Annotated in this window: 54 protein-coding genes (2 of these 54 running past the window's edge); 31 read left to right on the forward strand and 23 right to left on the reverse strand. The window is 49.2% G+C overall.

Annotated features, from left to right (window positions below; all coding sequences use genetic code 11):
- Positions 1-1357 carry the 3' end of a TonB-dependent receptor gene (locus tag OIK42_RS15930; RefSeq protein WP_273642046.1) on the forward strand. 1814 nt of this gene lie to the left of the window's left edge, so 1357 of the gene's 3171 nt are visible here — the last part of the coding sequence; its start codon lies off the left edge, out of view; the stop codon is at positions 1355-1357.
- 117 nt (positions 1358-1474) lie between these two features.
- Here the strand turns inward: OIK42_RS15930 and argR are convergent, their stop codons facing one another.
- Complete coding sequence (argR, locus tag OIK42_RS15935) at positions 1475-1939, reverse strand: transcriptional regulator ArgR (protein WP_273642047.1); 465 nt, start codon at positions 1937-1939, stop codon at positions 1475-1477.
- A gap of 337 nt (positions 1940-2276) precedes the next feature.
- Here argR and mdh point away from each other — a divergent pair, with 337 nt between their 5' ends.
- Positions 2277-3215, forward strand: coding sequence for a malate dehydrogenase (gene mdh, locus OIK42_RS15940; RefSeq protein WP_273642049.1), 939 nt, complete (start codon positions 2277-2279; stop codon positions 3213-3215).
- Between the two features lie 169 nt (positions 3216-3384).
- Here the strand turns inward: mdh and ppc are convergent, their stop codons facing one another.
- Positions 3385-6006, reverse strand: a complete 2622-nt coding sequence (ppc, locus tag OIK42_RS15945) for a phosphoenolpyruvate carboxylase (RefSeq protein ID WP_273642051.1) — start codon at positions 6004-6006, stop codon at positions 3385-3387.
- A gap of 217 nt (positions 6007-6223) precedes the next feature.
- Between ppc and bamJ the strand changes: the two genes are divergently transcribed.
- The 5 genes from bamJ (at position 6224) to fabV (ending at position 11266) form a co-directional block, all read left to right on the forward strand.
- Positions 6224-6871 (forward strand): BamJ family beta-barrel-assembly machinery protein, encoded by a 648-nt coding sequence (gene bamJ, locus OIK42_RS15950; protein WP_374211874.1) that lies wholly within the window; start codon positions 6224-6226, stop codon positions 6869-6871.
- Between the two features lie 134 nt (positions 6872-7005).
- Entirely contained in the window at positions 7006-7545 is a 540-nt protein-coding gene (locus OIK42_RS15955) for a TRAP transporter small permease subunit (protein ID WP_273642053.1), read from the forward strand.
- Between the two features lie 2 nt (positions 7546-7547).
- Positions 7548-8915 (forward strand): TRAP transporter large permease, encoded by a 1368-nt coding sequence (locus OIK42_RS15960; RefSeq protein WP_273642054.1) that lies wholly within the window; start codon positions 7548-7550, stop codon positions 8913-8915.
- Between the two features lie 11 nt (positions 8916-8926).
- On the forward strand, positions 8927-10018 hold the full coding sequence (locus OIK42_RS15965; RefSeq protein WP_273642145.1) for a TRAP transporter substrate-binding protein: 1092 nt from the start codon (positions 8927-8929) through the stop codon (positions 10016-10018).
- Between the two features lie 69 nt (positions 10019-10087).
- Complete coding sequence (gene fabV, locus OIK42_RS15970) at positions 10088-11266, forward strand: enoyl-ACP reductase FabV (protein WP_273642056.1); 1179 nt, start codon at positions 10088-10090, stop codon at positions 11264-11266.
- 246 nt (positions 11267-11512) lie between these two features.
- Here fabV and OIK42_RS15975 read toward each other — a convergent pair whose 3' ends face one another.
- Positions 11513-11710, reverse strand: a complete 198-nt coding sequence (locus OIK42_RS15975) for a hypothetical protein (protein ID WP_273642057.1) — start codon at positions 11708-11710, stop codon at positions 11513-11515.
- A gap of 119 nt (positions 11711-11829) precedes the next feature.
- Between OIK42_RS15975 and OIK42_RS15980 the strand changes: the two genes are divergently transcribed.
- The 8 genes from OIK42_RS15980 (at position 11830) to nqrM (ending at position 19022) form a co-directional block, all read left to right on the forward strand.
- Entirely contained in the window at positions 11830-13173 is a 1344-nt protein-coding gene (locus OIK42_RS15980) for a Na(+)-translocating NADH-quinone reductase subunit A (RefSeq protein WP_273642058.1), read from the forward strand.
- Positions 13174-13176: 3 nt separating this feature from the next.
- The gene (locus OIK42_RS15985) at positions 13177-14379 is read left to right on the forward strand and encodes an NADH:ubiquinone reductase (Na(+)-transporting) subunit B (RefSeq protein ID WP_273642059.1); all 1203 of its coding nucleotides are present in this window, start codon (positions 13177-13179) and stop codon (positions 14377-14379) included.
- Positions 14369-15127: a Na(+)-translocating NADH-quinone reductase subunit C gene (locus OIK42_RS15990; protein ID WP_273642060.1), complete on the forward strand. Its 759-nt coding sequence runs from the start codon at positions 14369-14371 to the stop codon at positions 15125-15127. The genes OIK42_RS15985 and OIK42_RS15990 overlap by 11 nt, the downstream gene beginning before the upstream one ends.
- A gap of 12 nt (positions 15128-15139) precedes the next feature.
- Complete coding sequence (locus tag OIK42_RS15995; protein WP_273642061.1) at positions 15140-15772, forward strand: NADH:ubiquinone reductase (Na(+)-transporting) subunit D; 633 nt, start codon at positions 15140-15142, stop codon at positions 15770-15772.
- Between the two features lie 6 nt (positions 15773-15778).
- On the forward strand, positions 15779-16387 hold the full coding sequence (nqrE, locus tag OIK42_RS16000) for an NADH:ubiquinone reductase (Na(+)-transporting) subunit E (protein ID WP_273642062.1): 609 nt from the start codon (positions 15779-15781) through the stop codon (positions 16385-16387).
- Positions 16388-16409: 22 nt separating this feature from the next.
- A complete protein-coding gene (nqrF, locus tag OIK42_RS16005) occupies positions 16410-17642 on the forward strand; it encodes an NADH:ubiquinone reductase (Na(+)-transporting) subunit F (protein WP_273642063.1) in 1233 nt (410 codons plus the stop codon).
- A gap of 105 nt (positions 17643-17747) precedes the next feature.
- Positions 17748-18761, forward strand: a complete 1014-nt coding sequence (locus tag OIK42_RS16010) for an FAD:protein FMN transferase (RefSeq protein WP_374211875.1) — start codon at positions 17748-17750, stop codon at positions 18759-18761.
- A 27-nt stretch (positions 18762-18788) separates the two neighbouring features.
- The gene (gene nqrM / locus OIK42_RS16015; RefSeq protein ID WP_273642064.1) at positions 18789-19022 is read left to right on the forward strand and encodes a (Na+)-NQR maturation NqrM; all 234 of its coding nucleotides are present in this window, start codon (positions 18789-18791) and stop codon (positions 19020-19022) included.
- Between the two features lie 96 nt (positions 19023-19118).
- Here nqrM and OIK42_RS16020 read toward each other — a convergent pair whose 3' ends face one another.
- Positions 19119-21368 (reverse strand): hybrid sensor histidine kinase/response regulator, encoded by a 2250-nt coding sequence (locus OIK42_RS16020; protein ID WP_273642065.1) that lies wholly within the window; start codon positions 21366-21368, stop codon positions 19119-19121.
- Between the two features lie 300 nt (positions 21369-21668).
- On the opposite strand from OIK42_RS16020, the gene OIK42_RS16025 reads away from it, so the two are divergent.
- The 4 genes from OIK42_RS16025 to OIK42_RS16040 all read left to right on the forward strand — a co-directional run bounded on the left by OIK42_RS16025 (position 21669) and on the right by OIK42_RS16040 (position 24955).
- Positions 21669-22316 (forward strand): hypothetical protein, encoded by a 648-nt coding sequence (locus tag OIK42_RS16025; protein WP_273642066.1) that lies wholly within the window; start codon positions 21669-21671, stop codon positions 22314-22316.
- A 216-nt stretch (positions 22317-22532) separates the two neighbouring features.
- Complete coding sequence (dinB, locus tag OIK42_RS16030; protein WP_273642067.1) at positions 22533-23615, forward strand: DNA polymerase IV; 1083 nt, start codon at positions 22533-22535, stop codon at positions 23613-23615.
- Between the two features lie 156 nt (positions 23616-23771).
- Positions 23772-23999 (forward strand): DUF1653 domain-containing protein, encoded by a 228-nt coding sequence (locus OIK42_RS16035; RefSeq protein ID WP_273642068.1) that lies wholly within the window; start codon positions 23772-23774, stop codon positions 23997-23999.
- Positions 24000-24100: 101 nt separating this feature from the next.
- Positions 24101-24955: an MBL fold metallo-hydrolase gene (locus OIK42_RS16040; protein WP_273642069.1), complete on the forward strand. Its 855-nt coding sequence runs from the start codon at positions 24101-24103 to the stop codon at positions 24953-24955.
- Positions 24956-25017: 62 nt separating this feature from the next.
- Here the strand turns inward: OIK42_RS16040 and ppnP are convergent, their stop codons facing one another.
- Positions 25018-25302: a pyrimidine/purine nucleoside phosphorylase gene (gene ppnP, locus OIK42_RS16045; RefSeq protein ID WP_273642070.1), complete on the reverse strand. Its 285-nt coding sequence runs from the start codon at positions 25300-25302 to the stop codon at positions 25018-25020.
- Between ppnP and OIK42_RS16050 the strand changes: the two genes are divergently transcribed.
- On the forward strand, positions 25296-25442 hold the full coding sequence (locus OIK42_RS16050) for a hypothetical protein (RefSeq protein WP_273642071.1): 147 nt from the start codon (positions 25296-25298) through the stop codon (positions 25440-25442). The two genes, ppnP and OIK42_RS16050, sit on opposite strands and share 7 nt — an antisense overlap.
- 35 nt (positions 25443-25477) lie before the next feature.
- Here OIK42_RS16050 and OIK42_RS16055 read toward each other — a convergent pair whose 3' ends face one another.
- The gene (locus OIK42_RS16055; RefSeq protein ID WP_273642072.1) at positions 25478-27157 is read right to left on the reverse strand and encodes an amidohydrolase; all 1680 of its coding nucleotides are present in this window, start codon (positions 27155-27157) and stop codon (positions 25478-25480) included.
- Positions 27144-28166 carry a serine/threonine dehydratase gene (locus tag OIK42_RS16060; protein ID WP_273642073.1) on the reverse strand — a complete coding sequence of 341 codons (1023 nt, stop codon included), beginning with the start codon at positions 28164-28166 and terminating at the stop codon, positions 27144-27146. Before OIK42_RS16060 ends, OIK42_RS16055 begins: the two co-directional genes overlap by 14 nt.
- Before the next feature lie 182 nt (positions 28167-28348).
- Between OIK42_RS16060 and OIK42_RS16065 the strand changes: the two genes are divergently transcribed.
- Together OIK42_RS16065 and OIK42_RS16070 are read left to right on the forward strand one after the other, a co-directional pair.
- Positions 28349-28720 (forward strand): PH domain-containing protein, encoded by a 372-nt coding sequence (locus OIK42_RS16065; RefSeq protein WP_273642075.1) that lies wholly within the window; start codon positions 28349-28351, stop codon positions 28718-28720.
- A gap of 548 nt (positions 28721-29268) precedes the next feature.
- Positions 29269-29490 carry a hypothetical protein gene (locus tag OIK42_RS16070; protein WP_273642076.1) on the forward strand — a complete coding sequence of 74 codons (222 nt, stop codon included), beginning with the start codon at positions 29269-29271 and terminating at the stop codon, positions 29488-29490.
- Positions 29491-29564: 74 nt separating this feature from the next.
- Here OIK42_RS16070 and OIK42_RS16075 read toward each other — a convergent pair whose 3' ends face one another.
- On the reverse strand, positions 29565-31766 hold the full coding sequence (locus OIK42_RS16075) for a S9 family peptidase (RefSeq protein WP_273642078.1): 2202 nt from the start codon (positions 31764-31766) through the stop codon (positions 29565-29567).
- A gap of 143 nt (positions 31767-31909) precedes the next feature.
- Here OIK42_RS16075 and OIK42_RS16080 point away from each other — a divergent pair, with 143 nt between their 5' ends.
- On the forward strand, positions 31910-32542 hold the full coding sequence (locus tag OIK42_RS16080; RefSeq protein ID WP_273642079.1) for an NAD-dependent epimerase/dehydratase family protein: 633 nt from the start codon (positions 31910-31912) through the stop codon (positions 32540-32542).
- A 6-nt stretch (positions 32543-32548) separates the two neighbouring features.
- A complete protein-coding gene (locus tag OIK42_RS16085; protein WP_273642081.1) occupies positions 32549-33304 on the forward strand; it encodes a tRNA1(Val) (adenine(37)-N6)-methyltransferase in 756 nt (251 codons plus the stop codon).
- Between the two features lie 137 nt (positions 33305-33441).
- On the opposite strand, the gene OIK42_RS16090 is transcribed toward OIK42_RS16085, so the two are convergent.
- From OIK42_RS16090 to OIK42_RS16105, 4 genes are all read right to left on the reverse strand, one after another.
- The gene (locus OIK42_RS16090; protein ID WP_273642083.1) at positions 33442-33843 is read right to left on the reverse strand and encodes an ExbD/TolR family protein; all 402 of its coding nucleotides are present in this window, start codon (positions 33841-33843) and stop codon (positions 33442-33444) included.
- 135 nt (positions 33844-33978) lie between these two features.
- A complete protein-coding gene (locus OIK42_RS16095) occupies positions 33979-34785 on the reverse strand; it encodes a CLCA_X family protein (protein ID WP_273642084.1) in 807 nt (268 codons plus the stop codon).
- Positions 34775-35317: a flavodoxin FldB gene (fldB, locus tag OIK42_RS16100; protein WP_273642085.1), complete on the reverse strand. Its 543-nt coding sequence runs from the start codon at positions 35315-35317 to the stop codon at positions 34775-34777. The genes OIK42_RS16095 and fldB overlap by 11 nt, the downstream gene beginning before the upstream one ends.
- Positions 35318-35320: 3 nt before the next feature.
- Complete coding sequence (locus OIK42_RS16105) at positions 35321-37186, reverse strand: metallophosphoesterase family protein (RefSeq protein ID WP_374211876.1); 1866 nt, start codon at positions 37184-37186, stop codon at positions 35321-35323.
- 262 nt (positions 37187-37448) lie between these two features.
- Here OIK42_RS16105 and OIK42_RS16110 point away from each other — a divergent pair, with 262 nt between their 5' ends.
- Positions 37449-38591, forward strand: a complete 1143-nt coding sequence (locus OIK42_RS16110; RefSeq protein ID WP_273642087.1) for a YjiK family protein — start codon at positions 37449-37451, stop codon at positions 38589-38591.
- A gap of 56 nt (positions 38592-38647) precedes the next feature.
- Here OIK42_RS16110 and msrA read toward each other — a convergent pair whose 3' ends face one another.
- Positions 38648-39196 carry a peptide-methionine (S)-S-oxide reductase MsrA gene (gene msrA, locus OIK42_RS16115; protein ID WP_273642088.1) on the reverse strand — a complete coding sequence of 183 codons (549 nt, stop codon included), beginning with the start codon at positions 39194-39196 and terminating at the stop codon, positions 38648-38650.
- A gap of 93 nt (positions 39197-39289) precedes the next feature.
- Here msrA and OIK42_RS16120 point away from each other — a divergent pair, with 93 nt between their 5' ends.
- From OIK42_RS16120 to OIK42_RS16130, 3 genes are all read left to right on the forward strand, one after another.
- Complete coding sequence (locus tag OIK42_RS16120; protein WP_273642089.1) at positions 39290-39694, forward strand: thiol-disulfide oxidoreductase DCC family protein; 405 nt, start codon at positions 39290-39292, stop codon at positions 39692-39694.
- A gap of 12 nt (positions 39695-39706) precedes the next feature.
- The gene (locus tag OIK42_RS16125; RefSeq protein ID WP_273642090.1) at positions 39707-40429 is read left to right on the forward strand and encodes an SDR family NAD(P)-dependent oxidoreductase; all 723 of its coding nucleotides are present in this window, start codon (positions 39707-39709) and stop codon (positions 40427-40429) included.
- Between the two features lie 190 nt (positions 40430-40619).
- Positions 40620-42041 (forward strand): sodium-dependent transporter, encoded by a 1422-nt coding sequence (locus OIK42_RS16130; RefSeq protein WP_273642091.1) that lies wholly within the window; start codon positions 40620-40622, stop codon positions 42039-42041.
- Here OIK42_RS16130 and OIK42_RS16135 read toward each other — a convergent pair.
- Complete coding sequence (locus OIK42_RS16135; RefSeq protein WP_273642092.1) at positions 42038-42871, reverse strand: NAD-dependent epimerase/dehydratase family protein; 834 nt, start codon at positions 42869-42871, stop codon at positions 42038-42040. The two genes, OIK42_RS16130 and OIK42_RS16135, sit on opposite strands and share 4 nt — an antisense overlap.
- A gap of 41 nt (positions 42872-42912) precedes the next feature.
- Positions 42913-43716 (reverse strand): DUF2884 family protein, encoded by an 804-nt coding sequence (locus tag OIK42_RS16140; RefSeq protein ID WP_273642093.1) that lies wholly within the window; start codon positions 43714-43716, stop codon positions 42913-42915.
- Between the two features lie 282 nt (positions 43717-43998).
- Between OIK42_RS16140 and OIK42_RS16145 the strand changes: the two genes are divergently transcribed.
- Positions 43999-44190, forward strand: coding sequence for a hypothetical protein (locus OIK42_RS16145; RefSeq protein WP_273642095.1), 192 nt, complete (start codon positions 43999-44001; stop codon positions 44188-44190).
- A gap of 93 nt (positions 44191-44283) precedes the next feature.
- Here the strand turns inward: OIK42_RS16145 and OIK42_RS16150 are convergent, their stop codons facing one another.
- The 4 genes from OIK42_RS16150 to OIK42_RS16165 form a co-directional block, all read right to left on the reverse strand.
- Positions 44284-45618, reverse strand: coding sequence for a mechanosensitive ion channel family protein (locus tag OIK42_RS16150; RefSeq protein WP_273642097.1), 1335 nt, complete (start codon positions 45616-45618; stop codon positions 44284-44286).
- On the reverse strand, positions 45619-46515 hold the full coding sequence (yihG, locus tag OIK42_RS16155; RefSeq protein ID WP_273642098.1) for a 1-acylglycerol-3-phosphate O-acyltransferase, YihG family: 897 nt from the start codon (positions 46513-46515) through the stop codon (positions 45619-45621).
- Between the two features lie 3 nt (positions 46516-46518).
- Complete coding sequence (gene yihG / locus OIK42_RS16160) at positions 46519-47403, reverse strand: 1-acylglycerol-3-phosphate O-acyltransferase, YihG family (protein ID WP_273642147.1); 885 nt, start codon at positions 47401-47403, stop codon at positions 46519-46521.
- 180 nt (positions 47404-47583) lie between these two features.
- Positions 47584-48828 (reverse strand): alpha/beta hydrolase family protein, encoded by a 1245-nt coding sequence (locus tag OIK42_RS16165; RefSeq protein ID WP_273642099.1) that lies wholly within the window; start codon positions 48826-48828, stop codon positions 47584-47586.
- Positions 48829-48989: 161 nt separating this feature from the next.
- Between OIK42_RS16165 and OIK42_RS16170 the strand changes: the two genes are divergently transcribed.
- Together OIK42_RS16170 and OIK42_RS16175 are read left to right on the forward strand one after the other, a co-directional pair.
- Positions 48990-51695, forward strand: coding sequence for a glycoside hydrolase family 3 C-terminal domain-containing protein (locus tag OIK42_RS16170; RefSeq protein WP_273642100.1), 2706 nt, complete (start codon positions 48990-48992; stop codon positions 51693-51695).
- A 56-nt stretch (positions 51696-51751) separates the two neighbouring features.
- Complete coding sequence (locus OIK42_RS16175) at positions 51752-52888, forward strand: endo-1,4-beta-xylanase (protein WP_273642101.1); 1137 nt, start codon at positions 51752-51754, stop codon at positions 52886-52888.
- Between the two features lie 208 nt (positions 52889-53096).
- Here the strand turns inward: OIK42_RS16175 and OIK42_RS16180 are convergent, their stop codons facing one another.
- The 4 genes from OIK42_RS16180 to OIK42_RS16195 form a co-directional block, all read right to left on the reverse strand.
- Entirely contained in the window at positions 53097-53594 is a 498-nt protein-coding gene (locus OIK42_RS16180; protein ID WP_273642102.1) for a hypothetical protein, read from the reverse strand.
- 140 nt (positions 53595-53734) lie between these two features.
- Positions 53735-54397 carry a DUF6445 family protein gene (locus OIK42_RS16185; protein ID WP_273642103.1) on the reverse strand — a complete coding sequence of 221 codons (663 nt, stop codon included), beginning with the start codon at positions 54395-54397 and terminating at the stop codon, positions 53735-53737.
- Positions 54394-55896, reverse strand: a complete 1503-nt coding sequence (locus OIK42_RS16190) for a tryptophan halogenase family protein (protein ID WP_273642104.1) — start codon at positions 55894-55896, stop codon at positions 54394-54396. The genes OIK42_RS16185 and OIK42_RS16190 overlap by 4 nt, the downstream gene beginning before the upstream one ends.
- A 118-nt stretch (positions 55897-56014) precedes the next feature.
- A protein-coding gene (locus OIK42_RS16195) for a TonB-dependent receptor (RefSeq protein WP_273642105.1) crosses the window boundary here: on the reverse strand, positions 56015-57671 show its final stretch. Its footprint extends 1700 nt past the window's final position; 1657 of the gene's 3357 nt are visible here — the last part of the coding sequence; its start codon lies beyond the right edge, outside the window — the gene reads right to left on this strand; its stop codon occupies positions 56015-56017.

Here is a 57671-nt window from a genome sequence, read left to right on the forward strand (position 1 = left end):
CTTATGGCAGCCTCGTCTCGGTTTCAACTACGTGTTGGCTGATGACATGGAACTACACGGTGGTGTAGGTCTGTACTCTGGCGGTAACCCCAATGTGTGGATTTCAAATGCTTATTCTAACGACGGCGTAACACAGGTCTTTGCAGACGAACGTGATATCCCCGGATGGGACAGCGGCAATACCAGCATTTTTGACCTTGACCGCGTTGGCGGCGGTGCGCCAATCGTTGCGCCACCACAGGCATTATTCGACTACGTTGCTGATTACCCAACTGATGGTTCAGCCCGTTTCGTGGTTGCCATGGATCCGGACTTTGAAGTACCTACTGAGTGGAAATACGCGTTAGGTCTTACTTATCTGGCACCGGGCGATTACCTGGTACAAGCCGATATTCTTTACACCGAAAAGAACGATGCGGCGACCTACATTGAGCCATCGCGCACAGTAGTTGGTACTGGTCCTGATGGCCGCCCTGTATATGAAGGATCTAACAATACATTCTTGTTAACCAACGTATCAGGTGATTCTGGCGATGCCACTACGCTGTCGTTTGCGGTATCTAAAGAATACGACTTTGGCCTGGACGTGTCGTTTGCTTATGCATACAACGATTCAACTGATGTTAACCCAATGACCAGCTCTGTAGCAGGTTCAAACTATTCGAACTTCGCAACCAGCGATCCAAATAGTCCGGCTGTGGCGACGTCTAACTACAACATCCCGCATCGCTTTACCCTGAGTTTAGGCTATAAGCACGAGTTTATTGATGGTTATAATACCCGCATTAACGTATTTGCATCGGCGAACGAAGGTCGTGGTATGAGCTATACCTTCGGTGACGTTCAGCGTGTGGATAGCGACGGTGAAACCGAGTTCCTTGATCTGCTTGATCAGTACTACGGCGATGATGACACCGGTGGTGGTCGTCAGTTAATTTATGTACCAACCGAAGGCAACGATCCTAATGTTGTTTACGGCCCGGACTTCGATCTGGACGCGTTTAATGCATTTGTCGCATCAGAAGGATTAAGTCGCGGTAAGATTGCAGAGCGTAATGGCAGCTACGGCGATTGGTGGACCAAAGTTGATGTTCGCATCAGCCAGGAGTTACCAGCCTTTAGTGAAAGCCACAGAGCATCAGCATTCTTAGTTATCGAAAACCTGGGTAACCTGTTAAACGATGACTGGGGTGTACTAAGACAAGGAAACTTCGTTTCTGAGTCTGTTGTTGGTGCCAGCATTAATGAAAATGGTCAGTACGTATACGAAGAATTCTTAGGCTCAGACCAGCGTGAAAGCTTCTCTACAGCAGCCTCGCTGTGGGAAGTACGCGTAGGTGTAAACTACCGCTTCTAAGTTTGTTCAGGCTAACGCCGTACTAAACCTTAAATAAAAAACCCCGCAGTTGCGGGGTTTTTTGTATGGCGATGACATGGCAAAAGTAACTATGTCGCATCCTGGTAACGCGTGTTCTTACACACTGTCAAATAAATCTTCTACGCGCTGACGTATTTCTTCAATTCTACTGATATCCGCCGGGGCTATAAAAATTGTGTCATCACCGGCAATAGTGCCTAATACACCGTCTTTTTTACTTAGTGAATCGAGTAGGCGTGCAATCAGCTGTGCAGCCCCCGGACTGGTGCGAATGATCACCATCACGTTATTGTGAACGATATCCAGTACCAGTTGTTTAAGCGGGCTTTTTGCCGTGGGCATGCCCAGCTCAGGCGGTAAGCAATACACCATATCTCCCCGCGCATTACGCGTTCTTACCGCGCCGAATTTACTCAGCATGCGGGATATCTTGCTCTGACTGATATTGTCGAAGCCGAGCTCCTTGAGACCGTCAACAATTTCGCCCTGGGAACCGTAGCTTTCTGCCTTGAGAATATCTTTAAATGCTTTGATTAGCTCTTCTTGTTTTTGGTTTGCCATAGTTATCCGACGCTGTCCGGTTAAATGATAATTGCCTGTGCATACACGGTTTTCATCGTGAATCGACTCGGCTTGCCCGCTGCCTTGGTGTATACTCTGTATCGCGAAACATTCGGGGCAGGATACATGACTGCCCTTAGCGGTTTTAAAGCCAGATATATTGCTTTATTTTGCATGAAATTACAAGTTATCTGCATAAATATGCATTCATGTTGAATATAACGTGTATTTTCACCCTTTGGGCTTCATAAGACTAATAGATGATTGAGTTTTCAGCTGACATCTATTAGTGTGTCGGGCCGTTATTAAACGTGATTCTTTCCATAGGAGAAATGGTATGAAAGTAGCCGTGTTAGGTGCTGCAGGTGGTATTGGTCAGGCGTTGTCGCTGTTGTTAAAGACGCAATTGCCAGCGGGTTCTGAGTTAGCTTTATATGATGTTGCGCCAGTAGTGCCTGGTGTTGCTGTAGATTTGAGCCACATCCCAACCGCAGTCAAAGTGACAGGTCATGGTAAAGACGACCTGGCCGACGCATTAACTGGTTGCGACGTAGTATTGATTCCTGCGGGTGTGCCGCGTAAGCCCGGCATGGATCGCTCTGACCTGTTTAATATTAACGCTGGTATCGTTAAAGCACTGGTTGAAGGTATTGCCGACAACTGTCCAACCGCGTGCACATGTATTATCACTAACCCGGTAAATACCACTGTTGCAATCGCCGCAGAAACGTTGAAAGCCAAAGGTGTTTACGACAAGAACAAACTGTTCGGTGTTACCACACTGGATGTTATCCGTGCTGAGACATTTGTTGCTGAACTGAAAGGTCAGGATCCGGCTAATATTCACGTACCGGTTATTGGTGGTCACTCTGGTACCACGATTTTGCCACTGCTGTCTCAGGTTGAAGGTATAGACTTTACTGACGAAGAAGTTGCTTCACTAACAACGCGTATTCAGAATGCTGGTACCGAAGTGGTTGAAGCCAAAGCGGGCGGTGGCTCTGCTACATTGTCTATGGGTCAGGCGGCAGCACGTTTTTGTTTGTCTCTGGTTGCTGCAATGCAAGGTGATAATGTTGTTGAGTACACTTATGTGCAAACTGATGACAGTGATGACGCGGCGTTTTTCTCTCACCCTGTACGTTTAGGTGCAAACGGCGTTGAAGAGATTCTGCCTTACGGCGAGCTGAGCGCGTTTGAGCAGAAAGCTAAAGAAGACATGCTGGAAGGTCTGCGTGGTGATATTAAATTAGGCGTTGACTTCGTTAACGGTTAATTTACGCGACGTCTGTCAGCAAACAAAAGCCGGTTTCTAAACCGGCTTTTTTGTGTCTGTTATTCTGCCACCTGCTATACGAACATAAAAAAACCGCACTGAGATATCGATGACGATATCCTCGTGCGGCTTTTATCAGCGCTTAGGGAGGGTTAGCTGTTTTGTACAGTTAACCGGTGTTGCGCATACCAATAGCGATACCGCTAATGGCTACCATCATGGCTTTATCCAGCGTGGCATCGTGTTCTTCATCATCAAGTTCACGTAACCGCGAGAGCAGTTCAATTTGCAAAAAGTGTAATGGCTCAAGGTACTGGGCACGAATATTCATCGATTCTTTACCTTGTGGGTCGGACTCCATAATGTCGGACTGACCATTAATATCCAGCTGCAGTTTAATTGCTTCTTTGAGCTCGCTACGTAAGCCTTCACCGAAATGCTTAAGCTCTTTGGGAACCAGGCGGTTATCGTATTCTTCGCTGATACGCGGATCGGCTTTTTGGAACACCATATCCAGCATTGATAAGCGCGACTGGAAAAACGGCCAGTTTTCACGCATTTCCTGGAGCTTTTCGCTGTTGCCTTCCTGACGGACAGCTTCGATAGCTTTCATGCTTCCCAGCCAGGCCGGCAGCACCAGACGCGTTTGCGCCCAGGCGAATATCCATGGGATGGCACGCAAGCTCTCAATGCCGCCAGTGGGTTTGCGTTTTGCCGGACGGCTGCCTAAGGGTAACTTGCCTAACTCCTGCTCAGGCGTAGCCACGCGGAAGTAGGGCACAAATTCGGGATCCGTGCGCACTACGCCACGATAAAAATCTCGACCTTTCGCGGCCATCGCGGTCATTAGCTCGCGCCACTCGTCTTTTGGTGCCGGCGGCGGGAATAACATCGCTTCAATGATGGCGCTGGTGTAGATACCCAGGCTGCGCTTGGCCAGTGACGGCATACCAAACTTGTAGCGAATTGTTTCGCCTTGTTCGGTGACACGGAAACCACCATCTAACGACCCCGGAGGCTGTGAGTGAATTGCCGCGTGTGCGGGTAAGCCTCCCCGGCCTATAGTACCGCCCCGACCGTGGAACAGAGTCAGTTTGATGTCGAATTCTTCTGCTAATGCAACCAGCGCTTCCTGTGACTCATACTGAGCCCAGCCTGCAGCGATTGCACCGGCGTCTTTGGCAGAATCGGAGTAACCAATCATGACAAACTGAGTGCCCTGAATGTAGCCACGATACCAATCGATGCTCAACAACTTGCGCATAACAGTCGGCGAGTTATTCAGATCGTCCAGGGTCTCAAATAACGGCGCTACCGGCATTGGCCAGTCGACCCCCATTTCCTGGAGCAATAACTGTACAGCCATGACATCTGACGCTTCGCTGGCCATGGAGATGGTGTAAATACCAAAGCCATGGCGGCTGTGTGACGCAATCACCTTACAGGTATTAATGACTTCCTGTACTTCCTCGGACGGCTCCCAGCAACGTGGGAAAAGCGGCCGTTTAGAGCTCAACTCACGCAATAAAAATGCCTGCTTGTCAGCTTCACTCCAGTGCCCATAATCGCCCAGACCAAGATAGCGGGTGACTTCGCTAAGCACGTCAGTGTGTCGTTGTGAGTCCTGGCGCACGTCAAGTCGTAGTAAATGCACACCAAAGCACTTCATACGTCGAATGGTATCGAGCAGTAAGCCGTTGGCGGTAACTTCAAGGCCTGAGTCGCACAATGAGCGGTAGCAAATCATCAACGGTTCGAGAATTTCGTCGTTGTCCTGAATCCATGAACTTGGATCGTTAGGACGGCCATTGAAAAAGTCAGCAATACCGTCGCGCGTATCGGCGCAACGTTTTACCAGTGGACGCAAAAGCGCACGGTACGGCTCATATTGTTCGCCAACGATCTCTTTTAATTCGTCATTACAGTCATTCATTGACAGCTCAACCTGCAAACGGTCGAGGTCAATGGTGAACAACTTGGCGGCGCGGCGTCTGGCTAGTAACAGGACCTGCTCGGTCACTTTAGCAGTAACAAAAGGGTTGCCGTCGCGGTCACCGCCCATCCATGAACTAAAGTGAATAGGGGCGGAGTCAATAGGCAACGCGACGTTGTAGTCGTTTTTCAGTCGCTCATCGAGGTCACGTAAAAAGTCGGGTACGGCGTCCCACAGCGAGTTTTCGATAACTGAAAAGCCCCAACGTGCTTCGTCGACCGGGGTAGGGCGCACCGAGCGGATCTCTTCGGTATGCCAGGCCTGACTAATCAGATCGGCAATACGCGTTTCCAAGCGATTACGTTCGGCGTCGGTAAGATCTTCATGATGAATGCTTTTCAGGCAATAGGCTAGCTCTTTGTGCTTATGAATAAGCGTGCGACGGAATACCTCAGTTGGGTGGGCGGTCAACACCAGATCAATATCCAGTTTACCCACCGCTTCTTCGACTTCTTCGGCGCTCAGTTGAGCTTTATCGAGATGAGAGAACAGTGAATCGATGGAAGCATCCACGTCTAATCCGGCGTTATATTCCTGTTCGGCGATATTGCCTAAGTTGAGGAATTGAGCAAAAGCCCGGGCGACTACCAGGAGTTCGCTGTCTGACATGTTTTTGAAAGTTTCTTTCAGATTGGTACTGGCATCAGTATCGCCCTGAAAGGAAGACCGGCCGTCAATACGAACCTTTTCAATCTTTTCCAGCCAGTCGTTACCGAGCTGGGCTTTAATTGTTTGTCCCAGCGTTTTTCCCAGATAGCGTACAGTGTCTTTCAACTGTGCGTCATAGTGTGATTGCATGGCGTCCTCCAATGTTCAGTGGTTAAGAAGATTACTGTTTCCTTGGGAAATTGTCTAATGCCAATTTGGTTCACACAGCCAATATCAGCCTGAATAAAACACGCAAAATCATACCGTGGGCACGGATTATCTGGCTGTGTTACACTATGCCCGCAAAAAATCCACGCGTGTTAAAACTTTTCAGAATAAGACATATTCTGGTTAAAAGTTGCGCAAAATGTGTAATTTTATTTCAGGAGAGACTGTGTCAGCACAATTTAAGACAGTAGAAACCCAAGCGAGTTACGGAATTGGTTTTCAAATGGGTCAACAATTGCAATCTAACCCATTTGACGGACTTGATCTGGATTCGGTTCTGACAGGTTTGAAAGACGCGTTTACTGGTGAAGCGCCGCAGGTTGATAACGATACTCTGCGTACCGCTTTTGGTGAAATTCACCAGCGCATGCAAGCTGCTAAAGCCAAGCAGCACGAAGCGGCTATTGCAGAAGGCGAGAGTTTCCTGGCAGACAATGCGAAACGTGACGAAGTAACAGTGACCGAGTCTGGCCTGCAATACGAAGTGATTAACGCAGGTGATGGCGAAGTGCCTACTGCCGACAGCACCATTCGTGCACACTACCACGGTACCTTGATTGACGGTTCTGTGTTTGACAGCTCTTACGAGCGCGGTCAGCCGGCAGAATTCCCGGTAGGCGGCGTTATTAAAGGCTGGACTGAAGCGTTGCAAATCATGCCGGTTGGCGCGAAGTGGCGTTTGTACGTCCCGCACGATCTAGCCTACGGTGAGCAAGGCGCTGGTGGTGCAATTGCCCCCTACAGCACGCTGATTTTCGATATCGAGTTACTCGACGTAGTGGCTTAGTCAGCCCATACGCGTTAACCATATCAAAGCCCGCAATTGCGGGCTTTTTTGTGCCTGTAAAACATTGGCAAATCACGTAAATACCTTTACTCTTTGGTATTATTAACAATCTGTTATCATTAGACATCGTTTTCATGCATTCGCCATCTTCTGCATCTAACCGCTTAAGCCGTATAACGGCAGGGTTAGACGTTACAACCCGCACCTTGTGTCGGTGGGGGAGCTACCTGACGCTGGTCATGGTGCTGTTAATGCTGCTCAACGTGGTGCTTCGCTACGGATTTGAGCTGGGTTGGATAGCGCTGCAAGAGTCGGTCACCTATTTACACGCCTGCGCGTTTTTACTCGGCCTTGGCTATACGCTGCAAATTGACGAGCATGTGCGGGTTGATGTGTTTTATCGTCGTTTTAGTGCGCGCAGGCAGGCGCTGGTCAATTTACTGGGCTCGCTGTTTCTGCTGCTGCCGGTATGTGCGTTTCTGCTATATTACTCGGTCCCCTATGCTGTTGAGTCCTGGAAGCTGCTGGAAACCTCGAAAGAGCCAGGCGGTTTACCGCTGGTATTTATACTCAAGTCGGTGATTCCGCTGGGGATCGTGCTATTAGGCTTGCAAGGTATCAGCGAAGCCATCAAAAATTTTCAGCGATGGCAAGAATCTAAGGCAGGTCAATAGCAATGGAATGGCTTTCGTTATTATTATTTTTGTGTGTTTGCGGGGCGCTGTTATGGGGCTATCCGGTGGCCCTTACGCTGGCCGGCGTATCGCTGATTTTTGCCGGCCTTGGGTCAGTTATCGGCGCGTTTGACGTGTCTTATCTGAGCGCCATGCCCAACCGCCTGTTTGGTATTGTCAGTAACCAAACGCTGATTGCTGTACCGGTGTTTATTTTTATGGGAGTGGTATTAGAAAAGTCCCGGGTTGCCGAGGACTTACTGGTTGCCATGGCCAGCCTGATGCATCGCTATTCAAGCGGAATGGCGGTATCCGTGGTGCTGGTTGGAATGTTACTGGCAGCGAGTACGGGGATTGTTGGGGCAACGGTGGTGACTATGGGATTGCTGTCTTTGCCGTCGATGCTTAAACGTGGCTATTCGGCGTCATTTGCCAGCGGCACGATATGCGCCACTGGTACGCTGGGGCAAATTATTCCGCCCTCCATCGCCCTGATCCTGCTGGGGGATGTGTTATCCAGCGCCTATCAAAAAGCGCAAATATCCATGGGTATTTTTGCGCCGGAATCAGTGTCAGTGGGGGATTTGTTTGTCGGAGCCCTGATCCCCGGTTTGCTGCTGGTAATGATGTATCTGCTCTATGTCATGGTAATGAGCCGTCGCGACATCGCGACCAGCGAAACCGATGCTACAGAACCGGGAATGACTGCTCAGGTATCCATTTGGGCAGCACTATTACCGCCTCTGTTACTGATTGTTGTGGTATTAGGCTCGATTCTGGCAGGTTATGCCACGCCCACAGAGGCTGCCGGCGTGGGCGCTACAGGGGCTTTGTTACTGGCACTGCTGCGAGGCCGGTTCAGTAACAAGATGCTGAAAGATGTCATGCTGGATACGACCCGCACCACCGCAATGGTATTTATGATTCTGATTGGCGCGTCGGTGTTTTCACTGGTGTTCAGAGGTTTTGGCGGCGAAACTCTCATCCATGACTTCTTAAGTGGCTTACCTGGTGGTGTGTTAGGGGCAATGATCGTCGTAATGTTGGTTGTGTTTGCGCTGGGCTTTATTCTCGATTTTATTGAGATCACCTTTGTTGTCGTGCCTATTGTGGCACCGGTATTGTTAATGATGGGTATTGATCCGGTGTGGCTGGGGATCATGCTTGCCCTTAACCTGCAAACCTCGTTTTTAACACCGCCCTTTGGTTTTGCATTGTTCTACCTGCGTGGTGTTGCGCCTAAGAATGTGCTTACCAGTGACATATATAAAGGTGTAGTCCCCTTTATCATCATGCAGATTGTGCTATTAATTGGTTTAGCCCTGTGGCCCGAACTGGTTACCTGGTTACCCGACAAACTCTACAGCTAAGGAATAAAATGATGAAAACATTACTAAAGGTAGTGTTGAGCCTCTGGATAGCGGTTGCTATGGGTGGTTGTGGCGAGTCAGCGCCGCCAGCCGAGCAAGGTGCTAATGCGCCTCAGCAAACGTATAAATGGAAACTGGTGACCTCGTGGCCGAAGAACTTTCCCGGTCTCGGTCAGGCCCCGGAGACCTTCGCCAACATGATCAATGAAATGTCGGGCGGCCGGTTAATCGTGACCGTCTATGGTGCCGGTGAGCTGGTGCCTGGTTTTGAAGTGTTTGATGCCGTGGCGCAGGGCACGGCTCAGATGGGCCATTCAGGCGCCTATTACTGGAAAGGAAAAATGCCGGCAGCGCCGATTTTTTCAGCTATTCCTTTTGGCATGAATGCCCAGGAAATGAATGGCTGGCTTCACTACGGTGGTGGCCTTAAATTATGGCAGGAACTCTATGCGCCCTTTGGCGTGGTGCCTTTTGCCGGTGGCAATACAGGGGTACAAATGGCCGGTTGGTTTAAAAAAGAAATCAACAGCCTGGAAGACTTCCAGGGCCTTAAAATGCGTATACCGGGGCTGGGTGGTGAAGTGCTCAAAGCGGTAGGCGGTATCCCTGTAACATTAACAGGCGGCGAGATTTTTACCTCCCTTCAAACCGGCGCTATTGACGCGACCGAATGGGTAGGGCCCTACAACGATTTAGCTTTTGGTTTGTACCGAGCCGCTGATTATTACTATCATAGTGGTTGGCATGAGCCGGGCACGCAGTTAGAGTTCTTAGTTAATCAGGAGGCGCTGCAAAACTTACCCGCGGATTTACAGGCCATGGTAAAAGTTGCCATGCGTGCGGCGAATCAGGATATGCTCGATGAATACACGGCGCGCAACAATGCCGCAATGGAAAGTCTGATCAACGAACATAATGTGACGGTACGCAGTTTACCCGATGACGTGTTGGCTGCGTTGCGACAGGCGTCTGAGAAGGTTATGGCAGAACAAGCCGCCAGTGACGAGGATTTTAAACAAATCTACGCGTCTTATCTGGCATTTTATGCCGGCGTCAAAAAGTATCATGCGTTATCTGAGCAGGCTTACTACAACAACCGCTAGCTGCTCAGAGTTGTTATCACTGGCTGGTTTATTACAATACGCGCTCAAATTAGAAAGGACAGTTTAACTATGGTTATTAAGCCCAAAATACGTGGCTTCATTTGCACAAATGCGCATCCTGTTGGATGCGCTGCAGTAGTTGCAGAACAAATTGAATATATTCAAGGGCTTGGCGATCTGGGCGAAGGCCCTAAAAAGGTCTTGGTAATCGGTAGCTCTACCGGTTATGGCCTCGCGTCACGAATTACATCAGCCTTTGGTTATGGTGCTGATACCCTTGGCGTGTGTTTTGAAAAACCACCCACAGAGCGCAAGACCGCTACTGCCGGCTGGTACAATACGGCGGCATTTCATCAAAAAGCCAAAGCGGCCGATTTGTATGCCGAGACCATCAATGGCGATGCGTTTTCTAACGAAATCAAAGCGCAGGTAATCGATAAAATTAAAGCTGATTTGGGCCAGGTAGACTTAGTGATTTACAGTCTGGCTTCACCACGACGAACCGATCCGGCTACCGGAGAGGTATTTAAGTCGACGCTGAAACCAGTCGGGCAGGCGTATACCACCAAGACCTATGATACCGACAAAGATAAAATCCATGACGTATCACTGGAACCGGCAAGCGAAGAAGAAATTGCCAATACGGTTAAAGTGATGGGCGGCGAAGACTGGGAGTTATGGCTTAATGCACTGGCCGAGGCCGGGGTGTTAGCCGAAGGCTGCAAAACCACCGCCTATACCTATATTGGTAAAGAGCTGACCTGGCCGATTTATGGTCAGGCAACCATTGGTAAAGCGAAGGAAGATCTCGATCGGGCCGCAACCGCTATTAATACCGACCTTAACAATTTGAACGTGGATGCCCATGTGTCATCGCTGAAAGCGCTGGTGACCCAGGCAAGCTCTGCCATACCCGTGATGCCGCTTTATATCTCGCTAATATATAAAGTAATGAAGGAAGAAGGCACCCATGAGGGCTGTATTGAGCAAATAGCCGGTTTATACCGTGAATGTCTATACGGCGACATCGCAACCCTTGATGAGCAAAACCGTTTTCGTATGGACGGCAAAGAAACCAACGATGCTACTCAGGCTAAGATCAAAGCGCTGTGGGATCAGGTTACCCAGGATAATTTCCATGACCTTAGCGATTACGCCGGATACCATCATGAGTTTCTGAAGTTGTTTGGCTTTGATGTGAAGGGTATCGATTACGATGCAGAAGTTGATCCTTTGGTAAGTTGGTAATACCATTCAAATGTTGACTAAAGCCGTCGTTAAGACGGCTTTGTTTTGTTAATGTTCAAATTATTTTTGCCGGACGTTAGCTCGCCACGCATAACGAAACAGGGCTCGATTAACGGTGCTTATTGGCGTTTGGTGGTTATTCCGACTAATCTGGTAGGTTAGTTGTACAGATAATTGGGATAAAAATTACCGATATTCTGTAATCGGCATAGCGTAAGTTGCTATGTTGATGCTAAAATTCCGAAATTAAGTGAGGGGCATGTTTGCGTTCCTCCCTTGCGTCGTGTTAACAGGCGGCAAAAGCAAGCGCCTTTCTACGCAAAACTGTGCGTTAACAGCGACATAATCTAACAACAATAATAACAACTCAGCAGGATTTTCCGGCAGGATCGCGAATTTTTGCAAAGTAATACCAACGCTTTGTTGCTTTGTTACGGTTTGCATAAAGCATCGTTGCGATGGCCAAGGTAAGTATATTTTTGAATAGTGCCTTAGGTAATGTACAGAAATCTAAGACATTTCCTATTCAAAAGAGTATTTCTATTAGAGTAGTGCGATTACGTATGATAAAAATCAAAAAAGGTCTCGACCTCCCTATATCGGGAGCTCCGACGCAGCAGATCCAGGACGGACTGTCAGTGTCACGAGCTGCCATACTGGGAGAAGAATATGTGGGTATGCGTCCTACCATGCACGTGCAGGTTGGAGACAGGGTGAAGAAAGGTCAGTTGATTTTTGAAGATAAGAAAAATCCTGGCGTTAAATTCACGGCTCCGATTGCAGGTGAAGTGGTAGAAGTAAACCGTGGTGCTAAACGTGTTTTACAATCCGTAGTGGTAAAGCAGGACGGTGACGAAGCGGAAACCTTCGATGCTATTGCTGCAGATAAAATTACCACCACTGAGCGTGACAAAATTGAACAGCTGCTGGTTGATACCGGACTGTGGACGACACTTCGTACACGCCCGTTCAGTAAATCACCTGCACTGGGTTCAACGCCTAATGCTATTTTTGTCAATGCCATGGATACTAACCCGTTGGCGGCTGATCCGGCTGTTGTGATTGCCGAACGTCAGGATGACCTGGCCAATGGTCTGAAAGCACTGAGTGTGCTGTCAGGCGGCAAGGTTTATCTGACTAAAAAAGCCGGTAGTGCTATTTCAGCGGGCGACAGCAGTGCCGAGGTTGTTGAATTTGACGGCCCTCACCCTGCAGGTCTGGTTGGTACACATGTACATTACATCGACCCGGTTGGTGCCAAGAAAATAGCATGGACGGTAAACTATCAGGATGTTATCGCCATTGGTGCTACGTTAACTGCTGGCCAGCTTGATAATACCCGGGTTGTGGCTATTGGTGGTCCAGCTGCCAAAAATCCACGCTTAGTGCGTACTGTGGTAGGCGCTGATCTGACAGAGCTGACGGCCGACGAGAAAAAAGACGGTGAAGTACGTGTGGTGTCTGGCTCGGTACTCAATGGTACAACGGCGCAGGGCGTACACGGATTCCTCGGACGTTTTCATTTGCAGGTGTCATTGCTGCTTGAAGGTCATGAGAAAAAGTTATTCGGCTGGTTAGCGCCTGGCGCTGATATGCACTCTGTAACACGTGCCTATACAGGTCACTTTAGTGGCAGCAGTAAGCAGTTTGATATGACAACCTCCACCAACGGTTCAGAGCGTTCCATGGTGCCTATTGGTAACTACGAGCGCGTTATGCCGTTGGATATCCTGCCAACGCTATTATTACGAGATCTAATCTCTGGTGATACAGACAGTGCTCAAACATTAGGTTGTTTGGAATTGGACGAAGAAGATTTAGCTCTGTGTACCTACGTGTGCCCGGGCAAATACACTTACGGCTCGATTCTGCGCGATTGTTTGACGACCATTGAGAAAGAGGGTTAAGTCATGGGTTTAAAAGCGTATTTAGAAAAGATCGAACCAAATTTCGAACCCGGTGGTAAGTATGAAAAGTGGTATGCGCTGTATGAAGCTGCCGCAACGATTTTCTACACGCCTGGTAAAGTAAACAAGGCAGGTACTCACGTACGTGACAGTATCGACCTCAAACGCATCATGATCATGGTGTGGATGGCAACGTTCCCTTGTATGTTCTTCGGTATGTACAATATTGGTTTTCAGGCTCAGGAAGCCATTGCAGCGGGTGCGGGTACGTTACCTGACATGTGGCAGGCCGGTTTGTATACCGCTCTGGGCGGCGACCTGACTAACGCCGGTACATTAGGATTAATGTTCTATGGTGCCTGTTTCTGGCTGCCTATTTATGCCGTTACCTTTGCGGTTGGTGGTTTCTGGGAAGTGCTGTTTGCATCGATCCGCAAGCACGAAGTGAACGAAGGTTTCTTTGTTACCTCGGTATTATTTGCCTTAACACTGCCAGCTACTATTCCGCTTTGGCAAGTGGCTCTGGGTATTACATTCGGTGTGGTTATCGCCAAAGAAATCTTTGGTGGCACTGGCCGTAACTTCCTTAACCCTGCATTGTCGGGTCGTGCGTTCCTATACTTTGCGTATCCTGCACAAATTTCTGGTGACCGTGTTTGGGTGGCTGCGGACGGCTATTCTGGCGCAACCTCGCTGAGCGACGGCGCAATGGGCAACTTGAACTACGCTGATACCTCGGCGTGGATGGACGCCTTCATGGGCTTCATTCCTGGTTCTGCCGGTGAAGTCTCGACGCTGGCAATTATGATTGGCGGATTGTTTATCATGTACATGCGTATTGCGAGCTGGCGTATCGTTGCCGGTGTTGCATTAGGTGTGGCGTTCTTTGCAACCCTGCTTAACCTGATTGGCAGCGACACCAATGCGATGTTTGCTATGCCTGCGCACTGGCACTTTGTGGTTGGCGGATTAGCGTTTGGTATGTTCTTTATGGCTACCGATCCGGTCTCGGCATCTTTCACCAACCAGGGTAAGTGGGCATACGGGTTCTTTATTGGCTTTATGACAGTACTCATTCGCGTACTTAACCCCGCGTTCCCAGAGGGTGTAATGCTGGCAATTTTATTTGCCAACCTGTGGGCGCCACTCTTCGACTACTTTGTCGCTCAAAGCAATATCAAGCGGAGGATAGCTCGTGTCGGCTAATAAAGAATCATTAGGAAAAACCGTTGGCGTTGTGCTGGCAGTGTGTTTAGTTTGCTCGATTATCGTATCGGGCGCAGCGGTAGGTTTGCGTGATATTCAGCAAACCAACGCCATGAAAGATAAAATGTCTAACATTTTACACGCCGCAGGCCTGCTAGAGCAGGCGCAAGGCGACATTCTGGGCACGTACAATGAGTTCGTTGAACAGCGTTATGTAGACCTGAGTTCAGGTGAGTTTGTCGAGGCTCCGTCGGAAGATTACGACATGTACAAAGCCGCGAAGAAACCTGACATGAGCATTAAGGTAGAAAACAGCAACGTTGGTTTTCAGCGTCGTGCAGAAGTGGCTTCAGTTTACATGGTACGTAACGAAGCGGGTGATGTAACGCGCGTAATACTGCCTGTTCACGGCAGCGGTCTGTGGGATCTGATGTACGGCTTTTTAGCACTCGATGCAGACGGCAAAACAGTGCGTGAGCTTATTTACTATCAGCAAAAAGAAACACCAGGACTTGGCGGTGAGGTACAAAACCCACAGTGGCAAGCAAAGTGGGACGGAAAAGAGCTGTATAAAAACGGTGATGTTGCGCTGGAAGTTAAAAAAGCGGCTGGCGAAGATAACCCGTATGCAGTCGATGCACTCTCCGGTGCTACGCTAACCAGTAACGGTGTGAACAACACTATTCAGTATTGGGCTGGCGAAAACGGCTTTGGTCCGTTCCTTAAAAAGCAAGCCTGGCGTTCGTAAGGGGTTATTATCATGGCTGACACAAAAGAAATGAAAAAGGTCCTGTTTGGACCGATTTTGGACAGTAACCCAATCGCACTGCAAATTCTTGGTATTTGTTCTGCGCTGGCGATTACGACCAAACTTGAAACGGCATTGGTAATGTCTTTGGCATTAACCAGCGTAGTTGCGTTTTCAAATTTATTTATCTCGTTAATTCGTAACCAGATCCCCAGCAGCGTGCGGATCATCATACAGATGACCATCATCGCTTCACTGGTAATCGTGGTTGACCAAATCCTCAAGGCTTACTCCTATGAGGTTTCAAAACAACTGTCGGTATTCGTTGGTTTGATTATTACTAACTGTATTGTAATGGGCCGCGCTGAGGCCTATGCAATGAAGAGTCCACCGTTGATGAGCTTTTTAGACGGCATCGGTAACGGTTTAGGCTATTCATTCGTATTGATTGTGGTTGGTATTATCAAAGAACTATTGGGTTTCGGTACGCTGCTTGGCTTTGAAATCCTGCCGCTGGTACAAAACGGTGGCTGGTATCAGGCGAATGGTCTGCTGATTCTACCGTTCAGCTCGTTCTTCTTAATTGGTGGTTTGGTATGGTTCATTCGTACTATTCGACCAGAACAAGTTGAATCAAAGGAGTAAGACGTCGTGGAACATTATTTATCATTATTTGTTCGCTCAATTTTTGTAGAGAACATGGCTTTGTCACTGTTTTTAGGTATGTGTACCTTTTTGGCGGTGTCAAAGAAAGTAAAAACAGCAATGGGACTGGGCGTCGCGGTAATTGTGGTACTGGGTATTTCTGTACCGGTTAACCAGGTTATTTACGTCAACATCCTGGCGCCTGGCGCGCTGGCATGGGCAGGCTTCCCCGATGCTGACCTGAGCTTTTTGAACTTCCTGACCTTTATCGGCGTAATAGCTGCATTGGTACAGATCCTGGAGATGAGTCTGGATAAGTTTTTCCCTGCTCTTTACAACGCGCTGGGTATCTTCCTGCCGCTGATTACCGTTAACTGTGCAATCTTCGGTGGTGTTGCGTTTGCGGTTCAGCGCGAATACAACTTTACTGAAAGCGTTGTTTACGGTGTAGGTAGTGGGATGGGCTGGGCGTTAGCGATTGTGTTACTGGCTGCGGTACGTGAAAAGCTGAAATATGCTGACATGCCGGACGGTATCCGAGGCTTAGGCTCTGTATTCATGATTGCTGGTCTGATGGCACTGGGTTTCCAGTCCTTCACTGGTGTACAGCTGTAATTAACGCTAGGGAGCAGAAACTATGAATCAAATCGAAATATTTCTTGGCGTGGGCATGTTTATCGTCATCGTACTGGCGTTGGTATTCATTATCATGTTTGCCAAATCAAAGCTGGTGCCGTCTGGCGACGTGACTATCAGTATTAACGACGATCCTGATAAAGCCATAAAAACCGCACCGGGTGGCAAGCTGTTAGGTGCACTGGCCGAAGCGGGTATCTTTGTATCATCGGCGTGCGGTGGTGGTGGCTCATGTGGTCAGTGCCGCGTTGATGTTAAAGAAGGTGGCGGTGAAATTCTGCCTACTGAGCTTGATCACATCACCAAGCGTGAAGCGCGTGAAGGCTGTCGCCTGTCGTGTCAGGTATCGGTTAAGCAAGACATGAAAATTGAGCTTGAAGAAGAAATCTTCGGCATCAAGAAGTGGGATTGTGAAGTTATTTCTAACGATAACAAAGCCACCTTCATTAAAGAGCTTAAGCTTAAAATTCCTAACGGTGAAAGCGTACCTTTCCGTGCCGGGGGCTATATTCAGATCGAAGCGCCACCGCACCACGTTAAGTACAAAGACTTTGATGTACCAGAAAAATTCCGTGGTGACTGGGAACGTTTTGGTTTCTTTGACATTGAGTCAAAAGTTGACGAAGAAACTATCCGTGCTTACTCAATGGCAAACTACCCGGAAGAAGAAGGCATTATTATGCTGAACGTGCGTATCGCTACGCCGCCGCCGAACAACCTGAGCCTGCCAGCGGGTAAAATGTCGTCGTACATCTGGAGCCTTAAAGAAGGTGACAAAGCGACGATATCAGGACCATTTGGTGAATTCTTCGCCAAAGATACCGACGCTGAAATGGTATTTGTGGGTGGTGGTGCAGGTATGGCGCCCATGCGTTCACACATTTTTGACCAGCTTCGCCGCATCAAAACAGACCGTAAAATGACCTTCTGGTATGGTGCTCGATCTCTGCGTGAAATGTTCTATGTTGAAGATTTCGATATGCTACAGGAAGAAAACGACAACTTTACCTGGCATGTTGCGCTGTCTGATCCACAGCCAGAAGACAACTGGACGGGTGATACCGGGTTTATCCACAACGTACTGCTGGAAAACTACCTCAAAGATCACCCTGCACCAGAAGACTGTGAATTCTACATGTGTGGACCACCAATGATGAACGCAGCGGTTATTAACATGCTGAAAGATCTTGGTGTCGAAGACGAAAACATTATGTTGGATGACTTCGGTGGCTAAGGCCAACCATGACTAACGAATAAAAAAAGGGGCTGCATAGCCCCTTTTTTATTTAACCTGTATAATTACGCCGTTTGTAAAATATGGCGCTGTAAGGGGAGTTGAGTGACACGTATTAAGTATTTACTGCTGGTGTCGGTAGTGTTTTTTGTGGCATGTACTAAAGCACCACAGGTGAATGTTGAACATCTTGTCGGTCAAACCATGGGTACATCCTATAATGTAAAGTACCCGGCGCTTAGCGACGTTGATAGCGGCGCGTTGAAAGCGGCCATCGACCAACGTTTGGTGCGTGTGAATGCGCTGATGTCCACTTACGATCCTACGTCTGAATTGTCGCGCTTTAACCAGTACCGTTACAGCACGCCTTTTGAGCTATCCGCAGAAACGATGCTGGTGATACACGAAGCAATGCGCTTAGGCGAACTCAGTGATGGCGTACTGGACGTTACAGTGGGTCCGCTGGTGAATTTGTGGGGCTTTGGTCCAACCATGCGACCCGAGACGATTCCCAGTGACGAGGACATCACCGCGGTGCGTCAGTATGTCGGGCTGGATAAACTGGAAGTGCGTGGTAATACGCTGATCAAAAAGCACCCGCAGCTGTACGTGGATTTATCTACCATTGCCAAAGGGTATGGTGTGGATGTCGTGGCTGACCTACTGGAGCAGCAGGGCATTACCGATTACCTGGTAGAAATTGGTGGTGAAATGCGCGTTAAAGGCAACAAAGCCGACGGTTCGCCGTGGTTAATTGCCATCGAAAAACCGGTTTCCGATGAAAGAGCCGTACAAAAAGTCGTGTCTATTGGAGACAATGCCATTGCAACTTCCGGCGACTATCGGAACTATTACGAGCAGGACGGTATCAGGTACTCTCACCTGATCGACCCGACTACCGGTAAACCAATACAGCACAATACCGTATCAGTTACTGTAGTGGCGTCATCCTCTATGTCGGCTGACGGACTGGCTACCGCCTTTAATGTAATGGGCTGGGACTCAGCAATCGCGCTGGCAGAAGAACATGACATCGCCGTGTTTATTATCCGCAGGGTAGATGACACATTTGAAGAATATAGCAGTCCGGCTTTCGACGAGCTGGTTACTGTGTACTAGGGCAGAAGCTCTGTAAGCGAGTAAATAATGAGTACCTTTATTTTAGCCTTTGTCTTTTTCTTAGTGATGGTTGCGGCCATGGCTGTAGGCTATATGTTTCAGCGTAAGAGCATTTCCGGAAGCTGTGGCGGCTTAGGTGCACTGGGCATCGCCAAAGCCTGTGACTGCCCCGAACCTTGCGATCGCAAGAAAGCGCGCATGGAAAGAGAGCAGGTCCGACAGGACAAGCTGAAAGAGTGGGAAAAAGACCGCATTCTGTAAATCCGATACGTGGCGTGAGCGACTGGCAAAACGCCACAAAGCTCTGTGTGCTTATCACCTGACGGCGACGGCTAACAGCCTGGCGGTTGTCGGTGGTCAGGTATCATCAGCGGCCTTCGGCGGGACGGCTATTACCGCTGTAAGGGCGTCCAATAACTGCTCGAACCGAATCGGTTTCGCCACATAATCATTCATGCCGGCCGCCAAACAGCTTTCTTTGTCGCCCTGCATGGCGTTGGCCGTGAGTGCGATCACAGGGATATCCTTGTTGCGCTCACCCGCTTCGGCGTTACGTAGTCGACGCGTGGCTTCCAGACCTCCCATTACCGGCATTTGGCAATCCATCAGGATGGCATCAAACTGAAAGGAAACTCCGCCGATAATATCCAGTGCTTGCTGACCATTTTCGGCCACTAAAAAGCGCATGCCAAGCTGATTTAGAATGGCTTTTACGATTTCCTGATTAATGTCGTTGTCTTCCACTAACAACACACTGCGACCTGCCAAATGACTAAGCCGGGACTGACTGTCCCAGTCAATCGTATCCCGCGACGGGCTGCGGGCCGCGTTGTCAATCGTCTCTGCCGCTTGCCCCGTACTCACAGTAACCGGAATTCTGGCGCAAAAGTCGCTGCCATTACCGGGTTCACTGTTAGCGGTCAGGCTGCCGCCCAACAACAGACACAGACGGTGCGAGATGGCTAGCCCTAAACCGGTACCGCCATATTCTCTGGTGGTTGATGAATCGCTTTGGGTAAACGGTGAAAAGAGCTGTTCAAGCTTATCGTGGGCAATACCAATACCGCTGTCTGTGACCGTTAACTGCACCCAGACAACGTCTTCATCAATATAGCTTTTGACGTCGACGGCAACACGGCCCTGGCGGGTAAACTTAATGGCGTTACTCACCAGATTTAATAATATCTGACGAATCCGATACGGGTCACTTTGAATATCAACATGAACCAGGTGCTCGTAATTCATTGACAATGTGAGTTGTTTTTCCTGGGCGAGAGGCTCAAATAAGGTGACAACCTCATTTAATAGTTCTGGTAAGTTAAAGTGTATAGTTTCGACCTCAAGTTTACCGGCTTCTATTTTCGAAAAGTCGAGAATTTCATTGATAATATGCAATAGGTTGTCGGCACTGGTGCTGGCAGAATTGACATAATTTTGCTGTTTGTTGTTCAGGGGAGTTTGTCGCAATAAATTTAACATACCAATCACGCCATTCATGGGCGTGCGAATTTCGTGGCTCATGTTGGCCAGGAATTCACTTTTTGCCTCTGACGCCTGCATCGCAGATTGCGAAGCGTCTTCTAGTGCCGTTTGTTTTTGCTGGATAAAATTGGAGATAATGTTAGAAAAAAACAGCGCAAGGCTGACAAATACCGCTAACGCAATGATAGCAATGAGTCCAATCCAGGTGGTTAATGAAGCCGCCGCTTCTTCTACGGCACTCATCGGCAATAAACCCACAAAGAACCAGTTGAGCTCACTCGAATAATAGCGATACTGAATATATGACTGTTGCTCCAATTGCAGAATTTGACTGTGCTGCTCAAACGAGCTTGTCTGGGGTTGCACGAGATAGGCATGTAAAGCCGATGGATAGGTGTCGGCGACCGAGTGAAACCGATTTTCTGGATGCTTTAAGTCAACCAGCAAGTTTCCACTACTTTCAACAATCAACAGGTTACCCTGTTGACCCCATTGAAGGTCACGCAACAGGCCAGACAGGGCAGTAAGATCCAAATCCAGGCCAATAGCACCGAGGCGAGAGCCGTTAGCACCAGAAACCTGCCGAACCGTGGATATAACCGCTTTATTGGCGACCTGCCAGTAGTAGGCACGGGTACGAACAGTTTTGCCGGACGCCTGGCTGGCAGCAATGTACCAGGGACGTTTACGGGGATCATATCCGGCTGGCACCCGTTCTGGCGGGTATTGAATATAGCCGCCTTGTTCGTCGCCCAGATAAACATAGGCTAAGTCTGATTTGATATCTTTTAATAACTTAAAACGCGAATATAACTGCTGCGTGGCCGGGTTGTCGGCCGGCACATAAATTTGGGTTGCCGGTTTATCGGCGTATTGAGGAAGCGCACCTAAGGATTGTTTAATAACGGGTTCTTGCTGTAATAACAGCAGGTCATTTTCAACCTGAGAAAAACGACTCAAGAGGTTATTTTCTATCTGCAACACTTCGCCCTGAAACGTATTGAATAACCCGTTTATAGTATAACTTTTTACCTGCTCTACGCTTAGCATCGACACCGCGGCCACTGGCACTACCACGGCCACAACGAATGCCGGTACAAGAAGTCGCTTTATGTTTAACGCCATATTATTAAGCTAAGCTCCAATCGAATAACCTGGCACACTTTGTAAAAGTAAACCGAGCAGGTTGGGTACTTACTACTATAGCGTTAATCATCTATGGCCGCACGTTCACAGGAATATTCCCTGATATCTGCCGACATAAGTGGCCCCTGAACTGCGAAAAGTTTTCAGTGTTTAAAAAATGAGCTGAACATTTTACATGCTGTGCCTGCACATTAATGGTGTAAGTGCTTGTTTTCACGTTGTCAGAAATTGGTATGCCGTTTGTTTCAAACTTATTGAAGTGCAACGAAGGAGGATAATATGAATATTTTTAAATTATCACTAATTGCCGCGGCAACTTCAGTAGTGCTCGGAACGACCGCTATGGCGGACAACCATAAGCCCAGTGACATGAAAGATCGCGCATGGGCAACGTTCTCGGGCGAGGTAACTTCGGTTAATCCGGATTCATTTATGCTGGATTACGGCGAGGGTTCGCTGTTAGTAGAGGTAGATGATGGCGACTACGATAATGACGCCTATAAGCTGTTTAAGGGCGATGACGTGACTGTCACCGGTCGTATCGACAAAAACCTGTTCGCCGACACTACGCTGGAAGCGTCGGGTATCTATGTGAAAGGATTAAACACCACGTTTTTCTCAAGTGCCCTGGATGAAGAGGACTACCCGCTGGTCTATACCACCTCATATGTTCCCATGGAGCTTGATACCGTGACCCTTGTCGGTAATGTTATTTATACTAACGATCTCACCGACAACGTCACTATTATGATGGGCGGGGATGAACTGGAAGTGGATGTCTCCGATCTGGGCTATGACCCCCTCGATGACGAAGGCTGGTTAAAAATAGCTGCCGGTGACCGTATCCAGGTGAGCGGTACGCTGGACGAAGGTTTTCTGGACGACTACGAGCTAGTGGCTGATACCCTGACCAAGCTGGACGGATAATGTCCTTGCAGCAGGCTAAAACCAAAAAGACCTCAGTGTGAGGTCTTTTTTTTGAATAAGGAAATTTATGATTGAGCGGCGGCAACATGTGCTGAACGCAAGCATTCGCCGGCAGTTGTAAACTTGCCCTGGTATCAGGTGAATAGTGGATGACTGTTTTAATATACAGTATTATAGTGGGAGTCTTACATCCTGTTACACGCAGACGACCATGCTATGCGAAAAATAATTCACGTCGATATGGATTGCTTTTATGCCGCCGTTGAGATGCGTGATAATCCTGCCTGGCGAAATATTCCCCTTGCGGTGGGCGGAAGCTCTGACCGGCGCGGTGTTATTGCTACCTGCAATTATGCGGCGCGTCGGTTTGGTGTGCGCTCGGCGATGGCCACGGCTTATGCACTAAAACTCTGCCCGGATTTAAAATTAGTGAAGGGCCGCATGGCGTTGTATCAGCAAGAATCCGCTAAAATACGCGCTATCTTTGCTGATTACACCGATCTTATTGAACCGTTGTCGCTGGATGAAGCGTTTTTAGACGTTACCGAGTCGACCTTGTATCAGGGCAGCGCCACGCGAATAGCCGAGGAAATACGCTTTCGTATAGCCAATGAACTCAACCTGACGGCGTCGGCAGGTGTGGCGCCCTGTAAATTTGTTGCAAAAGTTGCCAGCGACGAAAATAAACCCAACGGTTTATGCGTTATCACCCCCGACAAACTGGACGCATTTGTGCGTCAACTGCCACTTAAAAAAATTCCCGGTGTCGGCGCGGTAACCGTACAAAAATTGCAGCAGCTTGGTTTGCAAACCTGTGATGATGTCAGGCGCTATCCACAAACCGAGCTGCAAAAGCGCTTTGGGAAATTTGGCCAGGTGCTCTGGGATCGGGCGCATGGTATTGATGATCGGCCGGTGCAAATCAACCGCATCAGAAAATCAGTTGGCGTAGAGCGTACCCTGAGTGCAGACATTTACAGTGTAGAAGACTGCGATGATGTCATCGAAATGCTCTACGTTAAGCTCAACGAACGTTTAATCGCGCATCAGCAAAAGCATAATGGCGGCCGACCACCGAATATTCGCACCTTAGGGGTTAAGCTTAAGTTCAGCGATTTTCAGCTGACTACCGTTGAGCATCGCTATCCCAGCGTTCACCGCAGTGCGTTTAAACCCTTGTTAGAGGAAGCCTATTTACGGGCAAACGGCCGTGGTGTGAGGCTGGTTGGGGTGCATGTGGGCCTGGCCGATAAGGAACAGCACCGTCAGTTGGATTTGCCATTGGTAATGCATAATTAACGCGCCAGCCACTGACACTTGCAGCCAGTGCCTGAGGCCATTCTTTGCTGTCTTCGACCGAGCCGCAAAACGATTAGACGACTGCACCGATCAGATAGCGTCCGACAAGAACTTAAGCTACGATAATCACCTAACAGTTGAATAAGGATATATAAAATGCTCACCCCGGGGGTTTACCAACATTATAAAGGCAATAACTACGAAGTGATCGGTGTCGCTACTCACTCCGAGGATGAAACCTCACTGGTGGTATACCGGCCTCTCTATGGAGACAGGGCGTTGTGGGTCAGGCCTCTCAGTATGTTCACCGAAGAAGTCAAAGTGAACGGCCGCAGCGTCGCACGCTTTCGTTATTTAGGTGATAAAACCCCACAAACCGTTTAGCCCGCTAGGTTAAGGCAGTAACGTCAGTGAACTATTTTGGCCTGTGTATGCTATAAAGTGCAATCATCGACGTAACGGTTAGTGCAAAAAAGGACAACCATATGAAATCAAAATTTTATAGCGTAATAGCGGCGAGTTTAATGCTTATCAGTGGCGTGAGTGCGGCGCAGGATCAATTTGCAGACGTAGAAATCAGCGTTACGTCATTATCAGGCAGTGCCTACATGTTACAGGGAGCCGGCGGCAATATAGGTGTTTCGGCCGGCGAAGACGGCGTGTTAATCATTGACGATCAATTTGCCCCACTGGCACCTAAAATCAGTGCGGCGCTGGGCGAATTAGCCACGGATGCGCCAAGCTATGTCATCAATACCCATTATCACGGCGATCACACTGGCAGCAATGGCTTTTTCCACGAGCACAAAGGGGCAACCATTTTCGCCCATGAAAATGTGCGTGTGCGGTTGGCCAGCGATGACAACGTAAGTCCCTCGGCATTGCCGGTTGTAACCTATGAGCAGGGCATCAAAATCCATTTTAATAATGAAACCCTGCATGTATTTCATTTGCCCAGCGGGCACACCGATGGTGACAGCGTAGTATGGTTTGAAAATGCCAATGTATTGCATAGCGGCGACCTGTTTTTTAACGAGCGCTTCCCATATATTGATTTGGGTGCAGGTGGCAGTGTTGAAGGCTATATCAAATCGGTAGAAACTCTGTTAACTAAAATAGATGCAGACACGCAGATCATTCCGGGTCATGGCCCGCTGGCAACGAAAGCAGACTACGAGAGCTTTTTAGCGATGATCAAAGCCACTAAGGCATTTGTCGATGCGCAAAAGGCCGCAGGCATGTCGGTTGATGATGTTGTTAAGCAAGGCTTGCCGGAGAAATGGGCGCAGTGGAGCTGGAACTTTATTACCGAAGAGCGGTGGATTAAAACCTTGTACTGATAAGGCGTAAGCCAGCGAGACACAATGCACCTCGCTGGCTTATAAACTGTATAGCCGATCGATTAGCTATAAAAGCACAGGTAAGCAGTGGTAGACGTTACTTTTACATCGAACGACTGATTCGCCGCGACGTTAAATTCTGTGCCGGTTTTAAATGAGACATACTCAGCTGCACCAGGCAGCTTAACAATTAGCTCACCTTCAACTACCTTCATCACTTCATCTTTAGTGGTATCAAATACATACTCACCAGGTAACATTACACCAGAAGTGACGGGGCCATTGGCCGATTCAAAGGCAATAGATTTTACTTTGTCGTCGAAGTAGCTATTTACACTTAATGACATTTCTTTTCCTGTTAGCTAAAAATCAGCCGCTAGTATACATTAAACAGGCCAGGGAATTGGTGCATTTTTCGCTCAATCAACAACACGGTTTAACGGTACTGGAAAACCTCAATCACGCCTGCAACCAGGCAGAGCAGTAGTCTGTGGCCACAAAGGCCACAGACTGCTTTGTTGATTATTTTGTTGTGGTGTTGGCGTCGAAGACTTTTTCACCGGCCAGCCAGGTCTGAATAACCTGGGTTTTCCAGATGTCCTGTGCAGGTACACTGAAGATATCCTGATCGACCAGAATGAAGTCGGCCCACTTGCCTGGCGTGAGGCCACCCAGGGAATCTTCCATATGCGCGGCATAGGCGGCATCCAGGGTAAAGCCTTTAAAGGCTTGCTCAATGCTCAGTGCTTGCTCAGGATACCAGCCTTTAACCGGTTGATTGTCGCGATCCTGGCGTGTCACGGCGGCGTGTAAACCGTAAAAAGGGTTTGCCAGTTCCACCGGAAAATCAGAGCCCAAAGGTAGAGCAATACCACTGTCAATTAACGTTTTCCAGGCATAAGCCCCTTCCATTCTGGCTTTGCCAATACGATCCTCGGCCATATTTTTATCGCTGGTAGCATGGGTAGGTTGCATCGATGGTAATACATCCAACTCGGCAAAACGAGACAAATCATTGACGTCAATCACCTGCGCGTGTTCGACCCGGTTGCGCAAGGACTGGCCGCCCACAGTGCTGAAAGTACGTTCAAACTCGTCAAGCACCATCCGGTTGGCGCGATCGCCAATAGCGTGAAAGTTCAGCTGAAAGCCGTTGCCCAGTACCTGTTGAAATAAGGCAGGGAAATCTTCCGGTTGAGTGAGCAATAAACCATGCTGATGCGGCGCATCGCTGTAAGGCTTAAGCAATGCTGCGCCGCGGCTGCCCAACGCGCCATCACCATAGGCTTTTACGCTGCGAATATATAAAAAGTCGTCATTACTGCGAATGATCCCGGTGTCGAGCATTTCAGGCAACGTGGGATCGGTGGCGCTTAGCATGGCGTAAATGCGTACTGGTAATTGTTGTTCAGCAGCACGAGCCAGGTAAAAATCATAAACATGGTGACCGATGCCAGCATCGTGCATCGCAGTTATACCAACGGATAGTAAGTGCTCACCAGCAGCATTGAGTTGAGCCTGATAGAGTTTACTGCTTTGTTTTGGCATTATATCGCCAACCAGATCCATGGCGCGGTCAATCAACACCCCGGTAGGATTGCCGTCGGCGTCGCGAATGATTTGGCCACCGGTTGGGTCTGGTGTGTCGGCCGTTATGCCTGCCATATCAAGCGCTTTGCTATTCACCCAGGCAGCATGGCCGTCGACCCGGGTCAGCCACACGGGTTTGTTGCTGATAACCTCATCAAGCACCGCAGCGCTGGGGAAGGAGCGATCGCTCCATAACTCCTGGTTCCAGCCGCGCCCTTTAATCCACTCCTGATCGGCGTGACCCATGGCATACTGCGCAACCCACTGCGCAGCCTCCTGCATAGTGGATGAGGCGCGTAAGTCAACTTCAAGCAGGTTGCCGCCGAGCCCCAGCAGATGGCCATGGGCGTCGATAAGGCCGGGGAGTAATACCTTGTTATGGCCATCAATCCGGTCGACATTGCCGGGTACCGTGTCAGGATCCAAACTCACTACTTTGCCGTTATCGATGAGCAAGGAATGGAAGGTTAACAACTGGCCCTGATTATCGAGGGTATAACCTTTTACGTTGGTGAATAGCGTTGCCGCATTGGTAACACTGTGTACCGACAGCGTGAGTAAAAGCGCTGAGAATAAAGACGTTATTTTTTTGTAGGTATTATTCAGAGTCATAATATTCGCCAATTATTGGTGGTTGTAATAAATAATCTGTTGCCCAGACTTTTGCCATGCTGGCCTGGCTGATATTGCCGCCGGAGAGCATGACCATGGCCGTTTGACCGGCAGGGGTATTCGCCGCCCAGGCTGCCACAGCCGCCATGGTCATGGCGCTGGTGGGCTCAACATGCACTTTCAGCAAATGTTGCAGCCACTGGGTCCAGTAGGCAATTTGCTGTTCATTCACTTCGTAAAAGTCATCCAACTGCTGGAGCAGAGGAAAGGTGATATCCCCTACAGCGGGCGTTGCCGCACCGTCTGCCAGCGTACTCACCGGCCCATCCAGGGATTCAATGACGCCCGATTGCAATGAGCGGGCGGCATCATTGGCGACCAAAGGCTCGGCCCCTATAACCTTTGCCTCGGGCGCCAACTCGCGGGTCGCTAATAGTGTACCGCTGAGCAAGCCGCCGCCGCCACAAGGGGCAAATACGGCGTCTACCTGGTTACTATCCTGCAGAGCTTCAAGGGCTGCGGTGCCCTGGCCGGCAACAATAAGAGGGTGATTAAACGGCGGTATCCACACTACACCGTCCTGTGCTGCGGCAAATTTTACCGCTTCATCCGCTTCCGGGCGAGTGGCAAACAGCCGCAATTCGGCGCCATAATCTTTGGTCGCCGCAGCCTTTACGGCAGAAATCGACTCGGTAGAAAATACCGTCACCGGAATATTGGCTTGCGCGGCGGCAAATGCCACGGCCTGGGCATGGTTACCTGAACTGTTGGCAACAATATGGCGAGGAATATTACCCGTTTCCAGCAGGCTGGTAATAAAGTTGGTTGCGCCACGCAGTTTAAAAGCACCGGTTGTTTGAAAGCACTCTGCTTTAAATAAAATACGTTGTCCCAGCCATTGATTAAGCCGCGCTGACTGTAAAAGTGGTGTGCGCGTTACTTTACCCTTGAGTCGCTGTGAGGCCTGGTATACGTCGTCAAAATTGACCGGCAATGAGGGGCTATCCATGCAGGATCCTTTTTAGTAAAAAACTGGGCTGGCAATTAATAGCTTACCACTTTGCACCGGGGTGAAAATGGCAAATGCGGCGGATAGTGGAAATAAACCTTTTAAATTGCCATAGCTACTCAGTGGTATATATTTTTTTTAGTGCTAAGGTAAATCAAGAATCTGACAATAAGGAAAATACAATGGGATTATTAGATGCATTAATGGGCAATGCCAGTGAAGTGGATGTTGCTGATGTTCAGGAAGAACTGTCGCCTATTTTAGCTGATGATGAAAAGGTGGTAAGTGCTTACAAACTTATACGGGATTTAATTGTCTTTACCAGCAATCGCTTTATGTTTATCGACAAGCAAGGCATGACCGGTCGTAAAGTTGAATATCACTCCATTCCCTACAAAGCGATAACCCAGTTTAAAGTAGAAACGGCGGGTCATTTTGACCTCGATGCCGAGCTGAAGATTTTTGTTTCGGGCCAGTCGACGCCGTTAGAGTTTGAGCTTAAAAGTGACACCGCAACCGCTGTACAAAAATCACTGGCCAATGCGATGTTTTAAGCGGTTAAGCAGTCGTTTAGCATTACCGGCTAAACGACTGTTTGACGATTGCCATAGTGTATAACGTCTAATCGGCGGCATTATCCTGCGGCCGAGGTTCTGTTTAACCGTGGTAAAGGTAAGTCAATCTTTGGCGGTCAAGCCAATAGTAACCACTCCCCCGATTTGCCCCGAGCTTAGAGTGGGTGTAACGCCTGCCCCACCTGTAATATTAAGGTGATAGAAGGTTATGCCTCAACGACGTGCTATGTAAGAGATTTTCATTGTCGCGAACGTCTCCCTGAATTGCACCATCAAAATGCCGTTAGCGCACTATGCTGATTGGGCCTGTAGCGCAAAAATTCTGCCGACACTAAAAACCAAAATCTGTCGATGCCGGCCATGTGAGTGATTGTTTTTAGATGTCTTTTTAAGACAGGAAACTTGAGTTCCCCCAGTGAGCGTGTCTGTGAATATACCTGATTATCTGAGTCCATATTCTCGGCAGTTCAGAGCCCGTCCTACAATACATTTCTGGTAAACATTTATGGTTAGTGGCAGGGGGTGGCATGGAATGTTCGCGTGAAGATATGAAGCTCATTATTATGGATTTGCTCGATGCTGGTCAGTTTATTACCGACGAGTCGACGGTAACGTCATGTGAGTGCCGGGTATGCGGCGAAAAGGCTGTACGGGTTGGGATGGATATTGTGCACCTTGAAGATTGTCCGGTAGGCAGAGCCTGTGATGCATTAGGTTATGTTTTTAATGGTTTTGCCAAAGAGGCCTGAGAACGTTTCGGGCAACGTGGCATGTGGCTAAGCGGCAAGCTGAGTATCGGCCTGCCGCTTAACAATTTTGCTGGCTATTGAGCAAAATGCTTGTCAAAGAAGTTGGTAATGGTGTGATACAAATGAATACCGGTTTGTTTACCACGAATACTGTGCTTTTTACCCGGATAATCCATCACCTCGAAGGGCTTGGCGTTGTCCTGTAAGTGTTTATACAGTTTGGTGCTGTGGGTAAACAGAACGTTGTCATCGGCCATGCCATGATAAATCAGCAAGGGGCCTTTCAGGCCATCAGAGTAAGGGAATACCGATGACGAGTCGTAGGCCTCGCTGTCGGTGTTCGGATTGCCCATATACCGTTCTGTGTAATGGGTGTCGTATAAGCGCCATGTTGTCACAGGCGCGCCCGCTACCCCTGCTTTAAAGTAATCGCCGGCTTTGAACATGCTCATGATTGTCATGTAGCCACCATAGCTATGGCCATACACACCAATGCGCTCCGGATCCACGTAGTCTAAGGTACGCAGGAACTTCACCCCGGCAACCTGATCGTCGACTTCGACACTGCCCATGGCTTTATAAATCGGTTCCTCAAAGGCTTTGCCGCGATAGTTTGAACCGCGGTTGTCGATGCTGAACACCACATAGCCTTTACTCACCCAGTGCTGCATTAGCAAACCGCGGTTGCCGCCCCAGCCATTGTTAACCACCTGTGCGTGGGGACCACCGTACAAATAGACAATCACCGGATGCTTGCCGGTTATTTTGGCTGGCTTATACAAACGATAATACAGGTCGATGCCGGCGTCGTTTTTAAGCGTGCCGAATTCAGGCTCTACCCAGTCGTCTTTATAAGCGGTGAGCGGGTGATTTTCATCTAACGCGTTTTCTTCTAACCAGGTGAGTTGCTCACCAGTGGCCTTATGCAAACTTACCTGTGTTGGCCGGTTAACAGTGGATGAACTGTCTACATAGATAGAGGCATCCTGACTAAAACTAATACCGTGCATGCCGGCGCGTTCGGTGAGACGTTTGGGCGCGCTGCCACCTAAGTCGGTGACGTACAGGTGGCGCTCAAGCGGCGTGTCTTTACGGCCCGTAAAGTAGACTTTTGCATTAGCGTTATCCACCGCTTCAAGTTCGTCTACTACCCACTCCCCCTGCGTTAGCTGACGTACCAACTTACCGGCATTGGTATATAAATACAGATGTTTAAAGCCATCACGTTCGGATGCCCAGATAAAATGTTCGCCGTCTTGCAGGAAGGTAAAGTCGTCATGCAGATTTACCCAGGTGTCTGATTGTTCGGTAAGCAGTGTTTGCTGGCTTTGCGTGCTGATGTCGTAGCTGCGTAATGCTAATACCTGTTGATCACGGCTCTGCCACTGGTAGGTGAAATGCTCGCTGTCGGGCATCCATTTACCGCGGGCAATGTAAATATCCTGCTCTTCACCGAGGTCTATCCATTGTCGCTCACCGTTACTGATTTGCTGTACTGCCAGTTTGATCGTTGCATTGGGGGTACCGGCCTTGGGGTACTTTTGCTCGATCATTTTGATGTCGTCGGCGTAAATTTCGGAGCGCGTGATTACTTCCACCGGCGTCTCATCAACTTCGGTAAAGGCGATATAAGACTCATCCGGCGACCACCAGTAACCCGTCATCCGGCCCATTTCTTCCTGCGCCACAAATTCGGCCATACCGTACTTAATATTGCCACCGCCCGCGGTGGTAATCGCGGTCTCCCTGCCTGACACAATATGCTTGATATACAGGTTCTGATCGCGAATGTAGGAGATGTAGTTGCCCTTAGGGGAGAGCTTTATGTCGGTTTCAAAAGCATCAGTATCCAACAACTGCCGTGCACCTTTGGTGCCGAGCTGGTGGTAAAATACGTCGCCGCCCATGGGGAATAATAATGCTTTGCCGTCAGCCGACCACTGATAGCTGACTATGCCGGTGCCAGACAATCGCATGCGCTCGCGGCGGGCTTTTTCTTCGTCGGAGAGCTCAGTTTCGCCACTGGCCAGATCGTCCGAATCAAACAGCAAGCGTGACTGTCCGGAGGCGATATTGTACTCCCATAGATCTAATTGTTCATAGTCAGATTGCTTACCCTGCAGATAGGTAACCCGTTTACCATCGGGCGCTACTTGTAAGTTGCGCGGCGAACTTCCAGCCAAAGAAGGTGACTCATATATTCTTTCAATGGTCAAAGTGTCGGCTGACACCGTATTAGTGAGCATAAGGGCTCCAAGTACTAAAGCTTTTTTCATGAATACGCTACTATTTGTCGTTATTGGGGCTTGCTTAACGTTGGTGGTTGTAAACACCGCCAACCCTGTACAAGTTGTCATTATCGAGTGTGTCGGTAGTGAATAACGCAAACACTCTTTTTAAAGCGAAAGGATGACACAATTTGGCAGTATTAAAAAGTGCACTTATCTTAGGCGCCAGTGGGTTGGTGGGACGCCAGTTGCTGCGTGAGTTGCTGCTGGATGATCGGTATGAGTCAGTCACCTGTTTGGTACGCCGGCCTTTGGGTCAGCATCTGTATCATGATCCCAACAATAAACTACACCCGGTAGTGGTCGATTTTGACGCGCTTGACGACTACCAGGGCTATTTTGGCGTCGACCATATATATTGCTGTATAGGCACAACGTTAAAACGCGCTGGCAGTCTTAAGGCGTTCCGCAAGGTCGATTTTGAATACGTGCACGTCGCGGCGCAGCTTGCCAGAGCCCAGCGGGCAGGCGGTTTTGTTTGGATCTCCTCGGCTGGCGCAAACGCACAGAGCGGCAACTATTATCTTAAGGTGAAAGGGGAGTTAGAAAATGCCATCATGCGCATGCCTCAGCTACCTAACGCGGCAGCGGTGCGTCCCGGCGTGCTCATTGGTGAACGACCAAACGATAGACGTCCACGGGAAAAGGCCGCCGCCCTGTTGTTGCAGTGGTTACGGCCACTCTTAATTGGCCGTCTGAAGAAATACCGGGCGGTGCACCCGTATCAGGTGGCACTTGAAATGATAAGGCATCAGGAGTTCTAAGTGCCGATGGCAAACGTTATTGATTCATCTTCCGAAGGCCGCAAAGGGTTTGCCTGCAAGCAGTTCTTTGTGGCTCACGACAAATGTGCCATGAAAGTCTCCACTGACAGTTTGTTGTTAGGCAGCTTTACCGATGCAGGAAATGCCTGTCGCGTCCTTGATGTGGGGACCGGCAGTGGCATCCTGGCGCTGATGATGGCGCAAAAGAGTGTCAGCGACTGTCATATCGACGCGGTGGACATCGACGATGATGCGGTTCAACAAGCCCGTGAAAACGTTGCGTTAAGCCCCTGGCCGCACAAAATATCAGTGCAGCCAGGGGCGCTTGAGGCCTTGTTACCGGCTGCTCCGTATGACGTGATAATCACCAACCCACCGTATTTTCATCAGGCCGAAAATGCCACCCGTGCTTATCAGAGCATGACAGCGCTACGCGGCCAGGCGCGCAACGAAAGCGGTCTGAGTATGGCGGTATTGTTTGCCCGCTGTGCTGAGCTTACCACGCAAGCAGGGCGCCTGAACTGTATGTACCCGTATTCCCGGTATCAGGAAGTGTTAATGAGCGCAGCACAATCGGGCTGGTATGCAAAGCGTGAGCTGGTGGTGTGCCATAACAGTTCAACAGCGCCTTATATTTGCCTGTTTGAGTTTACCAGACAGGCCGCAGAAACTGACTCGCAACAACTGTGGATAAGGCACGCAGACAACCAGTACACTGAGGCTTTCAAGCGCTTGTGCCGGGCCTTTTACCGCAATTTTTAGTCCTGAAGCGCGCCCTTTACGCGAGTGTTTCCTCGCTGGCAATGTTTTAAGCGACGTCAGTATTTACCTTGATATGCTGAATTTCAGGCACAAAAAAAGCGCGATAAACGCGCTTTTTTTCATCCAGAAGAATTAAGTTAAGACTTAACTAATACCGATACCTTTTGGATACCGGCTTCTTTCGCCTGGTTCATAACTTCTACCACTGTACCATGCTCAGTATTTTCGTGAGCCTGGATGGCGGCAGAGTCAGTTGGGTTTTCAGCCAGATAGGTCTGAATGTTTGCAACAACACGGCGAATATCAACTTCGCGACCATTCATTACAATGGTACCCATTTCATCAATACGAATAGACAGTGACTTACTTGGATTGTTCGATTGATTTTTGTTTTCAGGACGGTTTACATCAAGCCCTTTCTCTTTAACGAAAGATGTTGTTACGATAAAGAAGATCAGCATGATGAACACAATGTCCAACATGGGCGTCATGTCGACCTGGGCGTCATCATCCCCAGAAGTATGCTTTTTTCTTTTCATTTCGTTTTCTAGTCTCTAACACTTGTCAACTTAGTATACTGTTTGTAACAAAAATCGATAGCAATTGATACAAACAACCCTAATAAACACGATAAAATTAATGAAATCTTCGCTCACTTTCGTTTGAAAGCAACATCATTTAGCGGACAGCGCAACTCCCAGTTGGTAAAAATACAACTTAAAAGCATCGTTTAGCTGTTTTCTCAAAATACCATGAGGATAAATACCAAGTCTAGCCTCAACCGACATTTTTGTTCCTTGTACTAAAAAAGCATTCTTAATATGACTGTCCTGAACGAAGGCCTCAAAGGCCCTGGCGGCGAGTTCCGGGGGGGTAGCGTAATAAAAAGATTGCAAGGCTTTATCGGCTTCAACACTGCTCAAAACGTAATCACTTGGCGAACTGCTGCCTGGCGCCAGGAAAAGCGTAGCAAAACACTCGCCCAGGCGTTCGTTGAGAGGGTGGTCAACCATCTCAGCGTTGTCCAGCCAGGCCTGTGAGGCAAAGGTCATGGGGTTGGGAGTCACCAGAAAGCGCTGGCTTATATAGTGGTCGAAGGCATGGAACCACTCATGGGCCAGCGCACCACCGCCGGCATTTTTCGCTAACGCTAACTGGCGTTTAGCCGAGTGATAGTGCGCGTTGGCATGCTTTTGTCCACCAGTTCCAAAGGCCAGTGACAGCGTATTATTCAGCGAAATGACACGTTCATTGACTTGCAGAATATCAATCAAATCGTAAAGCGCATCAAAAAATAAATTGGCCGCAATTTGCTGCTCGGCGGCGGTCACCCAGCGACCAATCGTGATTGACCGAAAATTAAACAGCTGACGGATATCCTGAAAACTCACATCGGCACCGTCGCGATGACTGCCACCATTGCGATAATATTGCTGGTGCAGTCGTCCCTGTGAGGGAGCTGGCCGCTGACTAGAGCTCACTGAGTTCAGTAATGAGTTGATTGCACCAGACTGACACCCGTTCATCGGTCTGGTCAAACTGGTTCTCATCATCAAGCGACAGCCCGACAAACTGCTTGCCGTCTGCTGTGAGTGCTTTGGATTTGGCAAACTCATAACCCTGATTGGGCCAGTAACCAATAAACTGACAGCCGCTTGGTGCGATAGCGTCGTGCAACATGCCCAGTGCGTCCTGAAACCAGTCGGCATAGCCGAGCTGATCGCCCAGACCATAAAGCGCCACAATTTTCCCAGATAAATCAAGCTGGTGAACGTCGTCCCAGCTAGACTCCCAATCTTCCTGTAGCTCACCAAAGTCCCAGGTCGAGATACCCAGAATCAAAATGTCGTAGTTGGCTGTCAGGTTTAATGAGGTGTCCTGAATATTGTGCAGACTCACCACCTGCTCACCAAACAATGTATTGAGTTGGTCCTGAATTTTTTCGGCGGCCATTTCGGTATAACAGGTGGTCGAACCGTAAAAGAGTCCGATGTTCAGCGCGGGGTTACTCATTAACTACTCTCTTGATGTTGCGGTGTCGTTAGTCAGCTCAGACGAGAATTCTACCGTCTCACCGTCGCTACACAAAGCAATACAACGCACTTTTTCGTATTCTGGATCAAGTAGCAACTGGCCCAGCGCTGCGCGGTTGAGTAATGCGATGTCGTCATCGCCGTCGGGGTGGCGTTCGTTTACCGACATATTGCGTCGCCGGGTAAAAATATTCAGCGGTGAGCGCGCTGAGTAAAACCATTGGTTTAGCCTGTCAAGCCAGCGGATTAAGGTGTCCGGGAAAGTATTTTTTATGCCGCTGCAGGTAAACTGGATAATTTGTGGGCTGTTGCGGCGAAAACGCAAGCGCACGTCATACACAAACGAATAGTGCACATCCCCAGATAAAATAATAAAATGCGGCGGCGTTTTATAGTGGCGAAAGATGTTCAGGATAACACTGGCCGTGCCCTTGTGGGCCATCCAGTTTTCGGCATCAACGGTGAGGGCTTTGCCCGCCATCGTAAACAGCTTTTGGATGACCTCAATTAATTTAACCCCGTAAATTGGCGCGGCCGACACCACGATAACGGCATCTTTACCAATCAGTTGATGCTGGAACTCACATAAGGCTTCCCAGTCCATCAGACCCGATGGTTTATTTAAGCTCGACTCGCTACGCCAACGCTGAGTCCGGGTATCAAGTACGTGTACCGGCGGTTCGGTGGCTAGCTGATAATGCCACTGGTCCCAGTCAAAGAGTGTATCGATGAAGGCCTCATGGGCGGCTAATCCGCTTGCCGTGAAGTTGTGTTTTGCCTGGGCGTGCAAGGCGTCAAAGGTATCGGGCTGATTAGCCCAGCCCTGACAAAGCCAGTAACCAGCCAGGGCATTGCCCACCATACGTCGCGATAACTGGTGGCCGTAGACTTCTTCTTCCCAACCGCGGGTCAGGTTCCAGTCATCGGTAACATCATGATCGTCGAAAATCATATATACCGGCACATGAGCTAAGGCCCGGCGAATTTTGCCCAGCGGCGCCGCGAAGTGCTCAATAACCGTCGCTTCTTTGCTAAACAATGCCTGCTGTGCACTGCTGACTCTGGCGGCATCAAAGGTAATATCGGGCCACAGTTCGTCTGACCATACCAACAGATACATGGCAATCACTTCGGCCATACCAATCAGGTGGTTTTGGGCGTTAACGGACGTAAATACCGGCTTTTTCTTGGCGCCGAAGAACAATTTTGATAGTGCGGTATTGGTGGCTACCCGGGGCAGAATTTGCTGACGCTGATAATAGCAGTACGGATGTTCTGCAAGTTCGGCGGTTGATTCAACCACTGCGTCGGTCAGGGATTCGTGAAACAGGCCTAATCGCTCGACGACCTGCAGAACGGCTTGCAGCATCGGGCCCGCTACATCGTCGGCGTAAATTTGATCGCCGGTCATCAGTAATAAGTCGGGGCGCGCTGGGCCGCCCGAATGCTCATTGCAAATGAGTTCATCAACACGAACCAGGCTATCCGTTTGCGGTGCATGGGGTTTACGGCACGAGCCGTGCAACACATTATTGAGCTTAGCGGGCACGCTGAAAGTCAGTTGCTGACAGCCTTCGTAAAGCAGTTTCTGTTGTTGTACCTGCCAGCGCTGTTGCTGCGCATCGTGGCTAAATTGCAATGCGTAAGCGTACTGCACGCCGGCGGTTAAATGTTGCGCCGGAGTGAAGGTGGTAACATGAATAAACGCGTGCTCACCGGCCTGCACCACCCGATCTGTCGTTGTCCCGGCAACCACAGTGTGCTGATGGTTCAATGTTATGGTGATGTCGGCAGGTTCAGAGGTGACCAGCCAAAGGGTGACACTTCCCCGGGCTGTGTGTCTGAGCATGGGACCGGCAATAATAAAGGGTAATGGCTGAGTAATAATGGACACTCCTTCATAACAACCATTTACTGCAACGCCCAGACTATACGACCCGACAGCGTTTCAGGCAAGCTTATGGGGGAGGGATACCCCAGCTAAACGGTCAATTGTATTCAGAATGAGCGATTGGGCCAGCACACACAACTATCATGCCTGACCAGGCTTGACCCGGCACGCTTGCTGAGCGAGGATAACTTATAAAACCTATTCTTCGATGGACCCAACCATGAAATCAGCCTGGCTTATTGGCCTAGTTGCAACGGGCTTAATAACTGCCTGTAGTGAAAACAAAACCCCCATACAAACTGTGCCTGAAACCGCCGATATCCCGCAGGAGTCGCTGTTAACCGGACAGTGGATAATGGAAGCGGAAGGCGGGGTCATGCTCGATCCGCAAACTTCGGGGCTAACCCATTACAATGGCCTGCTTTACAGCATTTCTGATGCCAGTGCTATGGCGTCGCAACAGCGCCGCTTGCATGCTATCGATCCGGTAACGGCCACATTGGCGCCTAAACCTGATGAAATGAACATGGCCAGTCGGGTACGCCGCAGTTGTTTTTCTCAGTACTTAAACGATGAGCCCGATTTAGAAGCCCTGGTGGCTGATCACTCTGAACCGGGCGTATTTTATACCGTAACGGAAGATGCCACACGAACAGGCGCGTTATCTGACCGTTGTCAGCAGCGGTTTGAGGCCACCGGTTCGACTGACTACCCCACGTTGTTGGTGCGAATCGAGCAGCACAGTGATGGTAGTGCCACCATGACTCACGTGCGGCCGTTGCAGTTCGATCTTGAATTTGCGGTAGGGGATTTTCCCAATGACGGCATTGAAGGCATGGCACTAGCGCCCGATGGTACCCTGTATTTGGCGCTGGAACGTGATGATGCCGGCAACCCGCGGATATTTTCGGTAGCCCTTAATGATGATTTTTGGCAACAAACAGATTTTGCCATGGTGACAGAGCCTGCCCTTGATGTGCCAACATTTAACAGCGGCCGTCACCCTATCAACGGGCTGGAGTTTTATTTGCCAGAAGGCGCGGTGAGCGGCTTTTTATTTGCTGCGGCGAGAAACGATAACGAGCTGTGGATTATCGACGCTGCGGGTAAATTACCAACCAAAAAAATTGCTTTGCAATTTAGTGCGCCCAGCGGCGATCCACAAAACTGTGCAGCGACCGAAATTATGGACAATGCCTCCATTGAAGGGCTTGCGGTAATCGGCGATACCCTGTGGATGGTAAATGACCCCTGGAAAGAGAATTACATGAAAAACCTGCAGTGCCCGGCGAACGAAAGCCGCTATAAAGGCATGGCGCCACTGCTGTTTAGCATGCCATTAGACACTGCCTGGTTTAACTAAGCACCAGTGAGCAACGCAGCAGCTATTAATGGCTGAAGCGTTGCCTCATCGGGTTACTAGCGCAGACGCTCGGCAAAAGTCTTTTTAAACTTGGCCAGTTTAGGCGCTACGACCATGGCACAATACTGGTTTTGCGGGTTATTTTTAAAATAAGACTGATGATAGGCCTCTGCCTCATAATAATTCGTTAGTGGCACTACCTCAGTAACGATAGGATCAGGCCATATCTCGTCGTCGGTCATTTCTTTTATGATGGCGTCGGCTTCGGCTTTTTGTGCCTCATCATGATAAAACACTGCGCTGCGGTATTGGGTGCCAACGTCATTGCCCTGGCGGTTCAACTGGGTTGGATCGTGCAGTGCAAAGAAAATTTCCAGTATTTCGCGGTAAGTAATCTGCTCAGGGTTGTAGGTCAGACGCACCACTTCGGCGTGACCGGTATTACCACTGCATACCTGCTCGTATGTGGGCGAGTCGGTTTCGCCGCCGGCATAGCCGGAAACGGCTAACTCGATGCCCTGAACCTGATTAAATGCCGACTCAATACACCAAAAGCAGCCGCCGGCCAGCGTTGCGCTTGCCGGGGTGGTCGAGGAAGTTGTCATACTGTGCTCCAAATTAGTTTGTACTGGCAAGTGTGGTGGCGCAATTGTCTTTCTTCAAGTCATCCAAGCGTTTAATTTGCGCGTATTAGCAGCATGAAAACAAATAATGTACCTGAACTCACGCTGTTCTACGACGGCGGTTGTCCTTTGTGCGCCATTGAAATGCGCCACCTGAAACGGTTGAATACCGCCGGTAAGCTGGCGTTTGTCGATATTATGGACGATGACTTTGCCCAGCGCTATCCACACCTCGAATGGCAGGCGCTGAACGACCGCATCCACGGACAGCAGCCTGACGGGACCATGCTCATTGGCCTCGATGTTACCTACCAGGCGTGGAAGCTGGTTGGTCGTGGCTGGGTCTATGCGCCGCTGCGCTGGCCATTAATAAAACCACTGGCCGACCGGTTTTACCTGTGGTTTGCCCGCCATCGTTATAAAGTCTCTTACTGGCTGACAGGCCAAAAGCGTTGTCTGCCCTGTGAAGCAAAGAAATAAGGTGAAAACGCCATGAATTTGTTAGTAATAGGCGCCAGTGGCGCTATCGGTCAGGCAGTCATTAAGCAATTAGCCGATACCTTCAGTGACGCCCACATCTATGCTGTTTCAAGAAGCGCGCCCGAGGTTGACGGCGCGCTGCAAGCGCGTGTGACACCGGTCAGCATAGACAGTCAGGATGAAAGCGCCATCAGCCGCTGGCTCAATGAATGTGCCGATAACAGTATTACCTTTCACCATGTTGTATGCACGACCGGTATACTACACGACGACATGGTTACCCCTGAAAAGCGTCTTGAAGACATCAGCGCCGATGCCCTGCATCATTATTTTGCCGTGAACACGGTCATCCCCGCACTGTGGCTTAAGCATCTGGTGAATTTTTTTCCTGCCGCGCATTCAACTTTTACGCTACTGAGTGCCAGAGTGGGGAGTATTGCGGATAATCATCTCGGTGGCTGGTATGGTTATCGGGCGTCTAAGGCGGCCCTGAATATGCTGGTGAAAACTGCGGCGGTTGAATACGGTCGCAGAGCAAAGCATACCAGTTTAATCTGTTACCATCCCGGTACTGTGGATTCGGCGTTATCGGCGCCGTTTCAGCGCAACGTCAAGCCCGAAAAGTTATTTACCCCCGCGTTCACCGCCAAACAGCTGGTATCGATTATTCAGCAGCGAGACGTCAGCGAAAGCCCCTATTTTTTAGATTGGGACAACAAGCCCATTGCCTGGTAGTGCGCCGTGATGTCGTCCACTGCCGATGAAAACCAAGACTTTTAATTATTGGATTGATAGTATGTCGATGGCGCTACTTTGCGTCGGAAGGTTCGGAGTCCGGGCGTCGCCAACGACAGATAATAAAATAATGATGTTGAGCACGTAGTTCCGAAATAAAGCAACAATAAAAATCACAAGAGGAACTCATATGAGCGGGGCCAGAGAACAGTTCGGATCGCGCCTTGGATTCATTTTAGCCGCAGCCGGGTCTGCGGTGGGGATAGGTAATTTAGTTGGCTTCCCGGTCGGGGCCGCTAAAAACGGTGGCGGTGCATTTTTAGTCATGTACGCCATTTTTGTTTTCGCAATCTGTTTACCCGTCATGATGGCAGAGATGGCGGTAGGCCGTAAGGCTAAAAAAGATCCGCTCGGGGCGTACTCTGCACTTACCGATAATTCTGCCAAATGGAAAATTGCCGGTTGGTTATCCATTATTACGCCGTTTATGATTGCGGTGTTTTACCTGGTCATTACGGTGTGGATTTTTGGGTATTTGTATGGCGCGGTCACGGGTGACCTGGCGCTGTTAGCAGAGCCGGATACCTTTGGTACGTTTATCAATTCGCCAATCATCTTTGTTTATATGGCAGTCGTGTTGGGTATTGTGTACCTGATCCTGCAAGGCGGCGTAAAAGAAGGTATCGAAAAAGCAGCGAAACTATTAATGCCCGCGCTCTTTGTTATGCTGGTGCTGCTGGTTATCTTTGTGTTGACTCAGGATAATGCAATGGCCGGGGTGTACTTTTATCTGGTGCCTGACTTTAGCAAAATAACTGCATCGGTGGTTAATGGCGCGCTATCGCAGGCGTTTTTCTCACTGAGCCTGGGCATGGGGATTATGATCACTTACGGTAGTTACATCGACCGCTCAGCAGATATTCCGGGCTCGGCAAAGCTGGTGGCTTTAACGGATACCGCCGTTGCCTTTACTGCCGGGCTAATGATTTTGCCGGCGATTTTCTCGTTTAACCCCAATACCAACCCTGCAGAGTTGAGCGAATCGTCAATTGGTATGATTTTCTCCTTCCTGCCGCAAATCTTTTTAGCCTTACAGACCAGTATCGGCTTTGTGGGAGCAAGTGTGGTGGCCAGTTTGTTTTTCTTACTGGTGTTTTTTGCTGCCATTACCTCGCTGGTGTCGATTTTTGAAGTGCCGGTGGCCGCATTAATGGACGAAAAAGACTATAGTCGCCGTAAATCGCTGGTGGTATTAGGCGCGTTGCTGGTGCTGTTTGCCATGTTCTGCGCGCTATCCTTTGGTTTTGTGCCGTTCTTTACCGAGTTTACCAGCTACGCTGGTGCCACCAAATCCTTCTTCCAAGTGGTCTATGATGTGTTCTATGACACCATCCTGCCATTAAACGGATTTTTAATTTGTATCTTTGTAATGTATCGCTGGAAGCGCCACAATTTTAATGAAGCGCTGGAGGAAGGCTCGCCTGATTATAAGGGCAGTTGGGTTGAGAAATACGTGAATATTTCGGTAAGTGTCTTTATTCCAATAATCCTGTTGGGGATTTTTATTAACACTGTGGCACTTATATACTTTGGTGTTAGCCTGTTTGGTTAAACAGGCTTCATTTGCCAGGGGCTCGCAAATTCCAGTGTCATCCCCAGTGCGTCCAGCGTGGCCTGCGGGTTGATTGATTTACCCGTCGGCAGAGTACTATGGTCTGACCCATCGCTGAATTCAATGGGGGCTAAACCCAGTTGGTTTGCCATTTTCGGGTAATACTCACCGCGCATCGGATGCGCACTGCTGCTCAGATGCCAGAGCTTTTGCTTTGGCTGCTGAGTCATTAATGCACCGATGGTGGTGACCACATCGTCTACATGCACCAGGTTAACCACCTGATTAGCCCCGCTTAAGGTTCGTCCGGCCAAAGATTTAACCGGATGCCGATCGGGCCCCACTAGTCCAGCCAGACGCAATATATAACCGTTTTCGGGGGCGCATTGCTGAATATGTTGCTCTATAGCGACATGCGCTTCGCCTGACGCCGTTGTCGGTGCAACGGGCGAGCCCGTGGTAATGTCGCCGTCCTGATCGCCATAAACCGAGGTGGTGCTAATAAAAATGAGTTGTTGTGGTGGTTGATTGCGATACAAGGCGGTTATCAGTTCGCACATGTGCCGGGTAAATCCGTCGAGATCCGTGTTGCGTCGGCCTGGCGGAATATTTAATATCACCGTACTGTTTGCGCTGTGTGCACTGAGACTATCAGGGTTGTCGCCCAGAGCGAATAACAGTGCCTTAACGCCCTCTTGCTGCAGTTGTTGCGCTTTATCCTGACTGCGAGTTGTGCCGGTTATTTGCTTGCTGTTGGCAAAATGGCTGGCGAGGTATCCTCCCAGCCAGCCACATCCACAAAGTAAGAGTTTATTGCTGTTGCCTGCCATACTGACGACCTATCCAGATTAATTGGCGTCAGTCTATCACGTTACTGCTGCAACGCTGAACGACCATCTGTTTCCAGCAGATCCAATCCCTTCAGCGCGGCAATGTTTTGCTGCATTCGGGTTTCAGCATAATCGGCTTTGGCTAGCACGGTGCACAGTTCGTCGGCTTTTGACTCCAGCGCTTCGGCTTCGCCTTCAACGCGTTGCTCAATGGTTTCGCCAAAGTTTTCCATACGTGCGGCAAAATCATCCATGTCACCATCGGCGAACAGCATTTGGCGTCCGATTGCCATCAGGAAGTGGCCCATAGAGCGCTCAACCAAATCGTCAATTTTACTGTCTAGTTGTTCACTCCAGGCAGCATCCGCCCAATCTCCGTTTAAGTTAGTACTGTCAAACCGGTAAGTACCGTCAGCAGCGAAAAAGCGTTCGTCGATTTGTGCCGAGAGATCGATAAAAAGTTCATCGAAGTCGTCAGTTAATTCGTGGTCGGCGCCGAGCAGTTCAGAAAACACTTCGGTTACTGCATAGCTTGCGATTTTGATTCCGTCGCGGGCAATTTCAACCGTCATGGGAATAGCGCTTTCTATGCTGGTGTAGTAGTCGGTTACCCAGCGTTGCTCGTCATCGTTAAGGCTGATGACCTGGCCGTCGACATAGAGCTGGTGAGCAGGGGTGATCAGCACTTTCTCACCATCCTCGGTAGTAATGGTCAAATCCCCGTGATCGTAGGTAACAGAGCCATGCAGTTGCATATTACATTGGTTATCAATTTCGATATGGGCTAAAGCGGGCTGGGCACAAAGTGCTGAAGTCATGAGTAGTGCGGTAGCGATAGTTTTCATCCTAAAACCTCTTATCTTAAATAGCTGTTTGTGACATAGTATTGGGTAACTGTTACTGTGCTTTATCGCAAATCGCAGGCCAATATTTTTATTGTTAATTTTCAATTGCTTGCGGTTTTTAGTGAGCTGTAAAATAAGTGGTTTGTTAATAATTTAGAGGTAATAGACTAACTTTTAGCGGAATTGACCAAGATCAATTTTCACTGCTTTATGCGTAAAGCGCATGTTCATTTTTGTTCGCTTAGTGCATAATACGCGCAGAATTTTTATAGGGTAAAGATTATGAGTGATTGGATTGATGCAATTTTATTTGCTGTTGCGTTAGTGGCATTTACTTTAGGCATGAGCAGCATCGTAATGGGTTTCATGTCTAATAAAGAAGGTAGCGAAGCCCTGCATGAGCGCATCGAGATGGGTTATCTTGGCGTCAGTGCGCTGGTTGTATGTCTGTTGATGGTTTACGTAATCAGCTAAATAGCAGCGGCTTGTATACTAAAAAGCGCTCATTTGAGCGCTTTTTTTATGCCTGACATCACCAGTGACAACAAGGCGCCTTGTTGCCTTTAGTCACTTTTTTTTGTCGGCTTGATGAGCCTTCGGGGTTTCATCACACAGGGTCTCTGCCGACGGTGGCTGGCCCTGATTAGCAGGCATAAAGTTGCCCAGGTGGCTGTCACGCTGGTATGCACGTAATTCAAATTGCGGCATCATTGCCATAATGTGATCAAAGATGTCGGCTTGTACTTTTTCGTAAGCAACCCAGGATTTGTCCCTGCAAAAACAATACACTTCCAGTGGCAGGCCCAGTTCATTGGGGGGTAGCTGACGCACCATTAATGTCATATCCTGATTTATCTTGGGGTGTTTGGTCAGGTAAGCCTCCAGGTAGGCCCTGAATGTGCCGATATTGCTTAGCGCCCGACGATTGAGCAGATCGCTTTCGTCGATAGAATTATCTTTATGATAGCGCTGAAGCTCGTCAACTTTGGCGGCGATGTAATCGGCGATAAAGCGAATTTTAGCCACCTTCTTCAGGCTTTCATCGTTGTATAACTTAATCGAATGAATATCGACATATACCGAGCGTTTGATACGCCGACCACCTGACTCCTGCATGCCTCGCCAGTTTTTAATGGCCTCATTGGTCAGGGAGTAGGTGGGGATTGTGGAGATAGTATTGTCCCAGTTGCGCACCTTAACGTTAGTCAGGCCTAACTCAATAATTTCGCCGTCAACGGCAAATTTGTCTACCTGGATCCAGTCGCCGTTAGTAAATAAACGGTTTGCGGTGATTTGGATACCGGCGACAAACCCTAATATTGTATCTCTGAAAATGAGCAGTAATACCGCGGCGATAGCAGTCAGACCTGACAACAACAACAGTGGGTTACGGTCAACAATTAAGGATACACTCAGTAGCAAAAACAGTATTACCACGATGAGCTTGGCGACCTGCACAAAACCGGTAATAGATGCCTGCGCGGCAAATGGCGTGGTGTTATACCAGTCTTCCAGGGTATTGAGCAGTGCGCTGAAGCATAATACGCCGGTGAACATCAAATACAGCAGCGATGTTTTGAGCAACATGTTATGCATCAGGCTATCACTGGTAAGCAACACCTGGGCAGTCAGAAAAATGGTAATAGCCGGGAGCAAATGGATTAACCGGTTAAAAAAGCCGTGGTTGTGCAGTGCGTCATCCCAGCGGGTTCTGCTTTTTAAAATCCACTTATTAATGACCGATCTTAGCAGTACCCGGCTGACCAACAGGGTGATTAGCGCAATAGCGAGCACCACACCGAGCGCAAATGCGTTGTACAGAGTGCTGTTTAATACAATGCTTGCATCCAGGTTTTGCAAGAGTGCAACAAAGCGCTCCCGAAGCGTTTCCGCGGTGACCATTTACATTCCTTTTTTAAGTTGAGCAATCTTGCGGTCTTTAGCGTGCCAGAGGCTGTTCACCCATTGCTGAAAACCGGTCTTGAAGGTCGTATCATTATAATAATCGCCTATCGCGGTGGACGGAATATCCAGTACATTAACATCCACAATGATGTGTCGCATTTGTCCACTTAACATTGCCAGCATTGGGTGCCTGGTATTTTGTGGGTAAAGCAGTGAAATGTCTAAAATATTCGTAAATAACTCGCCCATCGTGGCCAGCGTAAAGGCGATGCCGCCAGCTTTTGGCGCTAGCAGATGCGTGTAAGGGCTTTGGCTCTTTGCGTGCTTTAACGGCGTAAAGCGGGTGCCTTCGACAAAATTGATGACAGTGGTTGGCTGGTGGATAAACTTTTGGCAATAGCGTCTGGTTGTCGCGATGTCGGTACCGCGCTTGTGGGGGTGCTTTTGTAAGTAGGCACGGGAAAAGCGACGCATAAACGGCATATCCAAAGCCCAGGCAGCAAGGCCTACAAAGGGCAGCCAGATAAGCTCCTGTTTAAGAAAAAACTTCGGCGCCGGAATACGCAAAGCAGCAAACTCGATCAATAAGATAATGTCCAGATAACTCAGATGGTTAGCCACTATCAGGTACCAGCTTTGCGTACTCAGCTGACCACTGACGCGGTAATCAAAACAGACCGGGTTAAACAGTTTGATCAGCGCTACGCTGCATTTGCCGAAACACAGCATAAAGCTGTTCATGATCGGCGCCAGTGCCCGTTTAAATGCCGCTACGGGAATGACCAGCCGAATCAGGCCGAGCAGGATAACCAGGCCGCCCCAAAAAGCAAGATTAGCAAGCTGAAGAGGCAAATGGATTATAAAAATGACGGGCGCTAATAACTGCCTAACCATCGCTTATACTGCCTTCCAGTTTTCGAGTCGTTGATCTTTTATCAGCCATTGCTGATTAAGCCACTGTTGAAAACGGGCACGTTGCTCCGGGTTTTCAAAGTACTGCATAATATTCAGCTCGGCAGGGAACAGGCCCTCAAGCGGCTTTACATCTATATGCAGTTTTATACGGTCAACTGAGCCACTGATAAAATCCCAGAACGAAGGCGGTTTGCCGGGGTAATAAATTGTGACATCAATGAGTTGATGGAGCTGCCCGCCCATGGCATTGAGAACAAACGCAATACCGCCCGCTTTAGGTTTAAGCAAGTGTTTAAACGGAGAGTGTTGGCGACGCTGTTTGTCTGGCGTAAAGCGCGTGCCTTCAACAAAGTTCATGATACTGGCCGGTTTAAATTTGAATTTTTCACAGGCCTTTTGGGTGGTTTCCATATCCTTACCTTTAAGGTGCGGATGCTTGGCCAAAAACGTTTTGCTGTAGCGGCGCATAAATGGAAAATCCAGTGCCCACCATGCCAGCCCCAGTAATGGCACCCAAATAAGTTGTTGCTTGAGAAAGAATTTCAGAAAGGGCACGCGATGATTCAACACGCGCTGTAAAATTAAAATGTCTACCCAGGACTGGTGATTGGCAATCACCAGGTACCAGTCATTGCGGGACAACCCCTGTAAGCCACTCACTTCAATTCTGGTGCGACTAAACACCCGTTGATTGAGGTTATTCAGGCTTATCCAGGCTACTGCACATGCATCGAGCAGATACGTCATTGCCGTCCGCCAGCCTCTAATCGGTATCACTAATTTAAACACCGCCAGTACCAGTACAATGGGTACCCAAAAAAACGTATTTAAGCCATAAAACAATGCCGACAGTGCACCGTTAAGCATAGTCAGGTATTTTTTCAATGCTACATCACCCTGCAAATCACATATCGCGCTAGTTTATCGTAAAATCATGAGAGATCCGACAATAATGCGGGCAATTGTTGTAAATAGGTAGCTATTATCGCTGAATCCGCGCGTGCAGCACGTTTTTTGAACGGCGCATAAAATGTTGTTGGTGTAAAGCTAATCCGGGCGCAGTGTGGGGGTGGCCCAGGGGCGCCATTCTGCTGCAGATGTTGAATATTGGCCGTCTGTTTGGAGCAGTTCCCTGGTGTTAGCGGCAGATTGTAATAGAAACTGACTGACAAACTGCTGTACGGCTGGCTGCTGCGAGGCCGGCAACTGACAATGCCGGTGGCCGCCCACCTGACTGATACCGATATTTTGCGGCGTGCCTAATGCCTGCCAGACACTTTTAGCGACTTGAGAAGTGATAAAGGTGCTGCTGTTACCGAGCCACTCCATTGAGGTATTTTCAAGCACCAGCAACCCCCGTGGGGCTAGCAGGCCCATCAACTGATGGTGGTCAACCGGGAGCTGGGTGGTCGCGCCGCTAAAGCGTGAAAAGTTATCGCGAAACCATACATTTTCAGTAACGATTTGCTGTTGCGTCTGAACGTTTTGTCCCTGTTGCTGCTGATAATCTGAAATACGCCAGCTGGCGGCGCCACCAGAGCCAGATTCCTGGGCAATGGTGAGTTGAATGCGCTCGTCAAAGGCACCGGCCACGATCGCGCCTTTGCCATTCCTCGAACAGCCGGTCACCCCAATGCGCGTGCTGTCTATAAGCTGTTGGTCAGTGTTTTCGATAACGTCGAGAATGCGACTAATTCCCCAGCTCCACGCCATCATTGCACCAGCAGGATGATCGCTACCGAATAGCTCATAGAACTTACCGCGTCCCCTTGATTGCTGATTGTTTTGTTCCGCCAGCTCGCCATTGTTATAGGTAATCACCGCTACGCCAGCATCATTGAAAAGCTGGGTATCAAGACCATACTCGCCGAGCCGGATCATTGCCGGAAAGGGCGCTTTGCCAATGGCGGGCAAATGCAGTTGGGCGTTGAAGGCTATTGTGTTGCCCGATGCGCTGGCATGCACAGTCAGTTGCCGGGCCGTTACAGTGCCTGACACCACTGGAGGGGCCGGCGGTAACGGGCCGAGTTCCCAGTGCTCAAACTGAGCCTTGGTCCAGGCCCGCGCGCACTGCCATTGTGACCGGGAAGTGACATTTATAGCCTTGCCGTATACAAACGGATTGGGCAGGTGGCGAATGTCGTTTAATTGCGCAAAATCGGCGGCAGCGTATACCGGACACGCAGTATCATCTTTTAATGGCTTGCCCGAATTAGCATTGTTTGCTGAGGCTTGTATAGATGTCCCCAGGCTTGCTAAGACGAATAACGTCAATACCTTGAATCGCTGCATAGAAAATATGTTTGACCGCAAAATGAACGCCAGTGTGCAGGATGCCGCACGCAAGGCAAAATCATTTTTTTTAACAACGTATTTACGTTTTGATGCCTTTTGATTGTGCCACCGTGACTTTCGGGTATGTTTTGGCTGTTGCGTTAATCTATGGAGTAATAATGAACACTTTCCGGTTTAAAAAAGCGAAGTCTACGCTGGTGGGATTAGCCGTTTCGGTTATTCTTGGTACCGCAGGTTGTACGTCCGATACATCAGAGTCCGGACAAACTAATACTCAAAGCCAGGAGCAGCCCGCTTACCTCAATACCAGCTTGCCGATGCAGGAGCGGGTGAAAGATCTGGTCTCACGGATGACTCTGGAAGAAAAAATTGCGCAAATGTATAACGATGCGCCGGCGATAGAACGACTCAACGTACCGGCCTATGATTATTGGAACGAGGCGTTGCACGGTGTGGCTCGTGCCGGCAATGCTACCGTGTTTCCACAGGCCATTGGATTAGCGGCGATGTGGGACAAGGAACTGTTACACGAGATTGCCACCGTCATCTCAGATGAGGGCAGGGCAAAGCATCATTATTTCAAAAGCGCCGGGATAACCACGCGTTACACTGGATTAACCTACTGGTCGCCGAACATCAATATTTTTCGCGATCCACGTTGGGGGCGTGGCCAGGAAACATATGGTGAAGATCCGTTTTTAACCGGTGAGCTTGGCGTAGAATTTATAACCGGCTTGCAGGGTGACGATGACACCTATTTAAAAAGCGCAGCCACTGCCAAGCATTTCGCTGTGCATAACGGGCCGGAAATTACCCGTCATTCTGACAATTACGTCGTGTCTGATAAAGACCTGTACGAAACCTACCTGCCGGCATTTGAAAAAGCGGTTGTAGAGGCCGATGTTGAAGCCGTTATGTGCGCCTATAACCGGGTTAATGATCTGCCTGCCTGTGGCTCGGATATGCTGCTTAAAGAGATACTGCGTGGTAAGTATCAGTTTGATGGTCATGTGATGTCTGACTGCGGCGCGATTGCCGATTTTTACGATCCAAAGGCCCATGATGTCACCCGCGCACCAGCCGCAGCCGCCGCGTGGGCGGTGACCAGCGGAACCGATTTGAACTGCGGTACCGGGCGCTTAAGCAGCTATGCAAACCTGAATTTTGCCGTACAAAAAGGCCTGATCAGTGAAGCATTGATTGATCAGGCTGTGGAACGCTTGTTTATGACCCGCTTTAAACTGGGCATGTTTGACCCGGATGAGCAGGTGGGATATGCCAGCCACTCAATGGATGAAGTGGGCAGTAGTGAGCATTTGGCACTTACCCAAAAAGCCACTGAGCGTTCGCTGGTGTTACTGAAAAATAACGGCGTATTGCCACTTAAAAAGGACGTGAAAGTAGCGGTAATTGGTCCTAACGCTGACAACCGTGATGTGTTGTTGGGTAACTATAACGCGCAGCCAATCAATCCGGTCACTGTGTTGGACGGGATCGAGCAATATCTGGGCGAAGAAGCGGTCACCAGTGCCCCGGGCAGTGCCCTGATCGCCGACGTCTATGGCCATTGGCAGGTGCTCGACAGCAATGTGTTGTTCCACACCAACGCCCTGGGTGAACGCGAAGCCGGCGCCAGAGTCGAATACTTTAATGTCGCGACCCTGCCGATCACGGATTTTACTAACGTTCACACCAACGCCGAAATCGTCGGCGACGCCAAGGCAACAGAAACCCGCAGTAGTCTTGAGTTATATCGGGAAGTCTCGCCGATTACCAACAAGGTACTCGATGACTTTGGCATGGTCATCAGTGGCGAGTTGGTACCCGAAACGAGCGGCAACTACCGCTTCGATGGAGAAGGGGAGATAACCATCGACGGTGAGGTGGTTACCGGGCCTGTTGCGCTCACAGCCGGACAGTCCTATCAGTTTAGTGTTACCAAAGTCTTTGCTACTGATCAGTTGACCAATACTGATCATCGTATGCGGGCAAAATGGCAGTTAAGTTGGTTAAACACCTCCGAAGCGCTGGTTGAGAATGCCAAGGCGGCCGCCAAAGATGCCGACGTGATTGTTATGGCAGTGGGTATTTCGCCGCGCATCGAAGGCGAGGAAATGCCGGTGAAACTGGAAGGTTTTAACTATGGCGATCGCTCAAGCATTGACCTGCCGGCTGAGCAAAGCGCGCTGATCAAGGAAATGGAAGCACTGGGTAAACCGGTCGTCCTGGTGAACTTCAGTGGCAGTGCCATGGCATTAAACTGGGAACAGGATAATGTTGATGCCATCGTTCAGGCGTTTTATCCCGGCGAAGCAACCGGCACCGCGCTGGCCCGTATTTTATGGGGAGAAGTGAGCCCTTCAGGCCGTTTGCCGGTAACCTTCTATCATAACCTGGACGGTTTTGCGGCATTCGATGATTACGACATGACCAATCGTACGTATCGTTATTTCAACGGTGATGTGCTGTATCCCTTTGGATATGGTCTGAGCTACGCCAATTTCTCTTACTCTGGTTTAAATGCACCACAAGAGCTATCTGCCGGCAGCGACCTGGCCTTGTCTTTTACGTTGAAAAACGATGGCGAAATGGACGCAGAGCAAGTGAGCCAGCTGTATGTGAGCATGCCTGATGCGCCCGTTGACACGCCAAAGGTAGCCCTGAAGGGCTTTACTCGTACAGCGGTTAACGCGGGGGAGTCGACGCAGGTAAGTATGGTGGTACCGGCAGATGAGCTGGTCTACATCAACGACAAGGGCGACAAAGTTCCCTACAAAGGCGCGCTGCACTTATCGGTAGGGAACGGCCAACCGCAGTTCGCGGCTGACCAGGAAGTAGTTAAGACAGTCATTACACTGCTGTAGTTAACTTGTCTCAATACGCAGGCCGCGCGACCAAGCGCGGCCGAAGGAGTACCAACGTGAATAAATGGTGGTTAGTGCCGTTACTAAGCGGTGCGCTGTTAACATCGGGCTGTAACGACAACGGTTCGCCAGTTAATGAACTGGCCAAAGAGGGCTTGGCGGACAAATACCAGTCACACTTTTTAGTCGGTACAGCGATTAGTTCATGGCAGTTGGCGTCACCGAAGAAAGACTACGTGAATATTGTCTGTAATGAGTTTAATGTCTATACCGCTGAAAACGCTATGAAGTGGCAGCGCATTCATCCTGAGCCTGATCAGTATAAGTTTGATTTGGCTGATAAGATGTTTGAGTTAGCCGGGCAGTGTGGTGCGCAAATTATCGGCCATACGCTGGTCTGGCATTCACAAACGCCTGACTGGGTGTTTGAAGATGAACAGGGAAATCCACTGACCCGTGAGGCCCTGCTGGCCCGCTTAAAAGATCATATTACGACGGTGATGACGCGCTACAAAGGCAAAGTTAAAGGCTGGGATGTGGTGAATGAGGCGCTGAATGAAGACGGCAGCATGCGCGATACACCATGGCTGCGTATTATTGGCGACGATTACTTAATCAAAGCCTTCCAGTTTGCTCGCGAAGTTGATCCGGACACGGAGCTGTATTACAACGATTACAACCTCAATAAGGCTGAAAAGGTGGCCGGTGCGGTACGCCTGGTAAAGCAGCTGGAGGCCGCCGGTGTTAAACCCGATGCAGTAGGGATGCAGGCTCATTACTCGGTGTTTTATCCTGAAATAGAAGAGGTTGAACAGAGTATTCAGGCACTGATTGCTGCGGGCGTCAATGTTGCTATTACCGAACTGGACGTAACCGTATTACCCCAGCCTTCAAGCGTTGAAGCCGGGGCGGATATCGCGTCGTCTGCGGAGTATGAAGAACGACTGAACCCTTACACTGATGGGTTACCCGAGGCACAGCAACAAAAACTATCGCAAACTTATGAGGCGCTGTTTAGCCTGTTCTTAAAATACGATGCCCATGTCGACAGGGTTACATTATGGGGCGTGGATGATGGCTCGAGCTGGCGTAATAACTTTCCGGTTCAGGGTCGCACCGATTATGCATTATTGTTTGATCGTAACAGCCAGCCTAAGCCGGTTTACCATGCTCTGAAAAGACTCGTTGAGTAACCGCGCATATTGCTATGCAATAAAGCGCGATGGCTATCTTTTACGATACCTTAACCAGCGCCGGGAGAGCCCCTGGCGCTGTTTCTTTGTTTAGCTAAAGTGTGGTCATAGCACCCTCAGCCGCTGCACGTTTTCTACCTTGGGCAATACCGGGCCGGCTTTTACAAAAATATATTCACCAGTATCGCTCTCAACAAGCGCTAAGGGGTTATTCAAACTGTATTTTTGTAATGTAGTAGGCGCTGTAAGGCGCATCCTGTGCCTGTAACCAAACCCCGTCAATCTTTTTACCTTCGGCATCCAGTTCTTTTAATGGTACTTCTGCAAGGGCCCAGCTTTTGGCCTTGGGTTGTATGACATACCCAGCACTTAGCGGCTCGCCGTCAACAACCAGTTTCACAGAAAGCGTCTGACCACCTTCCAGTCCGCCATTAATAAAAAAGGTCAGTGTATTGTAATCATCGAGTGATAGGGGCGCATGATGAAACGCCAGCGCTGACCATGCCTCACCGGCGACTTTTATAGGTTTTATGCCGCCTACCGGCACCGATAAGTTAACATCGGCGAAACTCCAGTTCTGCCATTCATTTTTGAGTTCATCATCGTAAATGACTAACGTATTGTTACTCTGTGCCTGAGCAGTACCACACATAAAATGAAGCAGTATTCCGACAACGAGTATTGTTTTTATTCGATCAAGCAACATGGGTGTAATTTTCTTGTTAATTGGGTGTTAATTATTTTTCATCAGTTTTAGGCAGATTTCAATATCTCAATTGGTAATATTAAATAGGTAATAGCCAAATCAGAGTACGTACCATCACTAAGCGAAGCCAGCGCCAGGCTTTAACGAAAAAATGACGTCACGGTGAAACGACCAGAAAAAGGATTAAGATCCGGGGTGAAAGGATGGGGGATATTCCCTGAATGAAGTAACGCGCAAGGATAAATCACCGCGCGGTTAAACTGACAGTCTACGGATAACAAACGTTTAAACAGTTTACTGTCGCCGTTAATGTAGTGCGATGAAGGCGGACAATCTGCCACGTGGGAGGCTAGTGATGCCAGATACTCATCATAGTCATGCTCGGCAATCAATGACTGCCCCGTAGGTGTAAACTGATAAAAGCTGGTGCCACCATGTGGCGGGCGGCATAGGTAGTGCACTACCGCATATTCCGTCGGTTTTGGCCGGTCTATATGCGGCATACACTGCGCAGGTGAAAGGTCTTCTTCCCGGGTGGTCACCATAGAAAAATAACTTTCTCCCGCGGTTAACTGTTGTTGTTGGTGATGCTGGGCGAGGGCCTGATTGATTTTTTGCAGACTGTATTTTATGTAGCCGGGCGGAGCCGGTGTGCGTAACCCCGGATACAATCCCCCCGATGCGGGGGAACTGGGTTGATTCACGGCATAGTCAATTAACTGCTTTGCACCCGGAATAAAATCATCAATCACCAGTACTTTAGCGGTTGAGCCGGGGACGGTTAACAGCTGGCCGTTGTTCACATTGGCGCCTTGCAAAATTTGTTAATATATTCCTCGTGTAGCGGCATATGATCAGCCGAGCGACGGATGACGTTTTTAATACTCGTCAGACGGCGTTCAAGCTCGTCCTGGTCAAAGATATCAGCCAATGCATGATAACCTTGTGGGCGTATTCCCTGGCCATACATGACTTCAAACCAACTCAAATCATTGAACAATTCGTTATTAAAACGGTGAATGCGGCCGTTTTCTTTAAATTGTTCGATTTTTTGTGTGAGCGAATCGGGGACCGACATGTTTTTGCAGTATTGCCAGAAAGGCGTGTCTTCCCGCTCAGTGGCATGGTAATGCAAAATTAAGAAATCACGAATGCTATCAAACTCAAAGTCCATCTGGCGGTTATATTCGTCGATATCACACTGTTTGGGGCCCGAAAACGGGAAAAACGTGAAGAACTTGGAGATCGCGGATTGCACCAAATGCAAGCTGGTGGACTCCAGCGGCTCCATAAAGCCACTGGCCAGCCCTACGGCGAGGCAATTACGATTCCAGAATTGTTTGCGTTTACCCGTTACAAAACGAATCTGGCGGGGTTCACGGAGCATTTCGCCATCAAGGTTTTGTTCTAAAATCTGTCGCGCTTCCTCGTCGTCCATAAACTCGCTGCTATATACGTGCCCGTTACCTACCCGATGTTGCAAAGGAATGCGCCACTGCCAGCCAGCTTTTTGTGCCGCAGATCGGGTAAATGGCCAGGGCGCTTCAGTACTCGCTGTTGGCACGGCAATGGCTCTGTCGCAGGGCAGCCAGTGCCGCCAGTCTTCGTAGCCGGTTTTGAGGGTTTGCTCAATTAACAGGCCGGCAAACCCTGAGCAATCGATAAAGAAGTCAGCCTCATGTTCGCTGCCATCGGCCAGGATCAATGAGCGTATGTCGCCGCTTGGGTGTTGGGTTACCTCAGTCACTTTGCCTTCAGTACGAATAACGCCATGTTCTTCGGCGACCTCGCGCAGATATTGCGCGTACAAACCGGCGTCAAAGTGAAACGCATAAGCAATGTTTGACAGCGGTGAGTTACCGGCATCCATAGAGCGCATAAAACGTTTCTCGTTACAGGCCAGCGATGACAGGGTATATTCATCAAGGGGTGCGGCCTTGCCAAGTTGACGCATCTTCAGCCAGTAATGATAAAACTGGACGCCTTCCATATTCTTACCGACTTCGCCGAAGGCATGATAGTAACTGTGGCCAGTTTTACGCCAGTCTTTAAATTGAATACCGAGTTTAAAGGTGCCCTGAGTACGCTTTAAAAATGTATCTTCATCGAGGCCGATTAAGTCATTAAACAGCAGGATTTGGGGGATTGTCGCCTCGCCTACACCCACCGTACCAATATCATCCGACTCGATGACCTGGATCTGGCAGGGGTGGTTTTTAAGAATTTTACCCAGTGCGGCACCGGTCATCCAACCTGAGGAGCCTCCCCCGAGCACAATGATCTTTTTTAACGGAGACTGCATAGTATTACTCACAATATGAAACGCAAAAAAGTGATGGGCCGGGGCCCATCACTCTGTATTTTTCAATAAAAGCACTGGTAACCGGTGTAACGGTTAACCAATATCATTGAAATTAGCCTTAGAAGTTACCACGAACCACAAGGGCAATCCGGCGGTCAGCTTTAAACCACGAACGTCCAGCTTCCTGACCTTCGTTGTTTAACACCATAATGGTTTCCGACTGCGCCTGGGTCAGGTTTGTTCCCTGTAATCCAACCGTGATGTTGTCAGTTGCGTTATAGAATATGGACGCATCAACCTGACCGATATCATCATAAAACAGTGGTGCTTTAGAGATAACGTCACGCGTGGTTAACAGGTAACGTGAGCGCCAGTTATATGCGATACGCGCGCTCCAGCCTTCCAGTTCATACATCGCAACCAGGTTGGCTGTATGCTTGGACTGCCCCTGCAGCGGCACGTTTTCCAGATTTACCCGTACGCCGGTGTCGGTAAAATCATCACCAATCCAGCTTTCATCTTCGGCATCGATTTCGTTGTTAGGTACACCTTTGGCGTCAATATAGGTGTATGTCGCCTGCAGTCCCAGGCCATTAAATGGATAGGGTAATGTATCGTAAAACTGCTGATACATAAACTCCAGGCCATCCATGGTGCCTTCACCGCCGTTAGTAGTGGAGCTGATCAAGGCGTTTTGCGTTCGCCCGGTAGTTGGGTTGGTAAACGTCTGAACCGCAGCGCCCTGTATAAAGTAGTTTTTAAGATCTTTGTGGAAGTAAGTCATACTTAACTGTCCCACATCGGCAAAATACCATTCCAGGGCGATATCGTACTGGGTTGATTCCATTGGCTTCAGATAAGGGTTGCCGCCTGAACCGGTCCACCCTGGCACAAAGGCAGTCTGAATAAGATTTGAACCTGGTTCTGGCTCAACATTGGGATCCGGGTTTGCAATAGGACGTACAAGCTGTACCTGCTCGTTGCCGAGTTCAGCGCGGTTACGGATGTCGCCCATATCAGGCAGCGCTACCGCTTTTGAAAACGCGAAGCGAGCAATCAGATCGTCCATTACCTCTACTTTTAAGTTAAAGCTTGGCAGGAACATATCAAAGTCAGTTTCGGCAGCAAGGGCTTCTTCTGCGTCATTACCGAAAGCGCGACTCTCACTGGAGATGTAGTTAAGACCATCGCTGATCCACTGATTGTTCTCGTCTTCGAGCGCGGCTGCGATATCGGCATAGTTACCCGCTTCTACCTGGTCGTTAATCCAACCACGTACAATGGTATCGGTCAGCGGCTGACCCTGTAGCTCTTCGGGAGGCAGGAAGTCTGGTACCAGGTCAGGGAAGTTAACCGATCCCAGTGCCTCACGGTCAAGCTCAACATAACGCAGACCCACGTTACCACTCCAGCGTAAGTCGCCGGTACCTTCAAAGTTTAACCGAACATAAACGGCTTTGTTGGTTTCGGTGGTGACATTGATTTCACCCGGTGTAAACAGACCGTATTTATCATCTACTATGGGGTTGCCGTTTTCATCCGTCCTTTGTGAATAACGCTCCCAATCACCACCGGCCGACATATAAGGCATCGCACCGCCCATAATCTCGCGCACGTAGGCTTCGGTGGCGTGATAGGTTTGATTGCCCGGAATATTCACCACACCACCGCCGTGGAAGTCAGACCAATCAACCAGTTCAAAATTGTCTTGTTGTTCAGCTGGTAACGTATCTAACCAGCCAGCAGGAGCAGCGCCGGTGAATTCTGGTGCCAAT

Origin of the sequence: Alteromonas gilva, from assembly GCF_028595265.1 — a bacterium.
Lineage (GTDB): Bacteria > Pseudomonadota > Gammaproteobacteria > Enterobacterales > Alteromonadaceae > Alteromonas > Alteromonas gilva.

Bases quoted from the DNA above. Each gene is read 5' to 3' on its own strand.
- argR (WP_273642047.1), bottom strand. From the start codon at position 1,939: ATGGCAAACCAAAAACAAGAAGAGCTAATCAAAGCATTTAAAGATATT.
- mdh (WP_273642049.1), top strand. From the start codon at position 2,277: ATGAAAGTAGCCGTGTTAGGTGCTGCAGGTGGTATTGGTCAGGCGTTG.
- ppc (WP_273642051.1), bottom strand. From the start codon at position 6,006: ATGCAATCACACTATGACGCACAGTTGAAAGACACTGTACGCTATCTG.
- bamJ (WP_374211874.1), top strand. From the start codon at position 6,224: ATGTGTAATTTTATTTCAGGAGAGACTGTGTCAGCACAATTTAAGACA.
- OIK42_RS15955 (WP_273642053.1), top strand. From the start codon at position 7,006: ATGCATTCGCCATCTTCTGCATCTAACCGCTTAAGCCGTATAACGGCA.
- OIK42_RS15960 (WP_273642054.1), top strand. From the start codon at position 7,548: ATGGAATGGCTTTCGTTATTATTATTTTTGTGTGTTTGCGGGGCGCTG.
- OIK42_RS15965 (WP_273642145.1), top strand. From the start codon at position 8,927: ATGAAAACATTACTAAAGGTAGTGTTGAGCCTCTGGATAGCGGTTGCT.
- fabV (WP_273642056.1), top strand. From the start codon at position 10,088: ATGGTTATTAAGCCCAAAATACGTGGCTTCATTTGCACAAATGCGCAT.
- OIK42_RS15975 (WP_273642057.1), bottom strand. From the start codon at position 11,710: ATGCAAACCGTAACAAAGCAACAAAGCGTTGGTATTACTTTGCAAAAA.
- OIK42_RS15980 (WP_273642058.1), top strand. From the start codon at position 11,830: ATGATAAAAATCAAAAAAGGTCTCGACCTCCCTATATCGGGAGCTCCG.
- OIK42_RS15985 (WP_273642059.1), top strand. From the start codon at position 13,177: ATGGGTTTAAAAGCGTATTTAGAAAAGATCGAACCAAATTTCGAACCC.
- OIK42_RS15995 (WP_273642061.1), top strand. From the start codon at position 15,140: ATGGCTGACACAAAAGAAATGAAAAAGGTCCTGTTTGGACCGATTTTG.
- nqrF (WP_273642063.1), top strand. From the start codon at position 16,410: ATGAATCAAATCGAAATATTTCTTGGCGTGGGCATGTTTATCGTCATC.
- nqrM (WP_273642064.1), top strand. From the start codon at position 18,789: ATGAGTACCTTTATTTTAGCCTTTGTCTTTTTCTTAGTGATGGTTGCG.
- OIK42_RS16020 (WP_273642065.1), bottom strand. From the start codon at position 21,368: ATGGCGTTAAACATAAAGCGACTTCTTGTACCGGCATTCGTTGTGGCC.
- OIK42_RS16025 (WP_273642066.1), top strand. From the start codon at position 21,669: ATGAATATTTTTAAATTATCACTAATTGCCGCGGCAACTTCAGTAGTG.
- dinB (WP_273642067.1), top strand. From the start codon at position 22,533: ATGCGAAAAATAATTCACGTCGATATGGATTGCTTTTATGCCGCCGTT.
- OIK42_RS16035 (WP_273642068.1), top strand. From the start codon at position 23,772: ATGCTCACCCCGGGGGTTTACCAACATTATAAAGGCAATAACTACGAA.
- OIK42_RS16040 (WP_273642069.1), top strand. From the start codon at position 24,101: ATGAAATCAAAATTTTATAGCGTAATAGCGGCGAGTTTAATGCTTATC.
- OIK42_RS16050 (WP_273642071.1), top strand. From the start codon at position 25,296: ATGACATTTCTTTTCCTGTTAGCTAAAAATCAGCCGCTAGTATACATT.
- ppnP (WP_273642070.1), bottom strand. From the start codon at position 25,302: ATGTCATTAAGTGTAAATAGCTACTTCGACGACAAAGTAAAATCTATT.
- OIK42_RS16055 (WP_273642072.1), bottom strand. From the start codon at position 27,157: ATGACTCTGAATAATACCTACAAAAAAATAACGTCTTTATTCTCAGCG.
- OIK42_RS16060 (WP_273642073.1), bottom strand. From the start codon at position 28,166: ATGGATAGCCCCTCATTGCCGGTCAATTTTGACGACGTATACCAGGCC.
- OIK42_RS16065 (WP_273642075.1), top strand. From the start codon at position 28,349: ATGGGATTATTAGATGCATTAATGGGCAATGCCAGTGAAGTGGATGTT.
- OIK42_RS16070 (WP_273642076.1), top strand. From the start codon at position 29,269: ATGGAATGTTCGCGTGAAGATATGAAGCTCATTATTATGGATTTGCTC.
- OIK42_RS16075 (WP_273642078.1), bottom strand. From the start codon at position 31,766: ATGAAAAAAGCTTTAGTACTTGGAGCCCTTATGCTCACTAATACGGTG.
- OIK42_RS16085 (WP_273642081.1), top strand. From the start codon at position 32,549: ATGGCAAACGTTATTGATTCATCTTCCGAAGGCCGCAAAGGGTTTGCC.
- OIK42_RS16090 (WP_273642083.1), bottom strand. From the start codon at position 33,843: ATGAAAAGAAAAAAGCATACTTCTGGGGATGATGACGCCCAGGTCGAC.
- fldB (WP_273642085.1), bottom strand. From the start codon at position 35,317: ATGAGTAACCCCGCGCTGAACATCGGACTCTTTTACGGTTCGACCACC.
- OIK42_RS16105 (WP_374211876.1), bottom strand. From the start codon at position 37,186: ATGCTCAGACACACAGCCCGGGGAAGTGTCACCCTTTGGCTGGTCACC.
- OIK42_RS16110 (WP_273642087.1), top strand. From the start codon at position 37,449: ATGAAATCAGCCTGGCTTATTGGCCTAGTTGCAACGGGCTTAATAACT.
- msrA (WP_273642088.1), bottom strand. From the start codon at position 39,196: ATGACAACTTCCTCGACCACCCCGGCAAGCGCAACGCTGGCCGGCGGC.
- OIK42_RS16120 (WP_273642089.1), top strand. From the start codon at position 39,290: ATGAAAACAAATAATGTACCTGAACTCACGCTGTTCTACGACGGCGGT.
- OIK42_RS16125 (WP_273642090.1), top strand. From the start codon at position 39,707: ATGAATTTGTTAGTAATAGGCGCCAGTGGCGCTATCGGTCAGGCAGTC.
- OIK42_RS16130 (WP_273642091.1), top strand. From the start codon at position 40,620: ATGAGCGGGGCCAGAGAACAGTTCGGATCGCGCCTTGGATTCATTTTA.
- OIK42_RS16135 (WP_273642092.1), bottom strand. From the start codon at position 42,871: ATGGCAGGCAACAGCAATAAACTCTTACTTTGTGGATGTGGCTGGCTG.
- OIK42_RS16140 (WP_273642093.1), bottom strand. From the start codon at position 43,716: ATGAAAACTATCGCTACCGCACTACTCATGACTTCAGCACTTTGTGCC.
- OIK42_RS16145 (WP_273642095.1), top strand. From the start codon at position 43,999: ATGAGTGATTGGATTGATGCAATTTTATTTGCTGTTGCGTTAGTGGCA.
- OIK42_RS16150 (WP_273642097.1), bottom strand. From the start codon at position 45,618: ATGGTCACCGCGGAAACGCTTCGGGAGCGCTTTGTTGCACTCTTGCAA.
- yihG (WP_273642098.1), bottom strand. From the start codon at position 46,515: ATGGTTAGGCAGTTATTAGCGCCCGTCATTTTTATAATCCATTTGCCT.
- yihG (WP_273642147.1), bottom strand. From the start codon at position 47,403: ATGCTTAACGGTGCACTGTCGGCATTGTTTTATGGCTTAAATACGTTT.
- OIK42_RS16165 (WP_273642099.1), bottom strand. From the start codon at position 48,828: ATGCAGCGATTCAAGGTATTGACGTTATTCGTCTTAGCAAGCCTGGGG.
- OIK42_RS16170 (WP_273642100.1), top strand. From the start codon at position 48,990: ATGAACACTTTCCGGTTTAAAAAAGCGAAGTCTACGCTGGTGGGATTA.
- OIK42_RS16180 (WP_273642102.1), bottom strand. From the start codon at position 53,594: ATGTTGCTTGATCGAATAAAAACAATACTCGTTGTCGGAATACTGCTT.
- OIK42_RS16190 (WP_273642104.1), bottom strand. From the start codon at position 55,896: ATGCAGTCTCCGTTAAAAAAGATCATTGTGCTCGGGGGAGGCTCCTCA.